At 72.5% G+C, this 56,048-nt stretch carries 53 protein-coding genes (1 of these 53 only partly in view); 20 read left to right on the top strand and 33 right to left on the bottom strand.

The genetic code is table 11. The features are described 5' to 3' along the window. Window positions 1-61: the 3' end of a DUF4245 domain-containing protein gene (locus tag ACLQ21_RS12740; RefSeq protein ID WP_425664216.1), read on the top strand. 572 nt of this gene lie to the left of the window's left edge; the window shows 61 of its 633 coding nt (coding positions 573-633); the start codon falls outside the window, past its left edge; the stop codon is at window positions 59-61. 41 nt (window positions 62-102) lie between these two features. Then, complete coding sequence (locus ACLQ21_RS12735) at window positions 103-1,509, top strand: class II fumarate hydratase (protein WP_425664214.1); 1,407 nt, start codon at window positions 103-105, stop codon at window positions 1,507-1,509. 78 nt (window positions 1,510-1,587) lie between these two features. On the opposite strand, the gene ACLQ21_RS12730 is transcribed toward ACLQ21_RS12735, so the two are convergent. Continuing rightward, window positions 1,588-2,937 (bottom strand): MFS transporter, encoded by a 1,350-nt coding sequence (locus tag ACLQ21_RS12730; RefSeq protein ID WP_425664212.1) that lies wholly within the window; start codon window positions 2,935-2,937, stop codon window positions 1,588-1,590. A gap of 142 nt (window positions 2,938-3,079) precedes the next feature. Here ACLQ21_RS12730 and ACLQ21_RS12725 point away from each other — a divergent pair, with 142 nt between their 5' ends. Together ACLQ21_RS12725 and ACLQ21_RS12720 are read left to right on the top strand one after the other, a co-directional pair. Beyond that, window positions 3,080-5,140 carry a prolyl oligopeptidase family serine peptidase gene (locus tag ACLQ21_RS12725; RefSeq protein ID WP_425664210.1) on the top strand — a complete coding sequence of 687 codons (2,061 nt, stop codon included), beginning with the start codon at window positions 3,080-3,082 and terminating at the stop codon, window positions 5,138-5,140. Further along, window positions 5,137-5,637, top strand: a complete 501-nt coding sequence (locus ACLQ21_RS12720; protein WP_425664209.1) for a tetratricopeptide repeat protein — start codon at window positions 5,137-5,139, stop codon at window positions 5,635-5,637. Before ACLQ21_RS12725 ends, ACLQ21_RS12720 begins: the two co-directional genes overlap by 4 nt. Window positions 5,638-5,724: 87 nt before the next feature. Here ACLQ21_RS12720 and ACLQ21_RS12715 read toward each other — a convergent pair whose 3' ends face one another. The 7 genes from ACLQ21_RS12715 to ACLQ21_RS12685 all read right to left on the bottom strand — a co-directional run bounded on the left by ACLQ21_RS12715 (window position 5,725) and on the right by ACLQ21_RS12685 (window position 12,106). Then, window positions 5,725-5,946 (bottom strand): YbdD/YjiX family protein, encoded by a 222-nt coding sequence (locus ACLQ21_RS12715; RefSeq protein WP_425664207.1) that lies wholly within the window; start codon window positions 5,944-5,946, stop codon window positions 5,725-5,727. Between the two features lie 11 nt (window positions 5,947-5,957). Beyond that, window positions 5,958-8,192: a carbon starvation CstA family protein gene (locus tag ACLQ21_RS12710; protein WP_425664205.1), complete on the bottom strand. Its 2,235-nt coding sequence runs from the start codon at window positions 8,190-8,192 to the stop codon at window positions 5,958-5,960. A gap of 85 nt (window positions 8,193-8,277) precedes the next feature. Beyond that, complete coding sequence (locus tag ACLQ21_RS12705) at window positions 8,278-8,625, bottom strand: DUF3140 domain-containing protein (RefSeq protein ID WP_425664203.1); 348 nt, start codon at window positions 8,623-8,625, stop codon at window positions 8,278-8,280. A gap of 64 nt (window positions 8,626-8,689) precedes the next feature. Beyond that, window positions 8,690-9,349 carry a methionine ABC transporter permease gene (locus ACLQ21_RS12700; RefSeq protein WP_425664201.1) on the bottom strand — a complete coding sequence of 220 codons (660 nt, stop codon included), beginning with the start codon at window positions 9,347-9,349 and terminating at the stop codon, window positions 8,690-8,692. Further along, window positions 9,346-10,377 carry a methionine ABC transporter ATP-binding protein gene (locus tag ACLQ21_RS12695; RefSeq protein ID WP_425664199.1) on the bottom strand — a complete coding sequence of 344 codons (1,032 nt, stop codon included), beginning with the start codon at window positions 10,375-10,377 and terminating at the stop codon, window positions 9,346-9,348. Before ACLQ21_RS12695 ends, ACLQ21_RS12700 begins: the two co-directional genes overlap by 4 nt. An 85-nt stretch (window positions 10,378-10,462) precedes the next feature. Beyond that, complete coding sequence (locus tag ACLQ21_RS12690; protein ID WP_425664197.1) at window positions 10,463-11,365, bottom strand: MetQ/NlpA family ABC transporter substrate-binding protein; 903 nt, start codon at window positions 11,363-11,365, stop codon at window positions 10,463-10,465. A gap of 120 nt (window positions 11,366-11,485) precedes the next feature. Then, window positions 11,486-12,106 carry a prepilin peptidase gene (locus ACLQ21_RS12685; protein WP_425664195.1) on the bottom strand — a complete coding sequence of 207 codons (621 nt, stop codon included), beginning with the start codon at window positions 12,104-12,106 and terminating at the stop codon, window positions 11,486-11,488. A gap of 195 nt (window positions 12,107-12,301) precedes the next feature. Between ACLQ21_RS12685 and ACLQ21_RS12680 the strand changes: the two genes are divergently transcribed. The 4 genes from ACLQ21_RS12680 to ACLQ21_RS12665 all read left to right on the top strand — a co-directional run bounded on the left by ACLQ21_RS12680 (window position 12,302) and on the right by ACLQ21_RS12665 (window position 15,258). Beyond that, window positions 12,302-13,111, top strand: a complete 810-nt coding sequence (locus ACLQ21_RS12680; protein ID WP_425664193.1) for a DUF4397 domain-containing protein — start codon at window positions 12,302-12,304, stop codon at window positions 13,109-13,111. An 80-nt stretch (window positions 13,112-13,191) separates the two neighbouring features. Beyond that, window positions 13,192-13,914, top strand: coding sequence for a class F sortase (locus ACLQ21_RS12675; protein ID WP_425664191.1), 723 nt, complete (start codon window positions 13,192-13,194; stop codon window positions 13,912-13,914). Window positions 13,915-13,943: 29 nt separating this feature from the next. Further along, a complete protein-coding gene (locus tag ACLQ21_RS12670) occupies window positions 13,944-14,516 on the top strand; it encodes an RNA polymerase sigma factor (RefSeq protein ID WP_425664189.1) in 573 nt (190 codons plus the stop codon). Next, a complete protein-coding gene (locus tag ACLQ21_RS12665; RefSeq protein WP_425664187.1) occupies window positions 14,497-15,258 on the top strand; it encodes an anti-sigma factor domain-containing protein in 762 nt (253 codons plus the stop codon). The genes ACLQ21_RS12670 and ACLQ21_RS12665 overlap by 20 nt, the downstream gene beginning before the upstream one ends. A gap of 4 nt (window positions 15,259-15,262) precedes the next feature. Here the strand turns inward: ACLQ21_RS12665 and ACLQ21_RS12660 are convergent, their stop codons facing one another. The 3 genes from ACLQ21_RS12660 to uppS all read right to left on the bottom strand — a co-directional run bounded on the left by ACLQ21_RS12660 (window position 15,263) and on the right by uppS (window position 18,755). After that, on the bottom strand, window positions 15,263-16,333 hold the full coding sequence (locus ACLQ21_RS12660) for a DNA glycosylase AlkZ-like family protein (protein ID WP_425664185.1): 1,071 nt from the start codon (window positions 16,331-16,333) through the stop codon (window positions 15,263-15,265). Window positions 16,334-16,447: 114 nt separating this feature from the next. Continuing rightward, window positions 16,448-17,785 (bottom strand): PhoH family protein, encoded by a 1,338-nt coding sequence (locus tag ACLQ21_RS12655; RefSeq protein WP_425664183.1) that lies wholly within the window; start codon window positions 17,783-17,785, stop codon window positions 16,448-16,450. A gap of 193 nt (window positions 17,786-17,978) precedes the next feature. Next, window positions 17,979-18,755, bottom strand: coding sequence for a polyprenyl diphosphate synthase (gene uppS / locus ACLQ21_RS12650; RefSeq protein WP_425664181.1), 777 nt, complete (start codon window positions 18,753-18,755; stop codon window positions 17,979-17,981). 84 nt (window positions 18,756-18,839) lie between these two features. Between uppS and trhA the strand changes: the two genes are divergently transcribed. After that, entirely contained in the window at window positions 18,840-19,613 is a 774-nt protein-coding gene (gene trhA / locus ACLQ21_RS12645) for a PAQR family membrane homeostasis protein TrhA (RefSeq protein WP_425664179.1), read from the top strand. A 38-nt stretch (window positions 19,614-19,651) separates the two neighbouring features. Continuing rightward, complete coding sequence (locus ACLQ21_RS12640) at window positions 19,652-20,722, top strand: hypothetical protein (RefSeq protein ID WP_425664178.1); 1,071 nt, start codon at window positions 19,652-19,654, stop codon at window positions 20,720-20,722. Between the two features lie 502 nt (window positions 20,723-21,224). Here ACLQ21_RS12640 and secA read toward each other — a convergent pair. The 8 genes from secA to ACLQ21_RS12600 form a co-directional block, all read right to left on the bottom strand. Further along, the gene (gene secA / locus ACLQ21_RS12635; RefSeq protein ID WP_425664177.1) at window positions 21,225-24,044 is read right to left on the bottom strand and encodes a preprotein translocase subunit SecA; all 2,820 of its coding nucleotides are present in this window, start codon (window positions 24,042-24,044) and stop codon (window positions 21,225-21,227) included. A gap of 112 nt (window positions 24,045-24,156) precedes the next feature. Further along, on the bottom strand, window positions 24,157-24,849 hold the full coding sequence (hpf, locus tag ACLQ21_RS12630; protein WP_425664175.1) for a ribosome hibernation-promoting factor, HPF/YfiA family: 693 nt from the start codon (window positions 24,847-24,849) through the stop codon (window positions 24,157-24,159). Window positions 24,850-24,940: 91 nt separating this feature from the next. Continuing rightward, window positions 24,941-25,594, bottom strand: coding sequence for a ComF family protein (locus tag ACLQ21_RS12625; RefSeq protein WP_425664174.1), 654 nt, complete (start codon window positions 25,592-25,594; stop codon window positions 24,941-24,943). Between the two features lie 62 nt (window positions 25,595-25,656). Then, complete coding sequence (locus ACLQ21_RS12620) at window positions 25,657-27,306, bottom strand: LpqB family beta-propeller domain-containing protein (protein ID WP_425664173.1); 1,650 nt, start codon at window positions 27,304-27,306, stop codon at window positions 25,657-25,659. After that, window positions 27,303-29,030 (bottom strand): MtrAB system histidine kinase MtrB, encoded by a 1,728-nt coding sequence (gene mtrB / locus ACLQ21_RS12615; RefSeq protein WP_425664171.1) that lies wholly within the window; start codon window positions 29,028-29,030, stop codon window positions 27,303-27,305. Before mtrB ends, ACLQ21_RS12620 begins: the two co-directional genes overlap by 4 nt. Before the next feature lie 4 nt (window positions 29,031-29,034). Continuing rightward, window positions 29,035-29,721 carry an MtrAB system response regulator MtrA gene (gene mtrA / locus ACLQ21_RS12610; protein ID WP_425664169.1) on the bottom strand — a complete coding sequence of 229 codons (687 nt, stop codon included), beginning with the start codon at window positions 29,719-29,721 and terminating at the stop codon, window positions 29,035-29,037. A gap of 81 nt (window positions 29,722-29,802) precedes the next feature. Beyond that, the gene (locus tag ACLQ21_RS12605; protein ID WP_425664167.1) at window positions 29,803-31,596 is read right to left on the bottom strand and encodes an ABC-F family ATP-binding cassette domain-containing protein; all 1,794 of its coding nucleotides are present in this window, start codon (window positions 31,594-31,596) and stop codon (window positions 29,803-29,805) included. Between the two features lie 428 nt (window positions 31,597-32,024). Further along, the gene (locus ACLQ21_RS12600) at window positions 32,025-32,957 is read right to left on the bottom strand and encodes a 4-(cytidine 5'-diphospho)-2-C-methyl-D-erythritol kinase (RefSeq protein WP_425664166.1); all 933 of its coding nucleotides are present in this window, start codon (window positions 32,955-32,957) and stop codon (window positions 32,025-32,027) included. 75 nt (window positions 32,958-33,032) lie between these two features. Here ACLQ21_RS12600 and ACLQ21_RS12595 point away from each other — a divergent pair, with 75 nt between their 5' ends. Then, the gene (locus ACLQ21_RS12595) at window positions 33,033-33,422 is read left to right on the top strand and encodes an MmcQ/YjbR family DNA-binding protein (RefSeq protein ID WP_425664164.1); all 390 of its coding nucleotides are present in this window, start codon (window positions 33,033-33,035) and stop codon (window positions 33,420-33,422) included. A 61-nt stretch (window positions 33,423-33,483) separates the two neighbouring features. Here ACLQ21_RS12595 and ACLQ21_RS12590 read toward each other — a convergent pair whose 3' ends face one another. After that, a complete protein-coding gene (locus ACLQ21_RS12590) occupies window positions 33,484-34,014 on the bottom strand; it encodes a DUF4287 domain-containing protein (RefSeq protein WP_425664162.1) in 531 nt (176 codons plus the stop codon). Beyond that, complete coding sequence (gene rsmA / locus ACLQ21_RS12585) at window positions 34,014-34,925, bottom strand: 16S rRNA (adenine(1518)-N(6)/adenine(1519)-N(6))-dimethyltransferase RsmA (RefSeq protein WP_425664160.1); 912 nt, start codon at window positions 34,923-34,925, stop codon at window positions 34,014-34,016. Before rsmA ends, ACLQ21_RS12590 begins: the two co-directional genes overlap by 1 nt. A 172-nt stretch (window positions 34,926-35,097) precedes the next feature. Between rsmA and ACLQ21_RS12580 the strand changes: the two genes are divergently transcribed. Next, window positions 35,098-36,093, top strand: a complete 996-nt coding sequence (locus ACLQ21_RS12580; protein ID WP_425664158.1) for a hypothetical protein — start codon at window positions 35,098-35,100, stop codon at window positions 36,091-36,093. Window positions 36,094-36,220: 127 nt separating this feature from the next. Further along, complete coding sequence (locus ACLQ21_RS12575) at window positions 36,221-36,808, top strand: hypothetical protein (protein WP_425664157.1); 588 nt, start codon at window positions 36,221-36,223, stop codon at window positions 36,806-36,808. A gap of 9 nt (window positions 36,809-36,817) precedes the next feature. On the opposite strand, the gene ACLQ21_RS12570 is transcribed toward ACLQ21_RS12575, so the two are convergent. After that, window positions 36,818-37,642, bottom strand: coding sequence for a TatD family hydrolase (locus tag ACLQ21_RS12570; protein WP_425664357.1), 825 nt, complete (start codon window positions 37,640-37,642; stop codon window positions 36,818-36,820). Window positions 37,643-37,882: 240 nt separating this feature from the next. Here ACLQ21_RS12570 and ACLQ21_RS12565 point away from each other — a divergent pair, with 240 nt between their 5' ends. Then, entirely contained in the window at window positions 37,883-38,449 is a 567-nt protein-coding gene (locus ACLQ21_RS12565) for a hypothetical protein (protein ID WP_425664155.1), read from the top strand. 21 nt (window positions 38,450-38,470) lie between these two features. Here the strand turns inward: ACLQ21_RS12565 and ACLQ21_RS12560 are convergent, their stop codons facing one another. The 3 genes from ACLQ21_RS12560 to rsmI all read right to left on the bottom strand — a co-directional run bounded on the left by ACLQ21_RS12560 (window position 38,471) and on the right by rsmI (window position 41,844). Further along, window positions 38,471-38,938 carry an SRPBCC domain-containing protein gene (locus ACLQ21_RS12560; protein ID WP_425664153.1) on the bottom strand — a complete coding sequence of 156 codons (468 nt, stop codon included), beginning with the start codon at window positions 38,936-38,938 and terminating at the stop codon, window positions 38,471-38,473. Window positions 38,939-39,350: 412 nt separating this feature from the next. Then, window positions 39,351-40,901 carry a methionine--tRNA ligase gene (metG, locus tag ACLQ21_RS12555; protein WP_425664152.1) on the bottom strand — a complete coding sequence of 517 codons (1,551 nt, stop codon included), beginning with the start codon at window positions 40,899-40,901 and terminating at the stop codon, window positions 39,351-39,353. Window positions 40,902-41,025: 124 nt separating this feature from the next. Further along, window positions 41,026-41,844 carry a 16S rRNA (cytidine(1402)-2'-O)-methyltransferase gene (gene rsmI, locus ACLQ21_RS12550; RefSeq protein WP_425664150.1) on the bottom strand — a complete coding sequence of 273 codons (819 nt, stop codon included), beginning with the start codon at window positions 41,842-41,844 and terminating at the stop codon, window positions 41,026-41,028. A 109-nt stretch (window positions 41,845-41,953) separates the two neighbouring features. On the opposite strand from rsmI, the gene ACLQ21_RS12545 reads away from it, so the two are divergent. Both ACLQ21_RS12545 and ACLQ21_RS12540 read left to right on the top strand, forming a co-directional pair. Next, on the top strand, window positions 41,954-42,658 hold the full coding sequence (locus ACLQ21_RS12545; RefSeq protein WP_425664148.1) for a TMEM175 family protein: 705 nt from the start codon (window positions 41,954-41,956) through the stop codon (window positions 42,656-42,658). Between the two features lie 357 nt (window positions 42,659-43,015). Further along, entirely contained in the window at window positions 43,016-44,764 is a 1,749-nt protein-coding gene (locus ACLQ21_RS12540; RefSeq protein WP_425664147.1) for a dolichyl-phosphate-mannose--protein mannosyltransferase, read from the top strand. A gap of 26 nt (window positions 44,765-44,790) precedes the next feature. Here ACLQ21_RS12540 and ACLQ21_RS12535 read toward each other — a convergent pair whose 3' ends face one another. Further along, window positions 44,791-44,934: a hypothetical protein gene (locus ACLQ21_RS12535; RefSeq protein WP_425664145.1), complete on the bottom strand. Its 144-nt coding sequence runs from the start codon at window positions 44,932-44,934 to the stop codon at window positions 44,791-44,793. A 44-nt stretch (window positions 44,935-44,978) separates the two neighbouring features. Next, window positions 44,979-46,739 (bottom strand): thioredoxin domain-containing protein, encoded by a 1,761-nt coding sequence (locus ACLQ21_RS12530; RefSeq protein ID WP_425664143.1) that lies wholly within the window; start codon window positions 46,737-46,739, stop codon window positions 44,979-44,981. A 163-nt stretch (window positions 46,740-46,902) separates the two neighbouring features. On the opposite strand from ACLQ21_RS12530, the gene ACLQ21_RS12525 reads away from it, so the two are divergent. Then, window positions 46,903-47,664 (top strand): SDR family oxidoreductase, encoded by a 762-nt coding sequence (locus ACLQ21_RS12525; RefSeq protein WP_425664141.1) that lies wholly within the window; start codon window positions 46,903-46,905, stop codon window positions 47,662-47,664. Continuing rightward, the gene (locus ACLQ21_RS12520) at window positions 47,661-48,941 is read left to right on the top strand and encodes a CynX/NimT family MFS transporter (protein WP_425664140.1); all 1,281 of its coding nucleotides are present in this window, start codon (window positions 47,661-47,663) and stop codon (window positions 48,939-48,941) included. The genes ACLQ21_RS12525 and ACLQ21_RS12520 overlap by 4 nt, the downstream gene beginning before the upstream one ends. A 66-nt stretch (window positions 48,942-49,007) precedes the next feature. On the opposite strand, the gene ACLQ21_RS12515 is transcribed toward ACLQ21_RS12520, so the two are convergent. Continuing rightward, entirely contained in the window at window positions 49,008-49,433 is a 426-nt protein-coding gene (locus tag ACLQ21_RS12515) for a DUF2695 domain-containing protein (RefSeq protein ID WP_425664139.1), read from the bottom strand. 192 nt (window positions 49,434-49,625) lie between these two features. Between ACLQ21_RS12515 and ACLQ21_RS12510 the strand changes: the two genes are divergently transcribed. After that, complete coding sequence (locus tag ACLQ21_RS12510; RefSeq protein ID WP_425664138.1) at window positions 49,626-50,285, top strand: alpha/beta family hydrolase; 660 nt, start codon at window positions 49,626-49,628, stop codon at window positions 50,283-50,285. Window positions 50,286-50,301: 16 nt separating this feature from the next. Here ACLQ21_RS12510 and ACLQ21_RS12505 read toward each other — a convergent pair whose 3' ends face one another. The 3 genes from ACLQ21_RS12505 to ACLQ21_RS12495 all read right to left on the bottom strand — a co-directional run bounded on the left by ACLQ21_RS12505 (window position 50,302) and on the right by ACLQ21_RS12495 (window position 53,123). Beyond that, on the bottom strand, window positions 50,302-50,949 hold the full coding sequence (locus tag ACLQ21_RS12505) for a hypothetical protein (RefSeq protein WP_425664136.1): 648 nt from the start codon (window positions 50,947-50,949) through the stop codon (window positions 50,302-50,304). A gap of 180 nt (window positions 50,950-51,129) precedes the next feature. Next, on the bottom strand, window positions 51,130-51,966 hold the full coding sequence (locus ACLQ21_RS12500; protein ID WP_425664134.1) for an aldo/keto reductase: 837 nt from the start codon (window positions 51,964-51,966) through the stop codon (window positions 51,130-51,132). Beyond that, window positions 51,963-53,123: a bifunctional 2-methylcitrate synthase/citrate synthase gene (locus ACLQ21_RS12495; protein WP_425664132.1), complete on the bottom strand. Its 1,161-nt coding sequence runs from the start codon at window positions 53,121-53,123 to the stop codon at window positions 51,963-51,965. The genes ACLQ21_RS12500 and ACLQ21_RS12495 overlap by 4 nt, the downstream gene beginning before the upstream one ends. Before the next feature lie 197 nt (window positions 53,124-53,320). Between ACLQ21_RS12495 and ACLQ21_RS12490 the strand changes: the two genes are divergently transcribed. After that, a complete protein-coding gene (locus ACLQ21_RS12490) occupies window positions 53,321-53,836 on the top strand; it encodes an SRPBCC family protein (protein WP_425664130.1) in 516 nt (171 codons plus the stop codon). A 107-nt stretch (window positions 53,837-53,943) separates the two neighbouring features. Here the strand turns inward: ACLQ21_RS12490 and ACLQ21_RS12485 are convergent, their stop codons facing one another. Beyond that, window positions 53,944-54,720: an enoyl-CoA hydratase-related protein gene (locus ACLQ21_RS12485; protein WP_425664128.1), complete on the bottom strand. Its 777-nt coding sequence runs from the start codon at window positions 54,718-54,720 to the stop codon at window positions 53,944-53,946. Further along, the gene (locus tag ACLQ21_RS12480) at window positions 54,717-55,763 is read right to left on the bottom strand and encodes a 3-hydroxyisobutyryl-CoA hydrolase (RefSeq protein WP_425664126.1); all 1,047 of its coding nucleotides are present in this window, start codon (window positions 55,761-55,763) and stop codon (window positions 54,717-54,719) included. Before ACLQ21_RS12480 ends, ACLQ21_RS12485 begins: the two co-directional genes overlap by 4 nt. Window positions 55,764-56,048 lie beyond the last annotated feature (285 nt).

Below are 56,048 nucleotides of genomic sequence, written 5' to 3'. Positions count from 1 at the left end.
CGACGCCGAGCTGCAGACCTTCGCCGAGGCCGTGAGCGCGCAGCTCGCGGCCGGCGAGTGACCGAACCCCCACCCCAGCCACGAACCCGGAGGCACGACGACGTGAACGCGCAGGATCAGTACCGCATCGAGCACGACACGATGGGCGAGGTGCGCGTCCCGAAGGACGCGCTGTACGCCGCGCAGACGCAGCGGGCCGTCGAGAACTTCCCGATCTCGGGCTCCGGTCTCGAGTCCGCGCAGATCGTGGCGCTCGCCCGCATCAAGCGGGCCGCGGCGATCGCGAACCGCGAGCTCGGCATCCTCGAGGCAGACGTCGCCGACGCGATCGTCGCCGCCGCCGACGAGGTCATCGGCGGTGCGCACCACGACCAGTTCCCGGTCGACACCTACCAGACCGGCTCCGGCACCTCGTCGAACATGAACATGAACGAGGTGCTCGCGACGCTCGCGACCCGCCACCGGGGCGAGAGCGTGCACCCCAACGACCACGTCAACGCATCCCAGTCGTCGAACGACGTGTTCCCCACCTCCGTGCACATCGCGGTCACGGGTGCGCTGATCGAGCAGGCGATCCCCGCGCTCGCGCACCTCGCCGAGGCGCTCGAGGAGAAGGCGTCGCTGTGGGCGGATGCGGTGAAGCCCGGCCGCACGCACCTCATGGACGCGACGCCCGTGACCCTCGGCCAGGAGTTCGGCGGCTTCGCCGCGCAGATCCGCTACGGCATCGAGCGCATCGAGGCGGCGCTCCCCCGCGTCGCCGAGGTGCCGCAGGGCGGCACGGCCGTCGGCACGGGCATCAACACGCCGCTCGGGTTCCCCGAGAAGGTCATCGCCGAGATCGCCGCCTCCTCCGGGCTGCCGATCACCGAGGCGCGCAACCACTTCGAGGCGCAGGCCAACCGCGACGGCCTCGTCGAGGCATCCGGCGCGCTCCGCACCATCGCGGTCTCGCTCACGAAGATCAACAACGACCTGCGGTGGATGGGCTCGGGCCCCAACACGGGGCTCGGCGAGCTGCGCATCCCCGACCTGCAGCCGGGGTCGTCGATCATGCCCGGCAAGGTCAACCCGGTCGTGCCGGAGGCCGTGCTGATGGTCTGCGCGCGCATCATCGGCAACGACGCGACCGTCGCGTGGGCGGGCGCCTCGGGCTCGTTCGAGCTCAACGTGCAGATCCCGGTGATGGGCACCGCGCTGCTCGAGTCGATCCGGCTGCTGTCGAACGCCTCGCGCGTGCTCGCCGACAAGACCGTCGCCGGGCTCGAGGCCGACATCGAGCGCGCCGCAGCGCTCGCGGGCATGAGCCCCTCGATCGTGACGCCGCTCAACCGGCTGATCGGCTACGAGGCAGCCGCGAAGATCGCCAAGCACTCGGTCAAGCAGGGCATCACCGTGCGCGAGGCCGTCATCGACCTCGGCTACGTCGAGCGCGGCGAGCTCAGCGAGGCCGACATGGACAAGGCGCTCGATCTGCTGTCGATGACGCACCCGGGCGTCGCGAAGTAGCCGACCGGCACGCAGCAGGGGCATCCGCGGATCGCGGGTGCCCCTGCTGCGTCGTCGAAGGTGCCGAGGCGGCGAGCGTCACCGCTCCTCGGGGCGGCGGATGGCGGTCGTGTCGAGGCGAGGCTCGAGCGACTCGGTGACCGGCGCCTCGTCGGAGTGCTGCGGTGCCAGGTACGTCGAGACCCAGGCGACGAGCCCGAGGAACGCGTACAGGCCGATGACGGTCCAGATGTTGCCGGTCGCAGCGAACAGGCCGGCGGCGACGACGGGCGAGAGGCCGCCCCACACCGCGGCGCCGACGCCGTACGACAGCGACATCGAGGTGTAGCGCGACTGCGGGCGGAACATCTGCGACATGAGCGCCGACAGCGGCGCCCACGTGCCGCTCATGGTGAGGCGGATCGCCGAGACGAGCACGTAGATGAGCGCGACCTCGTGCGCGCCGATCACGAGGATGAGCGGCACGATGAGCAGCACCGAGAGCCCGATGCCGAGGTACATCATGAGCTTGCGCCCCCACTTGTCGCCGAGGTACGCGAGCGGCAGCGTCACGAGCGCCTCGATGAACGACGCGACGGTCATCGCACCGAGGATGATCTCGGCGTCGAGGCCGACCGCGTCGGAGGTCGCGTAGCTCTGCACGTAGGTCGTGGCGAGGTAGTAGCCGCCGGAGGCGATGCCGACCATGCCGAAGCCGAGCAGCATCGGGTACCAGTTGTTCTTGAGGGCGAACACGAGCGGGGTCGACTGCTGGCGTTCCTGCACCTTCGCCTCGAACACCGGCGTCTCCTCGACGCGCCACCGCACCCAGAGGCCGACGGCGATCAGCACGACGCTCGCGAGGAACGGCACGCGCCAGCCCCACGTCATGAGCACGTCGTCGCCCATCGCGGCGAGGATCCAGAACGCGCCGGTCGCGAGCAGCGCGCCCAGCGGGTTGCCGATCTGGGTGAAGCCGCCGTAGAACGTCTTCCACTTCGGCGGGGCGCTCTCGACGGCCATGAGGCTCGCGCCGCCCCACTCCCCGCCGACCGCGAGGCCCTGGCAGATCCGCAGCACGATCAGCAGGATCGGCGCCGTGATGCCGATCGTGTTGTAGTCGGGCACGAGGCCGACGAGCACGGTCGCGACACCCATGAGCATCAGCGTGATCGTGAGGGCCGGCTTGCGGCCGATCCGGTCGCCGACATGGCCGAAGATGATGCCGCCGAGCGGGCGCGCGAAGAACGCGACCGCGTAGGTCGCGAACGACGCGAGCGTGCCGATCGCCGGGTCGACGTCGGGGAAGAAGACGGTGGGGAACACGATCGCGGCGGCGGTCGCGTAGACGTAGAAGTCGTACCACTCGATCGTGGTGCCGACCGCGGCAGCGGTGCCGGCCTTGAGCGCCCGGCCATGGGTGTTCGGTTGCGCGACGGTGGCGGACATTGGGAGCTCCCTCGCTCAGTGGTTGCGCCGAGCACTGCGTGCGTCGATTGACGATAGGCCAGCCCGGGCGCCGCCGCGACCCCGGATCTGCGGCTGCACCACGCGCATCCGCAGCGACGGAACGCCGACGTAGGGTGGACGGATGCGCTATCCCGAGGTGAGAAGAGACGGCACGGTCGAGACGATCCACGGGGAGGCGATCGCCGACCCGTACCGCTGGCTCGAGGACGGCGAGAGCGCCGAGACGCGCGCGTTCATCGACGCGCAGAACGCGTTCGCCGAGCCGGTGCTCGCCGCGCTGCCCGCCCGCGAGGCGTTCCGCGAGCGCGTGTCGGCGCTCCTGACCGCTCCGACCCGTGGTTGCCCGTGGGTCCGCGGCGACCGGGTGTTCGCCTGGCACAGCGACGGCCAGAACCAGCCGGTGCTCGTGACCGCCGACTCCGTCGACGAGCTCGACGATGCGAGCGCGCCGGGCACTCGCGTGCTGCTCGACCCCAACCTGCTCTCCGACGACGGCACAGTCGCCGTCACGATGGCGAGCGTCTCCCCCGACGGCGCGCTGCTGGCCTACGGCGCGGCCGACGGCGGGTCCGACTGGCGCACCATCCGCATCCGCGACGTCGCGACGGGTGCCGACCTCGGCGACGAGATCCCCTGGACGAAGTGGAACGGCGCCGTGTGGCTGCCGGGCGACCGTGCGTTCAGCTACTGGGCCTACGACGCCCCGACCGGCGACGCGCTCACCGACGAGATGGGCGCCGGCCGGCTCATGCGGCACGAGGTGGGCGCGGTCGCGGCTGACGACGCGGTGCTGTTCACGCGTCCGGATGCGCCGCGCATGTTCGCGCGCCACTGGCCGCGCGACGACGAGTGGTTCGTGCTCTCGACCGACACCGGCTCGTCGAGCGGCAACGACCTCGCGGTCCGCCGCCACGGTGACGACGCGCTCACCCAGCTCGTCGAGGGCCATGAGCACGAGTGGAACGCCATCGGCATCCACGACGGCTCGCTCTACGCCGTCACCGACGAGGGCGCGGCCCGCTACCGGCTCGCCGCGTTCGACCTCGCGACCGCGACCCAGCGCACGGTCGTGCCGGAGCACGCCGAGGACGTGCTGCTCGACGCATCCCTCACCGCCTCGGGCCTCGTGCTCGAGTACTCGCACGACGCGAGCCACCGCATGCAGCTCGCGACCTTCGAGGGCGAGCCGGGAGACACGGTGCCGCTCGGCGACGGCGTCTCGATCACCGGCTCCGACGCGCGGCAGGGCTCGAGCACGGTGCTCGTCAGCACGGAGAGCTTCGTCGACCGCGGCACGCGCCACGTCGTCGAGGTCGACGGCGCCCGGCTCGTCGCGCACCGCTCGCTCCCGACGCCCGGCCCCGCGGCGCCCGCGGCGACGACCACGCGGATCCGCGCCGTCTCGAGCGACGGCGCGACCGTGCCCGCCTTCCTCGTGCGCCCCGAGGGCGACGCGGGCGACGCGCCTCGCCCGACGCTCATCTGGGGCTACGGCGGCTTCAACATCCCGATGAACCCCGGCTTCCGCGCCGTGCTCGCCGCATGGGTCGCCGCCGGCGGCGTGCTCGTGGTGCCCAACCTGCGCGGCGGCGGCGAGTTCGGCTCGGACTGGCACAAGGGCGGCACGAAGGAGCGCAAGCAGCAGGTCTTCGACGACCTCTTCGCGATCGCCGAGCACCTGATCGAGACCGGCATCACGACCCCCGAGCACCTCGCGCTGCACGGCCGCTCCAACGGCGGCCTGCTCGCGGGCGCCGCCCTGACGCAGCGCCCGGAGCTGTGGGCCGCCGTGCTGCCCGGCGTCGGGGTGCTCGACATGCTGCGCTACCACCGCTTCACGATCGGCTGGGCGTGGGCGAGCGACTACGGCGACCCCGACGATCCCGAGGCGCACGCCTACCTGCGCGCCTACTCGCCGCTGCACAACGTGCGCGAGGTCGCGCATCCGCCCACCCTCATCACGACCGGGGACCACGACGACCGCGTCGTGCCCGCCCACTCGTTCAAGTTCGCCGCGGAGCTGCAGCGCGCGCAGCAGGCGGCCGCTGCAGCGGATGCGCCGGTGCTGCTGAGCGTCGACACGCGCGCCGGGCACGGCATGGGCAAGCCGAAGGATGCGGCGGCGCTCGAGTTCGCCGACCAGCTGGCGTTCGCGGCGCACCACACGGGCCTGCAGCTGTGAGCGTCGAGTGGGAGACCGCTGCGTGGAGCGCGGCGGTCGCCGAGCTGTGGGACCGCTTCGACGAGACACCCGCCGACGAGGGGATCGCGGCGATGCGCGCGCTCGCGGCGGCGTATCCGGGTGCCGACGGCCGAGCGGCGTTCGAGCTCGCCGGCATGCTCGACTCCCACGGCCGCGAGGTCGAGGCGGAGCGCGAGTACGAGCGGGCGCTCGCGCTCGGCCTCGACGCGGAGCACCACGCGCAGCTGGCCGTGCAGTACGGCTCGACGCTGCGCAACACCGGTCGCGTCGACGACGCGATCGCGGTGCTCGAGGCAGCGCCCGAGCATCCGTCGACCGGGTCGTCGCCGCGCGTCTTCCTCGCGCTCGCGCTCCACAGCGCGGGCCGGCACGACGAGGCCCTGCGGGTCGTGATCGAGGCGCTCGAGCCGACGCTGCCGCGCTACAACCGGTCGATCCGCGCGTACGCGGCGGCCCTCACCGACCCGACCGGCTGACGGCGCCGGCCGACGGGGCTCGCCCCGCGAGACGACGGAGCGCCCGGCCCCGCGAGGGGTCCGGGCGCTCCGTCGGTCAGCGATGCGTCAGCAGCAGCGGCCCTCGGGGTTCGCGTCCTGACGGCGGTACTCGTCGCGCCAGAAGGCGCGCTCCGTCATGGGCTCCCGATCGGGGTGCACGCGCCGCTCGTGGTCGACGTACGCCTGGTACTTCGACTCGCCGGTGACGCCCTTCGCCCACCAGACGAATCCGCCCCAGGCGCGCGCGAGGAGCGCACCGGCAGTCGCCGGGCGCTCCTCGCGGTGCATGCCGGTCATGGTCAGTGGCCGGTCCGCACGGGACGGTGCTCGTCGGGCAGCGCGTCCCACTGCTTCTGGAGCTCGCGCTCCTCGGGGCTCGGCAGGAAGCCGGCCGGGGCGTACATCCGCGACTCGGTGCGCTCATCCTCGTGGTCGACGATCTCGGTGGAGCGCGCCGCCTTGATCACGTTCGCGATCGAGAAGCCGATGACCACGATCGTCAGCACGACGAAGATGATCGAGAGCGTGCCCTGGATCATGGTGTTGCGCACGACCGCCTCGAGGGCGGGGATGCCCTCGGTCGTGCCGACCGACGTCTCGCCGGCCGCAAGCGCGTCGCGGAAGCGGAAGTGGTTGGCCCAGTAGCCGACGGCCGGCACCGGCGAGAACACCTTGAAGGCGGATGCGGTCACGGTCACGACGGTGACGAACGCGAGCGGCAGCGCGACGATCCACAGGTAGCGGAAGTTGCGACGCTTGGCCACGATCGCCAGCACGATCGCGAGCGCGATCGCCGCGAGCAGCTGGTTGGCGATGCCGAACAGCGGGAACAGCGTGTTGATGCCGCCCAGCGGGTCGGTGACGCCCATGATCAGCACCGCGCCCCACGCGGCGACCATGATCGCCGTGCAGATCCAGGCGCCGAGCGTCCACGACGTGTCGCGGAACTTCGGGAAGATGTTGCCGAGCGAGTCCTGCAGCATGAAGCGCGCGACACGGGTGCCGGCGTCGACCGCGGTGAGGATGAACAGCGCCTCGAACATGATCGCGAAGTGGTACCAGAACGCCATCATGGTCGGCCCGCCGATCCAGCTCTGCATGATCTGCGCGAGGCCGAGGGCGAGCGTGGGCGCGCCACCGGTGCGGGAGACGATCGACTCCTCGCCGACGGCGTCCGCGGTCGCCGCGAGCTGCTCGGGGGTGACGCTCACGCCCGTGAGGCCCAGCGACTGCACGAAGGCGGCTGCGCCCTCGATCGTGCCCTGCGTGTTGGCCGCCGACGAGTTCATCGCGTAGTAGATGCCCTGGTCGATCGAGATCGCGGCGACGAGCGCCATGACCGCGACGAACGACTCCATGAGCATGCCGCCGTAGCCCAGCAGGCGGGTCTGCTTCTCCTTCTCGACCATCTTCGGGGTCGTGCCGGAGGCGATGAGCGCGTGGAAGCCCGAGAGGGCGCCGCACGCGATCGTCACGAACAGGAACGGGAAGAGCGAGCCGGGCCAGACCGGGCCGCTGTCGCCCGAGGCGAACTCGGTGAACGCGGGCACCGAGATCTCGGGGCGCACGAAGATGATCGCGAGCGCGAGCGCCACGATGACGCCGATCTTCATGAACGTCGAGAGGTAGTCGCGCGGCGTGAGGAGGATCCAGACGGGCAGCACCGCGGCGAGGAAGCCGTAGATGACGATGCCCCACGCGATCGTGACGCGGTCGAGCGTGAAGAGCTCCTGGCCCCACGCGGTCTCGGCGACCATGCCGCCGCCGATGATGGCGGCCATGAGCAGCACGAAGCCGATGATCGAGATCTCGAGCACCTTGCCGGGACGGATCCAGCGCAGGTAGACGCCCATGAACAGGGCGATCGGGATGGTCATCGCGACCGAGAAGACGCCCCACGGGCTCTCGCCGAGCGCGTTGACGACGACGAGCGCGAGGATCGCGGTGATGATCACCATGATGAGCAGCGTCGCGAGGATCGCCGCCGCGCCGCCGACGCGGCCGAACTCGTCGCGCGCCATCTGGCCGAGCGAGCGCCCGCCACGACGCATCGAGAAGAACATCACGAGGTAGTCCTGCACCGCGCCGGCGAGCACGACGCCGACGATGATCCAGATCGTGCCGGGGAGGTAGCCCATCTGGGCGGCGAGCACGGGCCCGACGAGCGGGCCGGCGCCGGCGATGGCGGCGAAGTGGTGGCCGAACAGCACGCGACGGTCGGTGGCGACATAGTCGCGGCCGTTCGCCTTGTACTCGGCGGGGGTCGCGCGGGTGTCGTCGGGTCGGACGATCTTGCGCTCGATGTACTTCGAGTAGAAGCGGTAGAAGATCATGTAGGTGGTGACGGCGGCGAACACGAACCAGATCGCGTTGACCGTCTCGCCGCGGACGATGGCGAGCATCGTCCAGGCCACGCCGCCGAGCAGCGCGATGGCCACCCAGAGCACGATCTTGAGCGGCGTCCACTTCTTGCGGCTGGTGTCCTCCACTGCCGTGGGCGGCAGCTCGGGTCTCGATGTGGCGACGTCGGCCATCGGCGGATCCTTCTCTGGGTGATCAGGGGGTTCGGGGATTGCCCAGAGAAAGCCTAGACCCGTCATAGCGTCGCTGCAGGCCCCGTCACTGCAGCGGGTCGTGTCCCCAGTTCATGAGCGAGAAGCGCCACCGGGTGTCGGTGACGTCGCCGTCGGGCCGCTGCTTCGAGTGGCGCGCGACGTACCCGACGACCTTCCGCATGTGGCTGTAGTCGTCATCGGTCAGCTCTGCCTGCTTCTTCCGGAGGATGCTGGCGATCCGGCGCCCCGACGCGTGCCCCGTCGACTCGTCGTCGCCGTCGTGCTTCTGACCGACCTCGCGGGAGTCGTCCGACTCGAGCCACCGCTCGATCTCGGATGCGGTCATGGTGACCGCATCGTGGAAGTCGTCCCGGATCTGCTTGCGCTCGTCATCGGTGTAGCCATCGCTCATGCGGCCGATTCTGCTCCACGGCACCCGCAGATGCCAGCGGCCGCGTCGATCTGTGCGGACCGCTTCAGCGCCGCATGATCCGCCGCGCGAGCCAGTTGCCGAGCGCCTGGATGAGCTGCACGACGATGACGACGACGATGAGCGCCGACCACGTGACGACCTGGTCGAACTGCCGGTAGCCGTAGGTGACCGCCCAGTTGCCGAGCCCCTCACCGCCGACGAGGCCGGCCACGGCCGACATGTCGACGATCGCGATGACGGCGAACGTGAAGCCGAGCACGAGGGGCCCGAGGGTCTCCGGGATGATCACGGTGCGGATGATGCGCCAGGGGCTCGCGCCCGTCGCCCTCGCGGCCTCGACGACACCGGCCGGCAGCGCCACGAGGTTCTGCTCCACGATGCGGGCGATGCCGAAGGTCGCCGCGATGGCGATCGCGAACACGGCGTACTCGGTGCCGATGCCCTTGCCGACCACGAGCCGGCCGATGGGCTGCAGCGCCGCCAGCAGGATGATGAACGGGATGGGCCGGAAGGTGTTGACGAGCACGTTGAGGATCCACCAGATCACCGACTGCTGCAGGATGCCCCCGCGGCGGGTGACGTAGAGCCCGGTGCCGATGATGAGGCCGCCGACGCCGCCGAGGGCGAGCGACAGCGCGACCATCCACAGCATGATCGCGGTCTGCTCGAGCAGGTCCGGCAGCACGCCCACGACGTCGCTCATCGCTGCTCCTCCACCGTCACGCCGGACCCGATGCCGCCGAGCGCCCGCTCGACGGCGGCGTCGTCGCCGCGCACCGCGATCGTCAGCAGCCCGTACACGCGGCCCTGGATGTCGTCGACGCCGCCGTGCACGAGGTTGAAGTCGACGCCGGCCTTCGCGAGCGCCGAGAAGACCCGCGCCTCGGAGACGCCCGCGTCGGTGAACGAGATGGTGAAGAAGCGGCCGTCGTGCTTCGCTCGCAGCAGCTCGAGCTCGTCGCCCTCCGGCAGGGCGCGGACGACCGTCTGCACGAAGCGCTTCGCGACCGCGGTCTGCGGCTTCGTGAACACGTCGTAGGTGGTGCCCGACTCGACGACCCTGCCCGCCTCCATCACGGCGACGCGGTCGGCGATGCGGGCGATCACCTCCATCTCGTGGGTGATCACCACGATCGTGACGCCGAGCTCGCGATTGACGCGCGCGAGCAGGTCGAGCACTTCCGCGGTGGTCTCCGGGTCGAGGGCGGAGGTGGCCTCGTCGGCCAGCAGGATCTGCGGGTTCGCTGCGAGGGCGCGCGCGATGCCCACGCGCTGCTGCTGGCCGCCCGAGAGCTGCTCCGGGTAGGCGTCGGCTCGGCCCGCGAGCCCGACGAACTCGAGCAGCTCGTCGACCCGGCGGCGGCGCTCGGCCTTGCCGACGCCGATCACCTCGAGCGGGTACGCGACGTTGCCCGCGACGGTGCGCGAGGTGAGCAGGTTGAACCGCTGGAAGATCATGCCGATGCCGGTCTGCTGCTCGCGCAGCCGCTTGCCGCGCAGCTCGCTGATCGGCACGTCGCCGACCGTGATCGAGCCGGAGGTCAGCGGCTCGAGCTGGTTGATGAGGCGCACGAGCGTCGACTTGCCGGCGCCGGAGTAGCCGATGATGCCGAAGACCTCGCCCCGCTCGATCGAGAGCGAGACGTCGTCGACAGCGACGATCTCGTCGCCGCCGCGCTTCGCGGGCGGGAACCGCTTCGACACCCGGTCGAGCACGATGTGCTGCGCCACTGGTCCTCCTTGGATCGGTCGTGCCTCGCGCCCGGACGGGCATCGAGGCGGAGGCCCGGGAGCCTCCGCCTCGAGCTGCGAGCGGCTACTGCGCCTCGAGCTCCGCCTGCACGTCGGCGAGCGCCGTCTGCAGGTCGGCCTTGGGTGTGACGGTGAAGAGTCCGGTGCCACCCGAGGCCGCGAGGGCGCCGGCCTGCACCTCCTCGTTCGACTGGTAGATCTCGACCAGACGGTTCAACACCTCGTCGTCGACGTTCTCGGCCGTGGTGGCGAAGATGTTGATGTACGGCGCGGCGGCGGGGTCGTTCGGGTCGTCCTGCGCGATGGCCGACTCGGGGTCGAGGCCGGCGTCCTCGATGAAGTCGTTGTTGACGATCGCGGCGGCGACATCCGGCAGCGACGTGGCCGTCAGCGCCGCGTCGACGGCGCGCACGGTGACGCGCGACTCCTCCGCGATCACGTCGTCGACCGTCGAGTAGGGGCTGCCGCCGTCGACGAGCGAGATGAGGCCGGCCGACTGCAGCACGAGCAGGCCGCGGGCCTGGTTCGTGTCGTCGTTCGGCACGATGACCTCCTCGCCGTCCGGGATCTCCTCCGCCGACGCGTACTTGTCGGAGTAGAGCCCGATCGGATAGATCGCCGTCGAGCCGACGGGCTGCAGGTCGTCGCCCGACTGCACGTTGTAGTTCGCCAGGTAGATGATGTGCTGGAACTGGTTGATGTCGAGCTCGCCCTCGCTGAGAGCGGGGTTCGGCTGGTTGTAGTCGGTGAAGTCGACGATCTCGAGCTGGATGCCCTCCGCCTCGACCGCCTCCTCGTACGTGGCCCAGTACTCCTCCGCGGCACCGACGACCCCGAGCTGCACGGGGTTCTCGGCCGAGCCGAGCGCTGCGCCCTCGGAGTCGGCAGCGCTGCTGCAGCCGACGAGCGCGACGGCGAGGCCGAGGGTGCCCGCGATGGCGAGCGGGCGGGCGGTGCGGATGGGCATGAGGGCTCCTTCGTGGGGCGTGGACTGCCTCAACGGTACGTATCAGATAGCAGCCTCGGCGAATCCGCGCGTCATGGAGCGTCACAGAGCGACCTCTCCCCAGGCGCACCGCAGGCGTGATCAGGGCGGCTGCATCGCCACAACCACGGCGACGGCGTGGCCGACGAGCAGCGCCGGCCCGAACGCGACCGAGCGCCGACCCAGCGAGAGGGCCGCTCCCCCGGCGACGCCGCCGACGACGATGGATGCGGCCAGTCCGGCGAGTGGGACCGCCCACCCGACCGTCGCGGTCACGAGGGCGAGCGCGGCGCCGAGCTTCACGTCGCCCATCCCCATGCCGCCCGCCACCGCCATCACGAGCAGCACGAGCGCGGAGCCGACCGCCGCGAGCGGGGCGAGGTCGCCCTGCGCGAGTCGCACCGCGCAGGCCGCGGCGCCGACGACGAGCAACGGCACCGTGAGCGGGTTGGGCAGTCGCCGCTGCGCCGTGTCGATGCGCGCGAGCGCGGGAGCCGCGGCGACGGCCGCCGCGAGCGGCACGACGGCGACGGCGTCGGCACCGGCGGCCGCGAGCAGCGCGGCGGCCGCCGCGGCGAGCGGCAGGCCGAGCGCGTCGGGCCACCGCAGCCCGAGCGGGCGTGCGGCGCTGCCAGCCACCCCCTCGCTCGACACCACATTGCTCGCCACGGCGCTGGTCGACACCACGCTGCTCGCCACTGCTGCATCCGACCGCTCTGTCACGCCGCCACGGTAGCCAGGCGGTCCATCGCGCCGTCGGCGCTGTCCACAGCCTCGGGCTCGCGCGCGGCGTCCTCGCTGACGGCTCGCGACACGCCCGGGATGCATTCTTTCGAATCCGTTGCAACCGATCGGGGGGTGCGCGCCGATATGGGGGCAGAGGCGCAATCAGCGCCCCACCCACCTGAGGAGATCACCATGAAGCGCAAGCTCGCGATCGGCGTCGGCGCCGCTCTCGCCCTGACGGCCTTCGGCGGCGCACCCGCCATGGCCGACAACCACGAGTCGACCGTCTCGGTCCTGCACGCAGTCCCCGGCCTGACGGTCGACGTCTTCATCAATGGCGAAGAGGCCATCCCTGACTTCCAGCCGGGCACCCTGACCGACCCGATGATGCTCGCCGCCGGCAGCTACGACATCCAGGTCTTCGCCGACGGCGGCACCCCCGACACGGCTGAGGCCGCGATCGAGGCGCTCGGCCTCGAGGTGCCGGGAGGGGCCAACCTGACGCTCGCCGCGCACCTCACTGAGGGCGGCGAGCCGACCCTGTCGGCCTTCCCGAACAACACCGACCCGGTCGCCGCCGGCCAGGCGCGCCTCACGGTGCGCCACCTCGCGGCGGCTCCCGCCGTCGACGTGCGCGCGGGCGGATCGGTGATCGTCGAGGCGCTCACGAACCCGAACGAGGCCTCGCTCGAGACCGCCGCTGGCGCTGTCTCGGCCGACGTCGTGCTCGCGGGCACCGAGACCGTCGCGATCGGCCCGGCCGACCTCGAGCTCGCGGAGGGTGCGAACTCCATCGTGACCGCTTGGGGCAGCGCGGCGGACGGCAACCTCGCCCTCGCGGTGCAGGTCGTCGAGGCGCACAGCGCGCCGAGCGGCGTGCCCTCTGGCCTCGGCGGCGCGGAGGACCAGCGAGTGCTGGGCATCTCGCTCCTGCTCGCCGGCGCACTCGGCCTCGCCCTGATCACGGCGCGCACCCTGCGCCCCGCCCGGGAGCGCAGCTGACCATGGGAACCGACCGGGGGCTCCCGTCGCGCGATGCGCGGCGGGAGCCCTTGGTGCGGGCGCGCTCCCGCGGCGGTCGCGTGACTATCGTGATCGCCGCGGTGACCGCGTTCGCCGCGATCGCGGTCGGCGTCGTGCTGCTCGGGCAAAGCCCGTCGACGCCGACCGTCTCCCCGCAGCCGGCCTCGAGCACCGTCGCACCGACGGCTGCACCGGCACCGACCGCTGCACCGGCGCCGACCGCATCCGCATCGGAGCCGAGCGAATCCGCGACGGCGCCCACTGCGTCCGCGTCGGGCACCATTCCCACGGGGGTCGGGGCGCGCGACGCCGCGCCCGAGGCGCCCTCGGCGGTCGACGCACCCACCGCGGTGCGCGTGCCATCGGTCGGCCTCGAGCTCGGCGTCGTGCCCGTCGGGGTGCGTGAGGACGGGCAGATGGATGTGCCCGACCTCGTCAGCGAGGTCGGCTGGTACCGCTTCGGCCCGGCTCCCGGCGCCGACGCGGGCAGTGCCGTGCTGGCTGCGCACGTCGACAGCGACATCGGCGCGGCGCCCATGGCATCCGTGCTGCGGGCGTCCCAGGGCGACGCGGTCGAGATTGCGACGGCCTCAGGAGCGCAGCTGCGCTTCCTGATCACGAGCATCGAGCAGGTGTCGAAGGACGAGCTGCGGCTCGACGCCCTGTTCGCCCGCGACGGCGACCACGTCGTGCGGCTCGTCACGTGCGGCGGCGAGTGGGATGCGGCCGCCGGCGCCTACGAGGACAACATCGTCGTGACGGCCGTCCTGGACGCGCGGTGAGCCGCGTGACCCGGTGATACCTTCTGGCCGTGAGCAACGAGGGTGCGATCGACGTGGAGCGCCTGGCGCTCGCGTTCGCATCCGACGCGAGCCCCGAGGTGCTGCGGCAGGCGTACGAGCGCTGGGGCGGCATGGTCTACGCCATCGCCTGCCGGGCGATGGCGCCGCACGACGCGGAGGATGTCGTGCAGCAGACGTTCGTCTCGGTCTGGCGATCGCGCGAGTCGTACGACCCGGCGAGCGGGCCGCTCGGTGCGTGGATCGTCGCCATCGCGCGGCGGCGGATCGCCGACCACTACCGCACGAGGTACGCCGACGAGCAGGCGTTCGACCCGCAGGATCTCGCCGTCCGGCTGGATCGCGGAGAGGGGGATCCGGTGTCTGACGCGGTGGCGGATGCACTGACCGTGCAGGAGGAGCTCGAGCGAATCGGCGAGCCGCAGCGCACGATCGTCCGCCTGGCCGTGATCGAGGACCGCTCGACCGCGGCGATCGCCGAGGCCCTCGACATGCCGGTCGGAACCGTGAAGAGCCACTTGTCGCGAGCGCTCCGAAGACTCAGGGAGAGATGGGAGGACACGCATGCCGCACCTGTCGACTGACGCGCTCGCCGCGCTCGCGCTCGGCGAGGCCGATGCGCGCGCCGAGCACCTCGAGTCCTGCGTCCAGTGCCGTGCTGAGCTCACCGCCCTGCGAGCCACCGCCGAGCGCTTCCGCGCCGCGCACGTGCCGGCGCTCGATCCGCCCGCCGCCGTGTGGGACCGGATCCTCGCCGACATCGGTGGGGACTCGGCGGACGCGACCGCCGTCGAGGCCGATGACCGGCCTGTCGAGGCCGGCGATCGACCGACAGGCACCGAACACGCGTCGCGGATGCCGACGGGCGACCTCGTGCGCCGCCGTCGCCGCCGCTTCGGGGTGGGGGCGCTCGTCGCCGCGTGCGCCGCGTCCGCGGTGGTGGCCGCGAGCCTCGCCGTGCTGCTCGTGACGCAAGTGGGGGGCGGCCCTCGCTCCACCGACCTCGCGGGCGCCGCGCTCGAGCCGCTCACCACCGCCGTCTCCCCGGCGCGTGCCGAGGTGATCGAGCGCGACGGCCAGCGCCTGCTCGTCGTCGACGCGGATGCGCTGCCGACCGTCGACGGGTACCTCGACGTCTGGCTGCTCGACGCCGACGCGCAGCAGATGGTGAGCCTCGGCGTCATGGACGCGACCTCGACCGAGCTCGCGCTCCCCGCCGACCTCGACCTCGAGGCCTTCCCGGTTGTCGATGTGTCGGTCGAGCCCTACGACGGCGACCCGACTCACTCGGGCGAGAGCATCTGGCGCGGCGCGCTCGACCTCTGACTCATCAGCGGTGCGGCCACGCCGCGAGCGCTCGGTCGATGCGGTGCCGCAGCCGCGCCGGCACGGGCCCGACAAGCTCGAGCACCGGCTCGGCCGGCGCCTTCAACTGCGCGACCCGAGCACGAGCGGCAGGGAAGCGCCAGGTGCCCACCGCGACCCCGTCGACGAGCACCATCGGCCGGAAGACGCCGTTGCCGCCCGGCACCACGGCCGCGAGCACGTCGGGGGTCGCGAGCAGCGTGCGGTCTCGGTAACCCAGCAGCACCTCGTCGAACGCCGGCACGAGCACGACGTCGGTCTCGACGCCCGGCGCGGCGTCGGTCGCGATCAGCATCTCCCGGTCGCCGACACGCACGAGCTCGATCCCCGGATCGAGCTCCGAGGCGCGCGCGAGCGACGCCCGCACGAGCGTCTTCGGCAGCCCCATCCACCACGCCACGTCGTCGGCGTCCATCGGCCCGCGCGCGGCGACCATGCGAGCGAGCGCCGCGTCGAGCGCGCGCTCCGGGTCGGCGACGGCGGCCCGCGGGCCGCCGACGAGCAGCTGGTCGCGGCCCTCGAAGGGCCCGAAGCGCACGAGCCCGTCGTAGGCGTTCAGGGCGAGCAGGTGGTAGCCGCGGCCGCCGGCGGTGGAGATGCCGGCCCGCTCCCATGCCGCGAGCATCACCGGCCGCGGCAGCGGACCGTCGGCGAGCGCGTCGACGAGCACGTCGGCGGCGAGCTCGGCCGTGCCCTGGTCGATGCCGCGCACCTCGCACATGCGCCACTCCTGGCGACGCATCCGCTCCCCGGTCGCGGCGTGCAGCACCGCGAGGTCGTCGGGCGCGGCGACGAAGAGCGTGCCGCGCATCGCCCACGACCGCACGAGCTCGCCGGCGTCGAAGGCGGCGCGCACGTCGTCGAGCGTCGTCCCCGGCGCGGAGCGGACCGCGATCGCCCGCAGCACCGCCGGCAGGTCCTGCCCCTGCAGCGCGACGGCGTGCCGCACCGCGTCGACCGGGGAGCGCTGCGACCCGACGAGCCCTTGCGCGACCAGCCGCATCCGGCGCGCGTCGACGTCGGCCAGCTCCCTCACGCGGCCAACGCTAGCGGCGCCGCCGCCGCGAAGCGGACCCCGGTTCGGCTCGCGGACCCCCGGGGGCGGGTCCCGCTGCCGAGCCGGGGTCCGCCTGGCGATACCCCTCCGCGGTCAGTCCTCCAGCAGACTCGTCACCAGGGCGGCGATGCGGCTGCGCTCGCTGCGCACGAGCGTGATGTGGCCGAAGAGGTCGTGGCCCTTCAGCGTCTCGATGACGCTCGCGACGCCGTCGTGGCGACCGACCCGGAGGTTGTCGCGCTGCGCGACGTCGTGCGTGAGCACCACCCGCGAGTTCTGGCCGATGCGGCTCAGCACCGTCAGCAGCACGTTGCGCTCGAGCGACTGCGCCTCGTCGACGATCACGAACGAGTCGTGCAGCGAGCGCCCGCGGATGTGCGTGAGCGGCATCACCTCGAGCATGCCCCGGTCGGCGACCTCGTCGAGCACGTTGTCGCTCACGAGCGCGCCGAGCGTGTCGTAGATCGCCTGCCCCCAGGGGTTCATCTTCTCGCCCTGGTCGCCCGGCAGGTAGCCGAGCTCCTGGCCGCCCACCGCGTAGAGCGGGCGGAAGACGATCACCTTCTTGTGCAGCCGGCGCTCGAGCACCGCCTCGAGGCCGGCGGCGAGCGCGAGCGCCGACTTGCCCGTGCCGGCGGAGCCGCCGAGCGAGACGATCCCCACCTCGTTGTCGAGCAGCAGGTCGATCGCGAGGCGCTGCTCGGCCGAGCGGCCGTGCACGCCGAACACGTCGCGGTCGCCGCGCACGAGCGACACCTCGCCGCGGCGCGTGACGCGGCCGAGCGCCGAGCCGCGCTCGGACGAGATGACGAGGCACGTGTTGACCGCCATGTCGGCGACGAGCGGCGTCTCGAGCCGCTCGTCCTCGTAGAGGCGGTTGATCTGCTCGCCCGAGAGCGCGAGCTCCGCGGTGCCGGTCCAGCCGGAGTCGACCGCCTGCTCCGCGAGGTACTCCTCGGCGGGCAGGCCGATCGACGCGGCCTTCACGCGCATCGGCATGTCCTTCGACACGATGCAGACGTCGAGGCCGTCGCCGGCCAGGTTCGACGCGACCGCGAGGATGCGCGAGTCGTTGTCGCCGAGCTGCAGGCCGCTCGGCAGCACCTGCTGGTTCGAGTGGTTGAGCTCGACGCGCAGGCTGCCGCCTCCCTCGGTCGGCACCGGGAAGTCGAGCCGCTCGTGCTCGACGCGCAGGTCGTCGAGGTTCCGCAGCGCCTTGCGGGCGAAGTAGCCGATCTCGGGATCGTGCCGCTTCTTCTCGAGCTCGGCGATCACGATCACGGGGATCACGACGGCGTGCTCAGCGAAGCGGTGGATCGCCCCCGGGTCGGACAGCAGCACGCTCGTGTCGAGCACGTAGGTGCGCTGGCGGGTGTCGAGGCCCTCTGCCTCGGCGGATCCGCTCTCGGGGGTGGTGGCGAGTTGAGGCACGTGATGCTCCCTTCCGACCCTGGGGTCGGATCCACGCGGCCGTCGCCTCCCGTGCTGCTCGCTGGCGCGATGGCCGCTCGCTGTCGGGCGGAACTGCCCGACATCGCCGAATCTACGCTCGGTGCCTCAGCGCCCCGGGTGAAGACACACCGGAGCCGCCGAGAGTTCACCCGATCGAAACCTCAGCGCCAGGTCAGCGCCCGTAGCGGCGCTCGCGCTGCCCGTAGGCGCGCACGGCCCGGAGGAAGTCGACCTCGCGCAGGTCGGGACCGAGCGCCTCGACGAAGTAGAACTCGCTGTGAGCGCTCTGCCACAGCATGAAGTCGCTGAGCCGCTGCTCGCCCGAGGTGCGGATGACGAGGTCGGGGTCGGGCTGCCCCGCGGTCGAGAGGTGCTGGGCGATCACCTCGGGCGACAGGCGCTCGGCGATCTCGGCGACGGTCGCACCGTCGGCGGCCGTCAGCATCTTGCGCACCGCCTCCACGACCTCGTGCCTGCCGCCGTAGCCGACGGCGAGGTTGACGCAGATGCCGTCCTGATCGGCGCTGCGCGCCGACGCCGCCTGCAGCGCCGCGACGAGCGGCGCCGGCAGCCCCGCGGTGTCGCCGACGTGACGGATGCGCCTTCCCGGCTGCCGCGACAGGTCGTCGGCCAGCTCGGCGATGATCTCGCACAGCTCGCCGAGCTCCTCCGTGGCGCGGCCGGTGAGGTTGTCGCGCGAGAGCAGGTAGAGGGTGACGACCTCGACGCCGATCTCGGCGCACCAGTCGACGAACTCGCGCAGCTTCGCGGCCCCGGCGCGGTGCCCGTGGCCCGCGCTCGCGAGCTTCTGCTCGCGCGCCCAGCGGCGGTTGCCGTCGATGATCATGCCGATGTGGCGCGGCACCGCGGCCCGCTGGAGGTCGCGACGCAGCCGCCGCTCGTAGTAGCGGTAGACGAGTCGTGACCCCGGAGCGCTGCGCAATCGCACTCGACGAATCTAGCGGGGTCACTGTGCCGATCGCTGCGCGTCGGCATGCTCGACGCGGCACTGCGTACGCCGTACGCTGTCCCCATGGCACCGCAGTCCGAACCCGACGAGGGCGGCTCCCCCGAAGCACAGCCGTCCCCGGAGGTCCGCGTCAGCGAAGAGCCGCCGCCCCACTTGCCCCTCATCGAGGCCGCGGGCGACGCGATCGTCGAGGCGGCCGTCGAGGAGAAGCCGACGTGGCGCGGCTGGATCCACGCCGCGACCGCTCCGATCGCGCTCATCGCGGGCATCGTCCTCGTCGTGATCGCCGACGGCACCACGGCGAAGCTCTCCACCGCCGTCTACGCCATCTCGAGCGTGCTCATGTTCGGCGTCTCCGCCGTCTACCACCGCTTCCACTGGCAGCAGCGCACGCGCGTGCTGCTGAAGCGGCTCGACCACGCCAACATCTTCCTGCTCATCGCCGGCAGCTACACGCCGATCGCGCTGCTGACGCTCCCCTCCCCGACCGACGGCATCCTGCTCGCCGTCATCTGGGGCGGCGCGCTGCTGGGCATCGCCTTCCGCGTCTTCTGGCTGCACGCGCCGCGCTGGCTGTACGTGCCGATCTACCTCGCGCTCGGCTGGGCCGCCGTCGCGTTCCTGCCGCAGATCTGGGTCGCGAACGCGGCGACCGCGATCCTGGTGATCGCCGGCGGCCTCGCGTACACGGTCGGCGCCGTCATCTACGGCATGAAGAAGCCCAATCCCTACCCTGGCCGCTTCGGCTTCCACGAGATCTTCCACGCGTGCACGCTCGTCGCGTTCGTGTGCCACTGGACGGCGATCATGCTCGTCGCGGTGGCTCCCCCCGCCTGATCCGCGCGCTCGCGCGCCGCACCGGCTAGCGTTCGAGCATGCGTCCCGCTCGCTCCGCCGCCGTCGCCGTGGCGCTGCTCGCCGTCGCCACGATGAGCGGATGCGTCCTCCCGCCGCCGCCGCTCGCCACGGACATCCGCCTGCCGCAGGCGCCGCCCACGCAGCCGTCGCGACCGGCGGGCGAGCCGCGCGTCGAGCCGACGCCCGTGGCGCCGGACGCGCCCATCACGACCGACGACGAGACGGATGCCGACACCGGCGAGCTCTACGCGGGTGGGCGAGGGAGGACGGCTGAGGGATACCAGCCGGATGCGCCGGTGGACGTGGTGCTGGAGCCAACGCGCGGCACGCCGCTGGTCGCGCCCGGCGTCGCGATGCCGACGCACGACGACGGCGACGAGCTGCTGCCCGACTCCCCGCACGCGGCGGGCGGCAACCTGCTGCTGACGAGCGTCGGGCGGCTCGTCCTCGAGGCCGAGCACGCCGAGTACACGTGCAGCGGCACCGTCATCAACAGCGGCTCCGGTCTCGTCGTCATCACCGCGGCGCACTGCATCTTCGACGACGCGACCCGCGACTACTACGACCGGATCACCTTCGCGCCGGGCTACGAGCGCGGCGTCGCGCCCTTCGGCGTCTGGGAGGCGGAGGAGTGGTGGGTGCCGACCCAGTACCTCGAGTCGAACGAGCGCTGGCTGGACGGTGCCGACGACGACGCCTGGATGGGGTTCGACTTCGGCTTCATCCGCTTCGCGCCGCAGCGCGGATCGACGCTCGAGGATGTCGCGGGCGGCCAGGGCGTCAGCTTCACGGCAGAGACGAACGGCGTGGTGATCGCCGGCTACCCGGGCAACGCGCCGTTCGACGCGGAGGTGCTGCGCCACTGCGCCGAGGACGACCTCAGCTACGGCGCGGGCGGCGACCCGAACTACGGCGCCGACTGCGCGATGGGCGACGGCGCATCCGGTTCCGGGTTCGTCTCGAACCTCGACCCGGCGACCGGCGCCGGCCACATCACCGCGATCTACTCGAACGGTGGCGAGTCGGGCGCCTACGGGCCCCCGCTCGGCGTCACCGCGTACAACGGCCTGCGCGCGCTGGACGGCTGACGCGCCCGCTCGTCGAGCAGCAGCGCCGAAGGCGCCGCGTATCGAGACGAAGATGTCGATCTCGATACGCGGCCGCGCTGGCGCGCGGCTGCTACTCGATCAGCGGGTGAGGCGCCGCTCGTCGAGCAGCAGCGCCGAAGGCGCCGCCTCCCCCGCTCGTCGAGCAGCAGCGCGGAAGGCGCCGCCTCCCCCGCTCCTCGAGTAGCAGCGCCGAAGGCGCCGCGTATCGAGACGAAGATGCCGATCTCGATACGCGGCCGCGCTGGCGCGCGGCTGCTACTCGATCAGCGGGTGAGGCTCCGCTCGTCGAGTAGCAGCGCCGAAGGCGCCGCGTATCGAGACGAGGATGCCGATCTCGATACGCCGCCGCGCTGGCGCGCGGCTGCTACTCGATCAGCGGGTGAGGCGCCGCGTATCGAGACGAAGTCGTCGATCTCGATACGCGGCCGCCCTGGCGCGCGGCTGCTACTCGATCAGCGGTGACTTGATCAGCGGAGACCGGTCAGTGCTTGTGGCCCTCGTGCCCGTCGGCGTCCTGCAGCTGCCCGAACGCGCCCTTCTTCGGCGCGGTCTTCGCCTGCTTCTCGGCGGCGCGACGCTGCTCGCGGTTGCCTCCCCCGGGCTTCGCCTTCGCGGCGACCGACGGGTTGCCCGAGCGCTGCCGAGCCTTGTCGGTCGCGGCCCCCAGCTCCCTGCCCTTGTCGTCGTGCACCGACGCCTCGCCACCCTCGTCGGGCGCCGAGTAGGTGAGCTCGGAGGTGTCCTCCTCCGCCGGCGGCGCCTCGAGCCCGCCGCCCTCGATCGCCGGCGCCTCGGGCGACGCGCCCTGCTGCACCTTCACGTCGAGGTTGAACAGGAACGCGATCGACTCCTCGCGGATCGCCGACATCATCTGCTGGTAGAGCGCGAAGCCCTCGTTCTGGTACTCGACGACCGGGTCGCGCTGGGCCATCGTGCGCAGGCCGATGCCCTCGCGCAGGTAGTCCATCTCGTACAGGTGGTCGCGCCACTTGCGGTCGATCACCGACAGCACGACACGACGCTCGAGCAGGCGCATCGCGGCCGAGCCGAGCTGCTCCTCGCGCCGCTGGTACGCGATCTTCGCGTCCGACAGCAGCTGCTCGTAGAGGAAGTCCGACGTCAGCCGCGGCTGCGCCTCGGCGACGACCTCGTCGATCGTGATGCCGACCGGGTAGAGCAGCTTCGCCTCGGTCCACAGCGCCTCGAGGTTCCACTCGTCGCTGTCGTTGCCGACCGCGTGGTCGTCGACGAGCGAGCGCAGCGCGCCCTCGAGGAAGCCCTGCACGCGCCCCTCGAGGTCGTCACCGTCGAGGATGTGCCGGCGGTCGGAGTAGATCGCCTCGCGCTGGCGGTTCATGACGTCGTCGTACTTCAGCACGTTCTTGCGCATCTCGGCGTTGCGCGACTCGATCTGGCCCTGCGCCGAGCGGATGGTGCGGGTGAAGATCTTCGACTCCAGCGGGATCTCGTCCTCGTCGGCGTCCACGGCCATGAACCGCTCGGCGACGGAGCCGCCGAACAGGCGCAGCAGGTCGTCCTGCATCGACAGGTAGAAGCGGCTCTCGCCGGGGTCGCCCTGACGGCCAGAGCGGCCGCGCAGCTGGTTGTCGATGCGGCGCGACTCGTGGCGCTCGGTGCCGAGCACGTAGAGACCGCCGGCCTCGACGACCTTCGCGGCCTCAGCCTCGACCTCGGCCTTCACCTCGGCGAAGACCTCGTCCCAGCGCTCCTCGTACTCGTCGGGCGTCTCGGAGGGGTTGAGGCCCAGCTCCTGCATGCGCGTGACGGCGAGGTGCTCGGCGTTGCCGCCGAGCATGATGTCGGTGCCTCGACCGGCCATGTTCGTGGCGACGGTGACGGCGCCGAGGCGGCCTGCCTGCGCGACGATCGACGCCTCGCGCGCGTGGTTCTTCGCGTTCAGCACCTCGTGCTTCACGCCGGACTTCGCGAGCAGGCCGGAGAGGTACTCGCTCTTCTCGACGCTCGTCGTGCCGACCAGCACCGGCTGTCCGGCCGCGTGGCGCTCGACGATGTCGTCGACGACGTGCTTGAACTTGCCCTCGACCGTCGCGTAGACGAGGTCGGACTTGTCGTCGCGCTGCACCGGCTTGTTCGTCGGGATCGGCACGACGCCGAGCTTGTAGGTCGCCATGAACTCGGCGGCCTCGGTCTCGGCCGTGCCGGTCATGCCCGAGAGCTTGTCGTAGAGGCGGAAGTAGTTCTGCAGGGTGACCGTCGCGACCGTCTGGTTCTCGGCCTTGATCTGCACCCCCTCCTTCGCCTCGATCGCCTGGTGGATGCCCTCGTTGAAGCGGCGGCCCTGCATGATGCGGCCGGTGTGCTCGTCGACGATCAGCACCTCGCCGTTCATGACGACGTAGTCGCTGTCGCGCTTGAAGAGGGCCTTGGCCTTGAGCGCCGTGTTGAGGAACGAGATGAGCGGTGTGTTCGCCGACTCGTAGAGGCTGTCGATGCCGAGCAGGTCCTCGACCCGCTCGATGCCGGGCTCGAGCACGCCGACGGTGCGCTTCTTCTCGTCGACCTCGTAGTCGATCTCGGGGCGCAGACGCTTCGCGATGCGCGCGAACTCGGCGAACCAGCGGTTCGCCTCGCCGGCCGCGGGACCGGAGATGATGAGCGGCGTGCGCGCCTCGTCGATGAGGATGGAGTCGACCTCGTCGACGATGGCGAAGCCGTGGCCGCGCTGCACCATCGCCTCCTTCGAGTGCGCCATGTTGTCGCGCAAGTAGTCGAAGCCGAACTCGTTGTTCGTGCCGTAGGTGACGTCGGCGTCGTACTGCTGCTTGCGCACCTCGGGCGTCTGCCCGGCGATGATGCAGCCGGTCGTCATGCCGAGCGCGCGGAACACGCGACCCATGAGCTCGGACTGGTAGCTCGCGAGGTAGTCGTTCACCGTGACGATGTGCACGCCGTGGCCGGGGATAGCGTTGAGGTAGGCGGCGATCGGGGCGACGAGCGTCTTGCCCTCACCGGTCTTCATCTCGGCGATGTTGCCGAGGTGCAGCGCGCCGGCGCCCATGATCTGCACGTCGTAGGGACGCATGCCGAGCGTGCGCTTCGCCGCCTCCCGGACGGCCGCGAAGGCCTCGGGGAGCATGACGTCGAGCGACTCGCCGTCGGCGTAGCGCTTCCGGAACTCCGCGGTCTCGCCCGCCAGCTCCTCATCGGTCAGCTCCTCGAACGCGTCCTCGAGCGCCGCGACGTCGACGGCGATGCGCTCAAGACGGCGCCGCAACCGGCCTTCGCCGGCTCGGAGCAGGTTCTCGAAGAAGTTGGCCACGAGGGATGCCTCCCGGTGTTGGGGTACGGTCACGGTCCGATGACCGACTGCTCATCGTAGCAACGCGCGACGAGCGGCTCCCCAGAGACCTCTGGGGAGCCGCCCGGACGGGTCAGGAGACCGCGCGCTGCGAATCCGTGTCGGCTTCGGAGCCGGTCTCGGCGACGTTGTCGTCGAGCGAGATGACGCCGTACGACCAGCCCTTGCGGCGGTAGACGACTGCGCACTCGTCGGTGGCCTCGTCGACGAAGAGGTAGAAGGGGTGGCCGACGAGCTCCATCTGGTCGACGGCGTCGCGCACGCTCATGCGCTTCGCGGGGAAGCGCTTCTCGCGGATCACCACGGGCGACCACTCGTTCTCGGCCTCCTGCTGCTCCTGCGTGACGATCGGGAGCGCGCCGGTGGTGACGGCCTCGACGACCGCGGGGTCGGCGGGCGTGATGGCGACCTGCTCGAAGCCGGCGGCGGCGGCCTCGCGGAGCGGGGTGCGGCGGCGGGCGCTGTGGTCGTGGCGCTTGTCGTGAGCGCGGCGGGCGCGCTCCATGATGCGGTGGAAGGCGGAGTCGAACGCCATGTACTTGTCGGGTCCGTCGGACTCCGCGCGGATGATCGAGCCCGGACCGTGCACCGTGATCTCGACCCTGCCGCCGGCGATGGCGACATGCGGATCGGCGTGGCGGGTGAGCCTGACATCGAGGGCCGTCGCCCTGGGGAGCAGCTGCGTGACCTTCGTGAGCTTCTCCTCCGCATACGCGCGGAAACGGTCGGTGATGTCTGCGCCCTTGGCGCCGAACGTGATGTCCATGGTGGCCTCCCCTGTGGATCGGCGTCGGCGCTTGCGGCTGCAATGCCGACTTGCGTGCCGGTCACTCTACCCCCGAGGCATGGACGTCACGTCAATGGCGTGTCCCCCGTTTCGGGGTGCGCGCGACGGCCGCGATCGCGACCGGTCGGCACCCCGCCGCGCGCAGCGCGCGCAGCGCCTCGCGCGCCGTCGCGCCGCTCGTGACGACGTCGTCGACGACCACGACGCGGCTGCCCTCGATTCGCGCCGCGGCTCGCGCGGGCACCGCGAGCGAGCCTCGCGCCGCGACCGCGCGCGCCTCCACCGACCGCTCCTTCTGCGCTCCGCTGCCGCCCACGCGGCGCAGGGGCACCGCCCGCAGGCCTGCCGCGCGCAGGATGAGCGCGAGCGGGTCGAAGCCGCGCCGGCGCATCCCTCCCCTGCTCGGCGGCACGCTGACGAGCGCACCCTCGGGCGCCCCGGCGACGGCGCGCGCGAGGCCCACCGCGAGCGCGCGCGCCTCCGCCCGCCCGCCCCGCTCCTTGCACGCGCCGACGAGCGATCGCACGGCGCCGTCGTAGACGGCGGCGGCGACGAGCGGCACCCCGTCGAGCGACTCGCGCACGAGCGGCCCGCGCAGCTCCGCCGCGCACGCGTCGCACACGGCGACGTCGGCCGCTCCGCAGCCGGCGCACGCGACCGGCCACAGCACGCTCGCCGCCTCCCGCAGGGCGCTCCGCACCCACGCGCCCGCACCCATCCGCATGCCGCGATCCTGGCGCGCCGACGCGCTCCAGCGGGCGGAGGCGGCCGCCGCCTGTGGATGGACTACTGCTGCGTGGCGATGAGCGCGATCGGCCCGAGGCCCTCCGTCGCCACCCACACGCGACCGCGCTGCGAGAGCAGCGAGCCGTCGGCGCCGAGCGCGCGCAGCGTCGAGGTGCCCTCGCTGCCGCCGACGATCGCCTGCACGAGCACTCCGGGCGCGGGCAGCTGCTCCGAGTCGCCGCCGACGACGTGCATGACGATCTCCGCCTCGTCGCCGCCGGTCGCGAGCACGGCGATCTGCGTCGAGCTCGCCCAGGTGACGTCGGTCGCCGCGGCGTCGAGCAGCGGCATCCGGTACGGCTCGCCGAGCGAGACGGGCCTGCCCTCGGCGTCGCGCACGATCGCGGCGACGAGCACCTGGCTCGAATCGCCGTCGACGACCACCACCGCGAGCCGCGTGCCGTCGCGCGAGAGCTCCATCGCGGCGATCCGGGCGGCGCTGGGCGGCAGCGCGAGCTCGCTGCGCTCGCCGTCGCGCCAGGCGAGCAGGCGCTGCGGCGCAGAACGCTCCTGCAGCACCACCCAACCGCTGTCGTCGACGGTCGGCACCGAGGCGGTGTCGGCCGAGATGGTCACCGGGTCGGCGCCCGGCTCGATCCACACGGCGGTCGACCCCGTGTGCGCGACGCCGCCCTCCGCGCCGACGGTGTAGTTCGTCGCGCCGATCGCCTGCAGCGTGGGCCCGACGTCGTCGACGGTGGATGCGCCCGAGCCGATCGAGCGGAGCGTCGCGCCCTCGAGCACGAGCGGCCGCTGATCGACCGCGCCGACGTCGATCGGCGGGCTGTCGGTGCTCGACGCCGCGAGGCCCTGGATCCCCTCGATCTGCACGACCACCTCGCGCACGCCCACCGAGCGCAGCGACAGCGCGAGCTGCGTCGAGAGCGTCTGCAGGCTGCCGGCACCGAGCTGCTGGATCTGCGCCAGGTCGAGCGTCACGGTCATCCGCGTGCCCTCCACCCGCGGCTCGCCGATGCGGCTCGCGTCCGCGGCCCCCGCGGTGCTGACGGCGGGCGACAGCCACGTCGACGGGCCGGCGAGGATCGCGTCGATGATGCGGGCCGCGAGCGTCGTCGCCGTGCGCTCGAACCAGCGCACCTCCGGCACCGCGCGCGTCCCGTCGGGCGTCAGCCAGTGCAAGGAGTGCGCGCGGAAGAGCTCGGCGAAGTGGATGCTCGACAGCACGATGCCGTCGGGGGCGTCGGCGATGCGCCACTCGCCCTCCTCCCGCTGCATCAGGAACTCGAGGCTGCGGTCGGCGGCCGGGCGCTGCAGCGCGCCGACGGCGTCGATCTCGGAGACGGCGGCGACGACCGCGGTCGCCTCGGTCTCGCTCGCGAACTGCACCTCCGGCGGGCCCGCGCGCACGATGACGCCCGCGCTCGGCCGCCACTGCTGCGCCTCGGCGCGCGTGAGGAACTCGCGCGCGATCGAGAATCCGCCCTCGGGGCTGATGCCCGCCGTCAGGAAGCCGACGATCACCTCCTCCTGCGTCGCGCCCTCCTCCGGCTCCTGCGCGAGGAAGACGAGGCCGTCATCCTGCTCGCTCATGTCGACGATGCCCTCGCTGACGGGTCCGGCGTCGGGGATCGCCACGCAGCCGGTGAGCAGGAGCAGCGCCGCGGCGGCTGCGGCGAGGGCACGCTTCATCGGTCGATCTCCTCGGTGCTGGCGGTGCCCGCAGTGGTCGCTGGGCTCGTCGTGCTCGCGGGGCCCGCTGGGTCGAGGGCGATCGCGCCGCTGTCGAGCTCGGCCGCCGACGCCTCGCGTCGATGCTTCTCGGGAGGCAGGGTGATCGCCTGCGTGTCGGCGGGCGGGAGGTCGATGGGCGAGGCCACGGCGCGCGCCCCGGCGCGCGGGAGCGTCAGCCGGAACGCGGTGCCCTCCCCCGGCTTGGACCAGACGTCGATCCAGCCGCGGTGCAGCGCGGCGTCGTCGCGGCTGATCGACAGGCCCAGCCCCGTGCCGCCCGTGCGCCGCTGCCGCGAGGGGTCCGCGCGCCAGAAGCGGTCGAAGACGCGAGCCGCCTCCTCCTCGGTCATGCCGACGCCGTGGTCGCGCACGGCGATCGCGGCCGCATCGCTCGTGGAGTCGACGGTGACGACGACCGGCTTGCCCTCGCCGTGATCGATCGCGTTGCCGAGCAGGTTCTGCAGGATGCGCCGGATGCGCCGCGGGTCGACCTCGGCCTCGAAGTGCCCGCCGGGCGCGACGAGCCGCAGCTCGGTGCCGCGCTCCGCGGCGAGCGGCTCGACGGCCGCGATCTCGCCCTCCGCGAGCCGCACGAGGTTGGTCGGCTCGATCTCGAGCTGGGCGGCGCCCGCGTCGAAGCGGCTGAGCTCCAGCAGGTCGGCGAGCAGCTGCTCGAAGCGCTCGATCTGCGTGTGCAGCAACTCGACCGTCCGCGCGGCGACCGGGTCGAACGCATCCCGACGGTCATGGAGCACGTCGCCCGCGAGCCGGATCGTCGTGAGGGGCGTGCGCAGCTCGTGCGAGACGTCGGAGACGAAGCGCTGCTGCACGGTCGAGAGCGTCGCGAGCTCGTTGATCTGCCGCGAGATCGAGTCGGCCATGTCGTTGAACGAGCGGCCCAGCTTGGCGATCTCGTCATCGCCGCGCACCGGGATGCGCACGTCGTACTCGCCGGCGGCGATCCGCGCGCTCGAAGCGGCGGCCGCCTGCACGGGCCCCACGACCATCCGCGCCACGAACCAGGTGATCAGGCCGATGAGCGCGATGAGCGCCAGCCCGCCGAGCAGCATCGTGAGCTGCATGAAGCCGAGCGTCGCCTGCGTGGACTGCAGGCTCGTGAGCAGGTAGAGCTCGTAGCGGCCCGCGATCGGCACGTCGACCGTCGTGCCGACGATGATGCCGGGCTCGGTGCCCGCCTCGCCCTCGAGCCGCACCGACTGGTAGTAGGGCACGTCGGCGGATGCGGCGACGGCCGTGCGCAGCTCTGCGGCGAGGAGGTCGGTGTCGAAGCCCTGCGACTGCACGTCGTTCATCTGCAGCTGCGTGTCGGGCTGTGCCTCTGAGCGGAGCATCGCGTACTCGGTGCTCGAGCGCGAGGAGATGAGCCCGGTCACGGCGTCGAGCGCGCGGTCCTGCAGCGCGTCGACCTCGCCGCTCGTCACGCTCTGCGTCACGGCCTCGTTGAAGATCTGCTGCATGCCCGTGGTCGCGCGCACGGCCTCGACGAGCGCCTCGTCGCGCCGCGTCTCGAACAGGTTCTCGCCCACCGAGGCCGACATGTAGCCGAAGACGCCGGCGAGCGCGAGCACCGACAGCAGCATGCTGATCGCCACCACGCGCGCCTGGAGGGAGCGGCGGAGGAAGCCCGTCGCCCGCTCGATCCCCCAGCGCCGCGCGGCCACGGCCTCAGCCCAGGGGCGCGCCGGCGCGGTAGCCGACGCCGCGCACGGTCGTCACGACCGCGGGGTTGTCGACGTCGCGCTCGACCTTGGAGCGCAGCCGCTGCACGTGCACGTTCACGAGCCGCGTGTCGGCCTTGTAGTGGTAGCCCCAGACCTGCTCGAGCAGCATCTCGCGCGAGAAGACCTGATTCGGCTTCGAGGCGAGCGTGACGAGCAGCTCGAACTCGAGCGGCGTGAGCGCGATCGGGTCGACGCCCCGGCGCACCTGATGGCCCTCGACGTCGATCTCGAGGTCGGCGACCCTGAGGATGCCGGTGTCGGCCTGCCGCTGCGGGCGCAGCCTTGTGCGCACCCGGGCGACGAGCTCCTTCGGGTTGAAAGGCTTCACGACGTAGTCGTCGGCGCCGGACTCGAGGCCGACGACGATGTCGGTCGGATCGCCCTTCGCCGTGAGCATGATGATGGGCACGCCGGACTCGGCGCGCAGCTCGGTGCAGATCTGGATGCCGTCCTTGCCGGGCAGCATGAGGTCGAGCAGCACGAGGTCGGGCTGCACCTCGTGGAAGCGGTCGACGGCCGCGGCGCCATCGGCGCAGAACTCGAGCTCGTAGCCCTCACCGCTCAGCACGATGCCGATCATCTCGGCCAGCGCGGGGTCGTCGTCGACGACGAGGATCGTCTGCTCCGCCATCGGTGCCCCTTCCGTCGCGCGCAACGGGCGCGGCTCTCGTCAGCGTAGCCGAGGCGACTGTGATCCCCCCGTCACCGCGGATCAGGCCTCGAGGCCCTCGTGCGTCTCGAGCCACTGCTCCTCGAGCAGCGCGATCTTCTCGTCGAGGTCGGCGAGCTCGGCCTGCAGCGCCGCGAGCGCGTCGAGGTCGCCGTGGTCGACCACCTCGAAGCGGTCGAGCACCCCCTGGCGCTGTGCGTTCGCCTTCGCGAGCCGCCGGTCGAGGCTCGCCGCCTCCTTCTCGAGCGCGCGGCGCTCGGCGCCGCTGAGCCCGGACGTGGCGTCGCCGGCCGCGGACTGCGGTGACGCGGCCTTCGCCGCCTTGTCGACCGAGCCCGTGCCCGAGAGCGCGAGGTACGCATCCACCCCGCCGGGCACGTGCCGCAGCGAGCCGTCGATGATGGCGTACTGGTGGTCGGTGACGCGCTCGATGAGGTACCGGTCGTGGCTCACGACGATGAGGCAACCGGCCCAGGAGTCGAGCACGTCCTCCATCGCGGCGAGCATGTCGGTGTCGAGGTCGTTGGTGGGCTCGTCGAGGATCAGCACGTTCGGCTCGTCGAGCAGGATCAGCAGCAGCTGCAGCCGGCGGCGCTGGCCGCCCGAGAGGTCCTTCACGAGCGTCGAGAGCTCGCCCGAGCGGAAGCCGAGCCGCTCGAGCAGCTGGCCGGGCGTGAGCTCCTTGCCGCCGGTGGCGTAGCTCGACTTCAGGTTCGCGACGACGGTGCGCACCGGGTCGTCCTCGTGCTGCTCGAGCTCGGCGAGCTCCTGCGTGAGCTCGGCGATCTTCACGGTCTTGCCGGTCTTCACGCGGCCCGCGGTGGGGCGGATGCGCCCGGCGATGAGGGCGAGCAGGGTCGACTTGCCGGCGCCGTTGCGGCCCAGCACGCCGGCGCGCTCGCCGGGGGCGATGCGCCACGTGACGTCGTCGAGGATCGTGCGTCCGCCGAGCTCGACGGAGGCGTCGATGATGTCGACGACGTCCTTGCCGAGGCGGGTCGCGGCGAGCTGCGCGAGCTGGATCGGGTCGCGCACGGGCGGCTCGTCCTCGATGAGCTGCGTCGCCGCGTCGATGCGGAACTTCGGCTTGGCGGTGCGGGCGGGAGCGCCGCGGCGCAGCCACGCCAGCTCCTTCTTCATCAGGTTCTGCCGCTTCGCCTCGCTCGCGGCCGACATCCGGTCGCGCTCGACGCGCTGCAGCACGTAGGCGGCGTACCCGCCCTCGAACGGCTCGACGAGCTGGTCGTGCACCTCCCACGTGCCGGTGCACACCGCATCCAGGAACCACCGGTCGTGCGTCACTGCGACGAACGCGCCCTTGCCGGTCGCGTAGCGAGCGTTGAGGTGGTCGGCGAGCCAGGCGATGCCCTGCACGTCGAGGTGGTTCGTGGGCTCGTCGAGGAAGAGCACGTCCCAGTCGCCGGCGAGCAGTTGGGCGAGCGCGACCCGGCGGCGCTGACCGCCGGAGAGGTCGCCGATGCGGCCGTGCCAGTCGAGGTCGCCGACCAGGCCGGCGAGCAGGTCGCGGATGCGCGCGTCGCCCGCCCACTCGTGCTCGGGCCGGTCGCCGACGATCGCCTCGCTGATGACCATGTCGGGGTCGAGGGTGTCGCGCTGGTCGAGCACGCCCACCTGGAGGCCGCCGCGGCGCGTGACGCGGCCGCTCGTGGGCTCGAGGGAGCCGGCGAGCACGCGCAGGAGGGTCGACTTGCCGTCGCCGTTGCGGCCGACGATGCCGATGCGGTCACCGTCCTCGAGGCCGAGCGAGATGGATTCGAAGACGGTGCGCGTGGGGAACGCGACGCCGACGCGCTCGGCGCCCAGGAGATGTGCCATATCGCTCCATTGTCCCTTATCCGCTCTCGCCGCGGAGCGGAGGGCGCCGCCTCGCCGATCTGAGTGGCGGCTCCCGCACGTGAATGGCGGCTCCCGCACGTGAGTGGCGGCTCCCGCACGTGAGTGGCGGCTCCCGCACGTGAGTGGTGGCTCCCGCACGTGAGTGGCGGCTCCCGCACGTGAGTGGCGGCTCCCGCGTGTGAATGGATGTTCGGGCGTCACTCCGATGCGGAACCCGCCACTCCCGGCCGAAGGCGCCACTCACCTGCCGCAGGCGCCGCTCAGCTGCCGGAGGCGCCAGTCACGCACGGGAGGCGCCACTCAGCTGCAGGAGGCGCCAGTCAGGTGCAGGAGGCGCCAGTCAGCTGCGCGAGGCGCCAGTCAGGTGCGGCGGCAAGAGCCTGGCGGGGCGGATGCTGCGGGTCGGCTCAGTCGATCACGCGGGCGCCCGGCACCGGGCCGGTCACCTTCACCGCGGTCAGCTGCGCCGCCGAGAGGCGCTCCTGCACCTCGAGCGCCGACGCGACGCTGTCGCACAGGAACGCGACCGTCGGGCCGGACCCCGAGACGATGCCCGCGAGCGCGCCCGAGCGCTCCCCGAGCTCGAGCGTGCCGGCGAGCCGCGGCATGAGCCGCAGCGCCGGCGCCTGCAGGTCGTTCTGCAACACCTCGGCGAGCATCGACGGGTCGCCGGCCCGCAACGCCTGCAGCACGCGCGCATCCACCGTCGGCACGTCGTGCGCCGGCGCGATGTCGGCCGCGTGGAGCGCGCGGTGCTCGTCGAGGGCGCGATAGACGTCGGGCGTCGAGAGCCCGCCGTCCGCGTAGGCGAGCACCCAGTGGAACTGCCCGCGCGCGAGCGCCGGCGTGAGCTGATCGCCGCGGCCCGTGCCGACGGCCGTGCCGCCGGCCAGTGCGAACGGCACGTCGGCGCCGAGCTCGCGGCCGATCTCGTGCAGCGCCTCGCGGCCGAGGTGCAGCCCCCACAGCTCGTCGCACGCGACGAGGGTCGCGGCCGCGTCGGCGCTGCCGCCGCCCATGCCGCCGGCGATCGGCACGTGCTTCTCGATCGAGAGCGCGACGCCGCCCTTCACGCGTCCACGCCGGGCGAGCGCCATCGCCGCGCGGATCGCGAGGTTGTCGGCGCCGGTCGAGAGGTGCTCGTGCGGCACGGGGCCGGAGAAGCGCACCGAGAAGTCGTCGGCCTCGGTCGCTTCGACCAGCTCGTGGAGGCTCACGGCCTGGTAGGCGGTCGCGACGTCGTGGTAGCCGTCGTCCTGCAGCGCACCCACTCCGAGGTGCACGTTGATCTTGCCGGGCGCCTTGGCGCGCACCGTGCTCCTCCGACTGCCCTGCGCCACGGCATCCAACCTAGTGCGCGACCGTCCGCTTCCCTGACGCGCCAGCTGTCGGCACCCTGGCGTAGCCTCACGGCCATGGCGCATCCGCCCATGTTCGACGACGACGACCCGCTGCTCGCGCGCGTGCGTCGGCTCGCGCTCGCGCTGCCGGGCGCCGCCGAGAAGGTGTCGCACGGGCGCCCCGCGTTCTGCACGCAGAAGGTCTTCGCCTACTTCGGCTGCTCGACCAAGGATGACGGCGAGTGGGTGCAGCATCCCCACCACTTGTGCGTGCTGCTCGAGCCCGACGAGCGCCTCGCGCTGCTCGCCGAGGGCGCCATCCAGCCCGCGTACCTGGCGCCGAGCGGATGGGTCGCGGTCGACCTCGACGCCGGTGACTGGACGCGGGTGGCCGAGCTGCTCGACGCGTCGTACCGGGTCACGGCGCCGCGGCGGCTGGTGGCCGAGCTGGACGGGGAGTCCTGAGCCGACGTTGAGCCCCGCCGGCGCCCAATGGCGCCGCTCGTACCGGTCGTGCCGCTCGGCGTCAGCCCGCGACGGCGGCGAAGATCGCGTCGATCTCGGCCTTCGCGCTCTGCATGGCCGACGCATCCGGCAGCCGCTCGATCGTCAGGTTGATCGGGGTGCCCGTGCGGTTCGGCTGCTGCGCCGCTGCCGCGAGGCGCGTGCCGTCGCCGCGCCGCCACCGCACGACCGGCTGCGCGGCGGCGAGGTTCTCACCGTGCGGCGCACCCAAGCGCTGCTCGATCTCGGCACGGACGGCCGCGAGCGCGGCGAGCCGCTCCCCCGGCACCGTGTGCGTCCTCGAGACCGAGAACGTGCCGTCGGCCTGCTGGCCGGGCAGCCGGCCCTTGCGGTCCTGCTCGAAGTCGACGGTGATGCCCTGTGACCACCAGGGCTCGACGCCGTGCTCGGTCACGAGCCAGTCGGCGATTTGCCGGTGGGTCCACTCGAGCGCGCCCGCGGCCTCAAGCAGATCGCGCCACTCGTCGTGGGTGCGGCCGGTCGCGGCGCGCATGGCGTCGGCACCCATGTTGCGGTCGATGCGGTCGACCATCACGGCTCCTGCGTGGATGCGGAGGCGGCGGTCGCCTCGGGCGCCGCCTCGGCGATGCGGATGAAGTCGGCGAGCTCGAGCGCCTCGCCACGCAGCGTCGGCTCGACACCCGCGCGCTCGAGCACCTCGGTCGCGGCTGCCGACGATCCGAAGACGCCCGACAGCGCCTGCCGCAGCATCTTGCGCCGCTGCCCGAACGCGCCGTCGATGACGCGGAACGTGCGGCGCCGCAGCGCCTCGTCGCCACGCTCGGGCCCGCGCCGGAAGCCGACGAGCACGCTGTCGACGTTCGGCACCGGCCAGAAGATCTGGCGCGAGACGTCGCCCTCGAGCGCCCACTGCCCCCACCACGCGACCTTCGCGCTCGGCGAGCCGTACACCTTCGACCCGGGCGGCGCGGCGAGCCGGTGCCCCACCTCGGACTGCACCATCACGAGCGCGCGGTCGATGGTCGGGAAGCGCTCGAGCAGGTGGATGAGCACGGGCACCGAGACGTTGTACGGCAGGTTCGCGACGATCGCCTGCGGCTCGAACGGCAGCGACTCGATGGTGAGCGCGTCGTGGTGCACGACCTCGAGCCGTGCGTCGGGCTGCTTGCGCTCGACGGTTCGCGGCAGCAGCTCGGCAAGCCGCGGGTCGATCTCGACGGCGGCGACCCTCGCGCCCGCCTCGGTCAAACCGAGCGTCAGCGACCCGAGGCCCGGCCCCACCTCGACGACGTCGCGACCGGCGACATCCGCGATCTTGACGATGCGCCGCACGGTGTTCGCGTCGACGACGAAGTTCTGCCCCCAGCGCTTCGTCGGCGTCAGGTCGAGGGTCGCGGCGAGCGCGCGGATCTCGGTGGGGCCGAGCAGCGCCTCGGCGCTCCTGCCGGGTCGCGCCTCGCCGGCCTGGCTGTCGATGCTCACCCGTCGAGCCTATGCCGAGCCCGCCGCGAGCGCGCGCCCGGCGAGCTGCGGCCGCAGCCGGTGGCTGGGCACAGGGAACGTGATCGAATCGTGACCGCACGGTCGTGACCTCGACCGGAGACTGGACATGTCAGAGCGTGCGGGGAAGAGCCTCGCGAGAGAGGAGCCGGCCGTGCGCCGATCCGAGAGCCGTCCGCTCACCACCGCTGCCCTCGCGGTCCGGCCCACCGGCCGGTCGCGACGGATGCTCGCCGCCGTCGCGCTCACCGGCGCGGCAGCGCTGCTGGCCGCGTGCTCAGCGCCCGGCGCCGCGCCGACGACGGCGCCGCCGCAGCCGAGCTCGACGAGCGCCGCGGGCGATGCCCCGGTCGAGATCACCGACGAGCGGCTGCAGGCCGAGGGGCTCTTCGAGGCCGTGAGCGACGACGGCTACGCGGTGCGCTGGGTCGAGGTCGGCGCATCCGTCGCCGTCGTGATCGGCGGCTCGGGCGGCGGCGGGGGCTGCATCCCGCAGCCGCATGCGGCCGAGCTCGATGAGGCGACCGAGGCGGTCGTCGTGCGCTTCGACCCGCCGGACCCCGCCGTGATGTGCACGGCCGACTTCACGCTGCACGGCTGGGAGCTGGCGCTGCCGTCGGAGGTCGACCCGAACGCGACCCTGCAGGTGCAGCTCGTGAACCTGCGCGGCGATGACGAGACCACGGAGGTCGAGATCGGCCCCGACGACATCTTCGTGAGCGGCCCGACGGCCGATCCGCAGCCCTCGCTCATCCCCGACCCGCCGACAGAGGGCACGGGCGCGGCGCCGACGCCGATCCCGGACGCGCAGCTGCCGGAGCCCGATCCGATGGTGCAGGACGCGTACGTGCGCTGGATCGAGCCGGGGCGCCGCCTCGCCGTGCTGCTCGGCGGTTCGGGAGCGACGCAGTGCGTGCCGACGCCGATCGCGGCGAAGAACTCCGGCATCGCGGCGATCGAGGTCGCGTTCGAGTTCCCGAGCGGCGACATGGACTGCTCGGCGGACTACCGCCTGTACGGCTGGGCGTTCGAGCTCGAGGAGCCCGTGTCAGCGACCCTGCCCGTCGAGGTCACGGTGACGGGCACGGCCGCCGCCGACAGCTCGATCGTGCTGACGCTCGCGCCGGAGGACGTGCTCGAGGCGCGCTGACGCATCCCGACCCACTCGCTCCGTGACGGTGCGCCTCTCGTCCAGCGCATATCCAGCCGCGAGGTGCACCGTATGCGCACGCGGCATCCGCGAGCGTCGCGGTCCGCGCACCGCGAGGAGTGACGACATGCGATCCACGATCCCCCTGGCTGTTGTCGGCGTCGCGCTGCTGGTCGGCTGCACGTCGACGGGCGCACCCTCCGACTCCACTGCGCCGGCCGTGCCGACGGTCGACAGCTCGGCATCGCCGACCGGCGACGACTCGAGCGAGTCGGCGTCGCCCAGCAGCGACCCGAGCGAGTCGGCGTCGCCCAGCGCCAGCCCGACGCCCTCCCGGAGCGGCGACGACGACGGCCGTGCGAGCCGCATCACCGACGAATCGGTGCTCGCGCAGGTCGACGTCGCGGAGCTGGGCTCCGACCCGCTCGTGATGTGGGGCGAGGAGTACAGCACCGTGCTCGTCTTCGGCGCGGGGAGCGGCTCCCAGGACTGCCAGCCCGTCGGCGAGGAGATCGAGATCGACGATGACGGCACGTCGCTCGAGATCGAGTTCGAGGCGGCGGAGGACGGGCAGACATGCACGGCCGACCTGCGGGTGTTCGGCTGGGAGTTCACGCTGCCGGGCGAGGGCAGCGAGCGCATCACCACGGCGGTCGTCGGCGACTGGGCTGAGGACCGCGACGACATCGAGGTCGACATCCTGCCGGCGCAGTAGCGCCGCGCGTCAGTCCCAGCTGCCGTACGCGCGCACGGTGTTCTCGGCCGTCTCGGCCGCGAGCTCGTCGGCATCGGCGCCGAGCCGCTCGGCCATGAAGCGCACGGTGAGCGGCGTGAGGTACGGGCTGTTCGGGCGCCCGCGGTGCGGTGCCGGCGTGAGGAACGGCGCATCCGTCTCGACGAGGACGCGGCTGCGGTCGGCGACCGCGAGCGCCGCGTGCAGGTTCTTCGCGTTCGAGAACGTGACGGTGCCCGCGAACGACAGGTACCAGCCGTGCTCGGCCGCGACGCGGGCGAGGTGCTCGTCTCCCGAGAAGCAGTGGAAGACGGTCGTCTCGGGTGCGCCGACCCGCAGCAGCGTCTCGACCACGTCGTCGTGCGCGTCGCGGTCGTGGATCTGCAGCGCGATGCCGTGCCGCTTCGCGATGTCGATGTGCGCCTCGAACGACTCGAACTGCGCCCGTCGACCGTCGTCACCGGTGCGGAAGAAGTCGAGCCCGGTCTCGCCGACCGCGCGCACCCTGGGCTGCGCCGCGAGCGCGTCGATGGTCGCGAGCGCATCGGCGAGCGTGCCGGCCTCCGCGTAGCCGGGCGCCTCGTTGGGGTGGATCGCGACGGCGGCGAGCACGCGCGGGTCCTGCGCTGCCAGCGACGCCGACCACTCCGACGACTCGACGTCGCCGCCGACCTGGATCACGCCGGCCACACCCGCCCGCTCGGCGGCATCGAGGGCCGCCCAGTACGGGAAGTCCTCGCCGTCCTTGATCTCGAGGTGCGTGTGGTTGTCGTAGATCGGCACGGCGAGCGGCTCCGGCACCGGCGGCCGCGTCATGTCGCGCTTGCCGTCGTCGAAGCGCTCGCGGATGTACTCGCCGCCCGGCAGGACCGTCGCGCGGGGCGCCTCGTCGAGTCGCGTCGCGGGTGCGGAGATGGGTGCGGTTCCGTCATGGCTTGCAGGCATGCGTCCCAGCCTACGAGCGCCGTCCACAGCGCTATGCCGGGCCGCGTCCAGGTTCCCCCATGGATGCACTGCAAACATTGCCCGGGACGCACGTCTGGAGGTTCTGACGACATGCTCCGATCGCTCGCACTGCCCGCCGCCCTCGTGACGGTGCTCGCCGCATCCGCGTGCGCGTCCGCGAGCGACGTGCCGCGGACGGTGACGGACGCGACGCCGTCGACCTCGACGAGCACCTCGCCGCCCACCAGCGCGACGCCGACGCCAACGGAGTCCGCCGATGAGGGCACCACCGAGCCCAGGGAGTCGACCGACGCGCCCGACTCCACGGAGGCCGCGCTCGAGGGCGATCCGGGCGTGCCGGGCCTCCCGCAGTCGAGCGGCGCCTCGGTCGACGACGTGCTGCGGCTGGGGGCCATCGCCTCGTGGACCGAGCGGCCCGACCTCATCGCACTCTCGCTGCCCGCGTCGAGCAGCTGCTGGGCGTTGGCAGCCGAGCCGATGCTCGAGTCGCCGACGACGATCGTCGTGGAGGTGGCGGCGCCCGAGCCGTGCGAGACGCTCGATGCCGCCCGCACCTACTCGATCTCGGTGCCGGACGGCACCGACACCAGCGGGGAGCTGCAGCTCCAGGTCGTGGGACCGGAGCACGAGTTCACGCTGACGCTGCCCGCGGAGTAGCCCGCGGTCGCCCCGTGGCGGTCAGTGGGCGAGCCGGGCGAGTGCCTCGTCGAGCCGCTCGAAGTCCTCATCCATGCCCCCGTCGAGGCCCGATGCCACCATCGCGTCGCACTCCTCCTTCGACGCGTACGTCGAGGTGATCTCGAGCACGCTCCGGCCGTCGGGAAGATCGCGGAAGTCGAGCACCTCGAGCGTCGGCCGACCGGGCTCGCCCTGGAACTCCCAGGTGTGCACGATGCGCCCGTCGACGACCTCGTGGTACGAGCCCCAGAAGCGCCAGTCGCCGCCCATCTCGACCGTGTAGTCGAACCGGCCGCCGGTACGCGCCTCGAAGTGCTCGATGCGCAGCCGCGACCCGCGCGGCCCCATCCACTGCGCGAAGAGCTCCGCGGTGGTGTGCGCACGCTGCACGGTCGCGGCGGATGCGTCGAACTCGCGCCGGTGCAGGATCGCCTGCTCGCCGATGCGCTCGTGCGTGGTGGTGGCCATGCGGCGAGACTACGCGGCCGCTCGCCCGCCCGCTCGTCCCTCCCGCTGGCCCCTCCCGCTCGTCGAGTAGCAGCGCCCTCACTCGCTCGTCGAGTAGCAGCGCCGAAGGCGCCGCGTATCGAGACGAACATCTGCCAGCGCTCGATCTGATCTCGATACGCGGCCGGCTCCGCCGGCAGCTACTCGATCAGCGGGACAGGGACGAGCAGGCACCGCCGCCCCACCGGCTCGTCGAATAGAAGCGCCCCCACCCGCTCGTCGAGTAGCAGCGCCGAAGGCGCCGCGTATCGAGACGACACCATCCAGCCGACGCAACCTGATCTCGATACGCGGCCGGCTCCGCCGGCAGCTACTCGATCAGCGGGGAAGGCGCGGCCAGCTCCGCCGGCGGCTACTCGCGGGGGCGCGGGGGCTACGCCGCCGGCTGCGCCTGCTCGATGCGCGGGAACAGCGGCGGCACCGTCGTCACGCGGCCCGTGCCCTGCCAGGTGTGCGCCTCGCGGATCGGCTGCGCGAGCACGTCGCCCTCGCCGCCGACGGCCGACCACAGCTTCTGCGCCGACTCGGGCATCACGGGCGCGAGCAGGATCGCCACCGCGCCGATGCCGTGCACGTTCGAGGCGAGCACGGCCGCGAGCCGACCCTGCTGCGCGTCGTCCTTCGCGAGCACCCACGGCGCCTGCTCGGTGATGTAGCCGTTGAGCCGCTCGACGATCGCCATGGCGGCATCCACGGACTCGTCGATCGCGAACCGGTCGATCGCCTCGTCGGCGCGAGCGACCGCATCCGTCACCAGGGCGCGGATGTCGTCGTCGACCTCCACCGCCGGCACGATCCCGTCGCAGTACTTGTGCACCATCGCGATGACGCGGCTCGCGAGGTTGCCGAGGCCGTTGGCGAGCTCGGAGTGGTAGCGGGCGTCGAGGTCCTCCCACGAGAACGAGCCGTCGGAGCCGAACGCGATCGCCGACATGAAGTAGTAGCGGAACGCGTCGACGCCGAACACCTCGGTGATCTGGCGCGGCTCGATGCCGGTCGCCTTCGACTTCGACATCTTCTCGCCGCCGACGAGCAGCCAGCCGTGGCCGAAGACGTGATCCGAGATCTCGAGCCCCGCCGCCATCTGCATGGCGGGCCAGATGACCGCGTGGAAGCGGGCGATGTCCTTGCCGACGATGTGCGTCGCGGGCCAGCGGCGCGCGAAGCGCTCGTCGTCGACGCCGTAGCCGTTCGCGGTGATGTAGTTGAGCAGCGCCTCGAACCAGACGTAGACGACGTGCGTCTCGTCCCACGGCACCTTGATGCCCCAGTCGAAGGTGTTGCGGCTGATCGAGAGGTCGTTGAGCCCCTGCTTGACGAACTGCCGCACCTCGTTCCGCACGTGCTCGGGCTGCACGTAGTCGGGGCGCTCGTCGTAGAGCGCGAGCAGCCGGTCGCCGAACTCGCTCAGCTTGAAGAAGTAGTTCGCCTCGCGCACGGTCTCGATCGGGCGCGAGTGGATGGCGCACACGAGCTGGCCCTCGAACTCGCCCGTGCCCGGCACGAGGTCGTTCGGCGTCTTGTACTCCTCGCAGCCGACGCAGTACTGGCCCTCGAACTCGCCGTGGTAGATGTACCCGGCCTCCTTGAGCCGCTCGAGGAAGATGCGCACGCCCACCTTGTGGCGCTCATCCGTCGTGCGGATGAAGTCGTCGTTCGCGATGTTCAGCAGCTCGAGCTGCGGGATCCACGCGGTCTCGACGAGCCGGTCGGTCCACTCCTGCGGGCTCACGCCGTTCGCGGCGGCGGTGCGCATGATCTTCTGCCCGTGCTCGTCGGTGCCGGTGAGCATCCAGGTGTCGTCGCCGCGCTGGCGGTGCCACCGCGCGAGCACGTCGGTCGCGACCTCGTTGTAGGCGTGCCCGATGTGCGGCACGTCGTTGACGTAGTAGATCGGCGTCGTGACGGTGAAGCGCTCGGGCATGGGCTTCAGTCTAGGCGGGCTCGCGCGGCCCGCTCGGCGTGTGACGCCAGGGGTCGAGCCCGCCCCTACTCCGCCGGTCGAGCCGGCCCGCGCGCGCAGCGCGCCGACCGTGTCGAGACCACCCTCAGGCCGATGGCTTCGCCAGCGCCGCCTGGTACAGCGCGTTCCGCGGGTGCCCGGTCGCCTCCGCGACCTCCGCGGCGGCCTCCTTCAGACGCATCCCGCCCGCCTTCAGGCTCAGCACCTGCTCGACGGCGGCGTCGAGGTCGGCGAGCACGGGAGCCGCGCCCTCGATCACGAGCACGATCTCGCCCTTGACGCCCTCCTTCGCCCACGGCACGAGCTCGGCGGCGGTGCCGCGGCGCACCTCCTCGAAGCGCTTCGTGAGCTCGCGGCACACGGCGATGCGGCGGTCGGGCATCGCGCGCGCGACCGCCTCGAGCGAGTCGGCGAGCCGGTGCGGCGCCTCGAAGAGCACGAGCGTGCGCTCCTCGCGCGCGACGGAGGCGAGCATCCGGTCGCGCTCCCCTGCCTTGCGAGGCAGGAAGCCGTCGAACGCGAAGCGGTCGGTCGGCAAGCCCGAGAGCGCGAGCGCCGTCAGCACCGCGGACGGGCCGGGGAGGCACGTAACGGCGACGCCCGCGGCGACGGCCGCCTGCACCAGCCGGAAGCCGGGGTCGCTCACCGTCGGCATGCCGGCGTCGGTGAGCACGAGCACGTCCTCGTCGCGGGCGCGCTCGACGAGCGCGGGCGACGCCGCCTCCTCGTTGTGCTCGTGGAGGGCGACGAGCTGCGGCTGCGCCTCGATGCCGAGCGCGCGGATGAGCTGCCTGGCCGTGCGGGTGTCCTCGGCCGCGATGACGGGCACGGTTGCGAGCGCTTCGCGGAGCCTGCCGCTCGCGTCGCCCAGGTTGCCGATGGGCGTCGCGCCGAGGATGATCACCGACTCAGGCTAGGCCTCCTGGCACGTGGCGAGGTGGGGGCGTGACCGACGCGCACCCGACGTCTACGCTCGGACCGTCAGACCAGCCCGACTGCCGGCGGTGGCGTCCGTGATCGATCGCGACGAGAGTCCCCTGGAGTTCGGCCGCGTCCTGTCGCTGAGCGACGCGGTGTTCGGTCTCGCGATGACGCTGCTGGTCGTCAGCATCGTCGTGCCGGCGGGACTGTCACCGAGCCGGTTCACGGCCGCGATCGGCGAGCTCGGTCCCCGGGTCGCGATCATGGCGCTCAGCTTCGCCGTCGCGGCGAGCGCGTGGTTCGGGCATCGTCGCTTCTTCGCTCGGCTGCAGCGCATCGACACCGGCGTCGAGTGGCGCAACTTCGTGCTCCTCGGCCTGGTCGCGCTCATCCCGCTCCCGCATCAAGTGCTCGGCGCGTACGCGGACCACCCCATCGCATACGTCCTCTATGCGGCGATCCTCAGCGCCGTGAACGTGATGTTCGTCGTGCTCGAGCTGCATGCACGGCACCGCGGTCTGCTGCGAACGAGCGACTCCGAGGCGGCGCACCGCTTGGAGCTCGCCCGCGGCTCGCTCGACGCCGCCGGGTTCGCGGTCAGCATCCCGTTCGCGTACCTGCTGGGATCGTGGACGCCGCTCCTGTGGCTGGCGCTGCTGCCGCTCGAAGCGCTGCTCGTGCGGCGGATGCGACCGGCGCGCGCCGCCGCCGCATCCGTGCCGGAGGGGCCGGGATCGAGTGCGCCCATCGCGCCGACACCGCCGGATGCCGCTGAGCACGGCGCAGGCGCTCGATGAGCGGCGCCGGCTCGACCGCCGGTACCGATCCGCGGGTCCAGTCGGCGCGCACCCGCAGATCGGTGCGGCCTCGCGCACCGCACCCCGAGGAGTGGTACCGGATCGCGGGTCCGCGCGGCGGGCACCGCAGATCGGTGCGGCCTCGACACGCTCAACGCGCTGCGCGCGCGGAGCGGCTCGACCAGCGGGAGGGAGGCTCGGCGCGCTGCGCACGCGGAGCGGCTCGACCAGCGGGTCGGGTCGGTGCGGCCTCGACACGCTCGGCGCGCTGCGCGCGCGGAGCGGCTCGACCAGCGGGGAGGACGGGCGGGCTCGGTGCGGCGGGGTCCATCCGGGTCGAGGTGGGAGAATCCTCGCGTGACCCTCCAGCGCGACGCCGACCCCGCGGTCGACGGCGACCCGGCGCCCGCGCTCGCCGCGCCCCGGCCTCGCCTCGCGAGGGTGACGGCTGCGTACGGGTCGCTCGAGCGGCGCCTGGCCGAGCCGCGCATCCGACGACGCATCGAGATCGGCGCGCCCGTCGCCATCCTCACCCTCGCGGCCGTCGCCCGCCTGGTCGGCCTCGGGCATCCGCACCTCCTGGTCTTCGACGAGACGTACTACGTCAAGGAGGGCTGGTCGATGTGGCAGCTCGGCTACGAAGGTGAGTGGGGTGAGACGGCGAACGAGCGGTTCGAGGCCGGCGACCCCGGCGCGCTCTCGAGCGAGGCCGACTACGTCGTGCACCCGCCGCTGGGCAAGTGGCTCATCGGCATGGCGATGGCCGTGTTCGGCATGACCGACCCGTTCTGGTGGCGGTTGCCGAGCGCGCTCGCCGGCATCGCGCTCGTCGGCCTCACATACGCCGTCGCGCGCGGTCTGCTGCGGTCGGTGGCGTTCGCGTCGCTCGCCGGTTTCTGGATGGCCATCGACGGCTTCGCGATCGTGATGAGCCGCACGGCGCTGCTCGACGGCATCCTCGCGGTCTTCGTGCTCGCCGGGGCCGGGGCGCTGCTGCTCGACCGGCGCGGCTCCCCCGCCCGCACCGTGCGCGCGCTCGCAGCGCGTCCCCGCCGGTTCGGCGCCGCGCTCTGGGACCGGCCGTGGATCCTGGTCGCCGGCGTGCTCCTCGGCGCCGGCTGCGCGACGAAGTGGTCGGGTGCCGCGTTCCTCGCGGTGTTCGGGCTGTGGATCGTGCTGATGGATGCGCTCGACCGGCGGCGCGCGGGCTACCGGCACCCGTGGGTGGGGACGCTCGTGACGCAGGCGCCCGCGAGCTTCGTGCTGCTCGTCGGCCCGGCGCTCGTCGTGTACGTCGCGAGCTACGCCGGCTGGTTCGACGGCGGCTGGGGCTCGCAGCTCATGCTCGAGCGCGCCGACCTGCGTTGGGGCGGGCTGCTCGCGTGGGTGCCGCTCGGGCTGCAGTCGCTGTGGGCCTACCACCAGCAGCAGCTCGGCTTCCACGTCGGGCTGACGAACGACCACGCCTACCAGTCGCCCGCCTACGAGTGGCTGTGGCTCGGACGCCCGACGGGCTTCAAGATGGTCGCCGTCGACGACGGCTCCTGGTGGATCACCGCGCTCCCCAACCTGCTCATCTGGTACGCCGGGGTCATCGCGCTCGGGTTCCTGCTGTTCCACTTCGGCCGCACCCTCGACCGCCGCGCAGGCTTCCTGCTCGTCGCCGTCGCGGCCGGCTACGTGCCGTGGCTGCTGTTCCCCGACCGCACGATCTTCTTCTTCTACGCGATCGTCTTCCTGCCGTTCGTCGTGATCGGGCTCGCGTTCGCGCTACAGCAGCTGGTGGCGATGCGGTCGACGCGCCGGCCGCCGGCCGTGGTCGGTCTTGCGGATGCGTCGCAGGGCATCGATGCGGATCTCGCGGCCGCGATCCCGCCGGTGCTGGCCGAGCGACGGCGTTCGCGCTGGGCCGTCCGCCCGCGCGCGGTCGCGCTCGCTCGCGAGCCGGAGGACGACGTCGAGTGGCGGGCCGCCGCCTGGTCGGTCGTCGCCCTGCTGGTCGTGACGAGCATCGTCGTCGCCGCCTGGTACCTGCCGGTCTGGTACGGCATCCCGCTGCCGGAGCAGCTCATGCGGCTGCGGTTCTGGCCGCCGAGCTGGCCGTGATCGCGGCGGTCCCCGCCCGATCGCGTTCAGAGGAGTCGGGCGGCCTCGTCGTCGGTCAGCTCGATCTCGTGGCCGTTGTCGCCTACCCAGCGGTGGGTCGGCTGCCCCTCAGCGGGGCGAGGCCGCTCGATGATCGTGTACGTCGCGCCGTCCTCGATCTTCACCGTCATGCGGCGACCCTATCGAGGCGCAGCCGTGCGGGCCGGGCGGAGCCTCAGTACGGCTGCGGCAGCTCGCAGACGAAGCCCTCGCAGCGGTAGGCGGCGGGCGCGGACTTGCCCTCGAGCAGCGCGAAGCCCGCTGCTGCGAGCTCAACCGCCTGCTCGGGCGTCGCGACGAAGGCGCCGGGCTCGCGGCGCAACTCGTGCGGCGGGTCGCCAATGAGCACGAGCGTGCGCGGCGGCTCGGCGATGAGCGCGGCCACGCGCAGGGTCGCCGGGCCGGCGATGGGGTTGCGCAGCGCGAGGCGCGCGTCGAGCACGCGCGCGGCGCGGTCGAGGTGCGCGGCGTCACCGCTGAGCGAGAAGAGCGCGTGCAGGGCGCCCGCGAGCGCCGCCTGTCCCGAGGGGGCGTCGCCGTCGGCGTCCGGGCCGAGCTGCAGCGCGGGCCCCTGCGTCGAGACGCGCGCCGGGTCGGGCGCCGCGTCGAGGATCGCGCGGGCGGCGATCGCCCAGCGCGCCTCGCCGGTCGCCGCGGTGAGCGCGAGCAGGCCGCTCGCGAGGCAGCCGGCGTCTGTGGCGGTCGCCGCGGCGGGCGAGGGGCGGCCGTCGAGGCTCGCGTGCACGAGAGTCGCGGGGTCGGCGGCGTGGTGCTCGAGCAGGTGCTCGGCCGCGTCGCGGGCCAGGGCGAGCGCGGTCTCGTCGCCGTCACGCAGGGCCCGCACGGCGAGCGCCTCGATCGCGAGGCCGTTCGCCGCGGTGACCACGAGCCGGTCGAGCGGCGGTCGCTCGACCCCGGCGTCGGGCGGCGCGAGGTGCCAGCCGCCCTCGACGCGCTCCCCGTCGACCGTCGACTCGGCGTCCTCCGCGATCGCGAACGCGCCGCCGGGGAGTCGCAGGACCTCGCCCAGGAAGCCGACGAGCCCACGCGCGACGGTCTCGCGGCCCAGCAGCGTCGCGACGTGCAGCAGCTGCGCGTTGTCGACGAGCATGCGCTCGAAGTGCGGCACCGACCAGTCGCGCTGCGTCGCGTAGCGGAAGAAGCCGCCGTCGCGGCCGCGCAGGTGCGAGTAGCCGCCGGCGGCGACCACCGCGTCGTCGCCGGCTGCGGCGTCGAGCAGGCGGCCCGCGAGCGCTGCCGTGTCGCCCGTCGGGTCGACGTCGACGAGCGCGCGCAGCAGCGGCGCCTGCGGGAACTTCTGGCCCGTGCCGAGGCCGCCGTGCTCGGGATCCTCGGCCCTGGCGACCGCCGCGAGCGCCGCGCGCGCGGCCGCCGCATCCGGCGCATCGCCTCCGGGGCCCGCCGCCGCGTCCTTGAGCGCGAGCTGCACCTGCTCGGCCGTGCCGGCCACCGCATCCGGCTGCTCGCGCCAAGCGGCCCCGATCGCCCCCAGCACGTCGCGGAAGCCCGGCATGCCCTGCCGAGCCGTCGGCGGGAAGTAGGTGCCGGCGTAGAACGGCAGCCCCTCGGGCGTGAGGAAGACGCTGAGCGGCCAGCCGAGCTGGCGGGTGAAGGCGGATGCGGCGCCCATGAGGGCGGCGTCGACGTCGGGCCGCTCCTCACGGTCGACCTTCACCGCCACGAAGCCCTCGCGCAGCATGGCGCCCACCTCGGCGTCGGCGAACGACTCGCGCGCCATCACGTGGCACCAGTGGCAGGTGGCGTAGCCGACCGACGCGAACACCGGCACGCCGCGCTCGCGCGCCTCGGCAAATGCCTCCTCGCCCCACTCCCGCCAGTCCACCGGGTTGTCGGCGTGCAGCCGCAGGTAGTCGCTCGTGGCGCGCGAAAGCCGGTTCTCGACAGGCCTCTCCATGGGCGGGACGCTACTCGCAGACGCTGGATCCGGCCAGCATGCCGGCCGATGACTGCCCGCGCCTGCCGCCGCGAGAAGTCTTCCGAAGGCCGCGGAATACGACCAACCGGCAACCGGTTGTCATCCGTGTCCAGTTCGTTCGATTTTGAAAGAGGTACCGATCATGGGCCAGCGAGTTCTCATCACGGCAGGCGCAGGCGGCATCGGGCTCGCCGTCGCCAAGGCGTTCGCCGCGCAGGGTGCATCCGTCCATCTCGCCGACATCGACGCCGACGCGCTCGCCGCGGCCACGGCGCTCGACGAGCGCATCACCGCCACGCGGGCCGACGTGAGCCGCGCGGAAGACCTCGACCGCCTGTTCGCCGACGTGCAGCAGCAGCTCGGCGGCCTCGACCTGCTCGTGAACAACGCGGGCATCGCCGGACCGACAGCGCCGGTCGAGGAGTACCCCGCCGACGCGTTCGCGCAGGTCGTGGCCATCAACCTGCAGGGCACGTTCGACGTGACGCAGCGTGCCATCCCGCTCCTCAAGCAGTCCGACGCCGCGTCCATCGTGACGATGTCGTCGCTGGCCGGTCGCTTCGGCTACCCGAACCGGGTCGCCTACTCGACCACGAAGTGGGGCCTCGTCGGCTTCGCGAAGACGCTCGCCATGGAGCTCGGTCAGTTCGGCATCACGTCGAACACCATCCACCCGGGCGCCGTCGACGGCCCGCGCATCATGCGCGTCTTCGAGGGTCGCGCCGCCGTCTCCGGCCGCACGGTCGACGAGGAGATCGCCAGCGCGATGGCGAACCAGTCGATCCAGAAGTTCATCGACCCGGACGACATCGCCGCGCTCATCCTGTTCCTCGCCGGTCCGCACGCGCGCACGATCTCGGGCCAGATGTTCCCGATCGACGCTGACGCGAAGGCAGCCCAGTGACGACGCGGGCTCCCGGCGCGGTCGCCGCGCCGGGAGATCGGACGGGCGCCTCGCGCCGCGGTCTCTGGCAGGGGCGGGCCGCAGTGGTCGTCGGCATCGTGCTCCTGGGCCTCGGCCTGCGCTACGCCGTCACGGGCCTCTCACCGCTGCTCGTCGACGTGCGCGCGGCGCTCGACATCGGCACCGCCGGGACCACGTTCCTCGGCATGCTGCCGACCCTCTCGTTCGGCGCAGCAGGCTTCCTAGCTCCGGTGCTGATGCGCAAGGCGGGCCCGGAGGCGACCGCATTGCTCGCCGTGGTCCTCGCTGCCACCGGCTCCCTGCTGCGGCCGATCATGGCGGATGCGGTGGCGTTCTTCGCCTTCACAGTCGTCGCGCTCGTCGGCATGGGCATCGGCAACGTCGTCGGGGCGCCGCTGGTGAAGAAGTACTTCCCGGACCGCCAGGCGACGATGGTCACCGTGTTCGCGCTGCTCATGCAGGCGGGTGCGACCCTGCCCGCGATGACCGCTGTGCCGGTGGCCGAGGCTGCCGGATGGCAGGCCTCGCTCGCCTCGTGGGGCGTGCTCTCGCTGATCGCGATCGTGCCGTGGGCCATCCAGCTCGTCGTCTCGCGCCGCCGTCGCGCCGGCGCCACCGCCGCGACCGGCAGCGCGCCGGCGAGGCTCGGCTACGCGCAGCTGGTGCGCAGCCCGGTGGCGTGGGGCACCGCGCTCTTCTACGCGATTGCGTCGCTGAACATCTACGCGATGCTCGCGTGGCTGCCGACGCTGCTGGTCGAGCACTGGGGCATCAGCCAGGCGGATGCCGCCGTCGCGTTCTCGGTGTACACCTTCCTGACGCTGCCGCTCGCCCTGGTCGTGCCGCTGCTCGCCAACCGTCTGAAGAACCCCACGTGGCTCGCGATCGCGCTCTCGGCGGCCGGCCCGATCGGCTATGTCGGCCTCATCCTGCAGATCGGACCGGCCGTCGTGTGGGCGTTCGTCGCTGGCCTGGCCGGCGGCGCGTTCTCGCTCGCGATCGCGATGTTCAACCTGCGTACGCGCACGACGGAGGGTTCGGCGGGCATCGCCGGGTTCGCGATGGGCATCGACTACCTCTTCGGCACCCTCGGCCCGCTCCTCGGCGGTTGGCTCTTCGCCGCCTCGGGCGGCTGGGAGCTGCCGCTGTGGGCCTACGTCGCCACGTTCATCCCGATGGCGATCGGCGCAATGCTCATGGCACGCCCGGGCCGCTACGTCGAGGACGCGCTCGCGCCGAGCACGGCTCGCGCGTAGCGACAGCCGAGGGCGCTCGTCGAGGCGACGAGCGCCCTCCTGTCCGTCGGCCTCAAGCAGACGCGCTCAGAAGTACGGCGTGCGAGGCCGCCGCATCCGGTGCCAGTGCACGCACGGCTGCGTCGACCCGCGCCGCACGCCCGCGCACGGCGGCATTCCGTCGGGCGGCTCGGCCTCGAGCACGATCGTGCGCCCGTCGACGTCGATCTCGCGGCTCGTCGACCACAGGTGCCAGGCGGGCTGCATCGCATTGCACAGCACCTCGCAGTCGCAGTAGCCGCCGCTCGCCTCGAGCCGCCCCTCGAGCCGGGTCGCGCGGGGTGCGACGAGGTCGCGGTAGTGCCGGGCGAGGCGCAGGTCGCCGGTGCAGTCGTAGCGCTCGAGCGCCCGGTCGAGGAAGCAGGCGAGGCACTCCCCCGCGAGCGGCACGAGCCACTCGTCGAGGAGGCTGCGCACGTAGGACTCGGCATCGTCGGTGATCGATCGCTCCATGGGGGCACCGTGGCAGGGCTGGGCGCTGGCGTGTGCGGCCCAACCGGATGCCTGTGGAGAGTGCTGCTGCGGTGGTCTCGACACGCTCATGGCGCTGCGCGCCCGGAGCGGCTCGACCAGCGGGGGTGGGGCTAGGGCGCTGCGCGCCCGGAGCGGCTCGACCAGCGGGAGGCGCGTGCGAGGCTCGAGGGCATGGACAGCTCCCGCCGCGTCGTGCCCGTGCCCATCGAGCACCCGACCGTGCCGCACGTCGACGCGATCGTCGACCTTCCCTCGAGCGCGTGGGCGAGCCTCGTGCTGCTGCACGGGGCGGGAGGCTCGGCGACGCATCCGTGGATGGAGGGCGCCGCCCGCGGGCTCTTCGGCGAGGGCGTCGCGGTGCTGCGCGCGAGCTTCCCGAACGCGCAGTCGGGCAAGCGGCAGCCGGAGCGCGCGCCGAGCGCCATCGCGACCTGGCACGCGGTGATGGATGCGGCGGCCGGTCTGCTGCCGCACGTCCCGTGGGCGGGCGGCAAGTCGTTCGGCGGACGGATGGCGGCGGCCGCCGTGGCGGAGGGCATGCCCGCGTCCGGTCTGCTCTACCTCGGCTACCCGCTGCACCCGCCGGGCAAGCCCGAGCGGCTGCGCGAGGAGCACCTGCGCGACCTCCCGCTGCCGCAGCGCTTCCTGCAGGGCACGAACGACCCGTTCCAGTCGGGCGATGCCCTCGAGCGGCTCGTCGGCGAGCTGCCCGACGCGCGCATCGACTGGGTCGCGGGCGGCGACCACTCGTTCCTCGTGGCGGGCGGCGACCGCGACCCGGAGCGGGTCGCCGAGGCGCTCGGCCCGCGGATCGCGGCGCTGCTGCGCTGACCCGCAGCCGGTGTGACTAGGGCCGCTGCTCCGGGATGCGGTAGTCGATCGCGTGCTCGAAGACCTGGCCGTTCTGATCGCCGACGGTGGCGATGGCATACGGGTCGAGGTTGATCGTGTCTCCCGCCCAGAGGTCCGGCTGCAGCGCGAACAGGTGAGCGGAGCCATCGCCGCGACGGATGCCGTTCAGCTGCCCGAGGTAGCCGGGGTAGTCGATGCAGAAGCGCTGCGCGATGGCGTACATCGTGTCGCCCTCGGCGGCGACGTATGCGACCGGTCGGCCGTCGGCGTCGGTAGTCACCTCGCCCGTCGCCTGGTCGATCGGCCCGATGTCCCGCAGCTCGGAGTACCAGTAGCCGCCGATGCCCTCGTCGGACTCGTCGCTGCGCGGCTCCAGGCCCGGCAGTCCCTCACAGCCCTCTCCGCTGCGGCCGAGCACCGCGGCGCGGCCCTCGTCCACGACGTAGTAGCCCTCCGGCACATCCGTCCCGGTGATGCCGGTGGCACTGGGCGCTGGCGTGGTGGAGGCGGCGACGGACAGCGGGGGCGTCGTGCTTGTCGCCTCGGAAACGGATGAGTCGGCGGCGGTGGATGTGCAGGCCGCGAGCACCGCGACGCTCACGGCCGCGGCAGCGAGCGCCGTTGCGTGCCTGACGATCAGCATGCCCCAGGATGGCATCTGCCAGCCCACGAAAGCGAGAACTCGTCACTATCCCCGTCGTCCCGAGAGAAGCGGAGCACGAACGGGACCCCTCCCACCGAAGGGGACCTGGTGCACCGGGTCCCGGTTGGTGGAAGAGGTCCCGTTCAGTGAAGGAGTCCTCGAGTCGCGAAGCGCGAGCGGTCAGCTCACCTCTGCGGGGTCCGCCGACACGCGCCCCGCGGCGCCCTGGTCGAGCGCGTCGATGGCGGCGATGTCCTCGGCCGACAGCTGCACCGAGGCCGCTGCCAGGTTCTCCTCCATGCGCTCGCGGCGGTTCGACTTCGGGAAGACGATGCGCCCCGCCTGCAGGTGCCACGCGATCGTCGCCTGCGCCCACGAGATGCCGTGCTGCTCGGCGATCTCGCCGATGACGGTCGACGCGTAGTCGACCTTGCCCTGCCCGAGCGGCCCCCACGCCTCGATGAGGATGTCGTGCTCGGCCGCGAGCGCCGTCGCCGCACGCTGCTGGAACTGCGGGTGCAGCTCGATCTGGTCGATCGCGGGCACGATGCCCGTCTCGAGGATCTCGGGCAGGAAGCGCTCGTCGAAGTTCGAGACGCCGATCGACGTGGTCAGCCCCTCGTCGCGCAGCGCGCCGAGCGTCTCCCACGTCTCCACCGGGCTGCCGGCCGAGGGCGTCGGCCAGTGGATCAGGTACAGGTCGACGTGGTCGAGCCCGAGCTTCTCGAGGCTCTCCCCCAGCGCCGCACGGGTGTCGGCCGCGCCGCGGCGGTCGTTCCAGAGCTTCGTCGTGACGTACAGCTCGTCGCGCGGGATGCCGGAGCTCGCGATCGCACGCCCCACGCCCTCCTCGTTGCGGTAGATCGCCGCCGTGTCGATGTGGCGGTAGCCGGCCTCGAACGCGTCGAGCACGATGCGCTCGGTCTCGGCCGGGTCGACCTTGAAGACGCCGAAGCCGAGCTGCGGGATCGTGCGGCCGTCGTTCAGCTGCAGGGTGGGGATGGTGACAGAGGTCATGCGGTCTCCTCGATGGCGGATGTGTCCTCGGGCAGTGCAGACGGATCGACACCGGCGACGTGGCGCTCGTCGGGCCCGACGTACTCCGAGAGGGGGCGGATGAGCGCGTTGTTGGCGCGCTGCTCGATGATGTGCGCCGTCCAGCCCGTGACGCGGGCGGCGACGAACAGTGGCGTGAAGATCGGCACGTCGAAGCCCATGAGCGCGTACGCGGGGCCCGACGGGAAGTCGAGGTTGGGCTTGATGGGCTTGCGGTCGGCCATCGCCTGCTCGAGCGCCGTGTACATCTCGAGCGTCTCGGGCGAGCCGTAGTGCTCCGCGAGCCGCTCGAGGGCGGCGCGCATCGTCGGCACGCGCGAGTCGCCGTTCTTGTAGACGCGGTGCCCGAAGCCCATGATCTTGCGCTTCTCGTCGAGCGCGGACTGCATCCACGCATCCGCCTTCGACGGCTCGCCGACCTCCTCGAACACCTCCATCACGGCCTCGTTCGCGCCCCCGTGCAGGTGGCCCTTGAGCGCGCCGACCGCGGCCGTGACTGCGGAGTAGAGGTCGGCGAGCGTCGACGTGACGACGCGGGCGGTGAAGGTGGATGCGTTGAACGAGTGCTCGGCGTACAGCACCATCGACTGGTTGAACGCCTCGACGACGACCGGGTGGGCCTCCTCGCCGAACGACATCCAGAGGAAGTTGGCGGCGTAGTCGAGGTCGTCGCGCGGCTCGACGAGCTCGAGCCCGTTCCGGCGCCGCTGCTCGTAGGCGACGATCGACGGCAGCACCGCGAAGAGCGTGAACGCCTTGTCGAGGTCGACAGATGGGTCGTCGGCCTTGGGATCGTTCGCGCCGACGATGCTGACGGCCGTGCGCACGACGTCCATCGGATGCGCGTGCGAGGGCAGCACATCCATCACCGACCGCACGTTGTCGGGCAGCGCGCGCAGCGAGCGCTCCTTCGCGCGGAACGCGGCGAGCTGCTCGTCGGTCGGCAGGTCGCCGTGCCAGAGGAGGTAGGCGACGGCCTCGAAGGGCTGCGTGGCCGCAAGCTCCTGCACGGGGTAGCCCCGGTACAGCAGCGAGTTGGTGTCGGGATTGACCTTCGAGATCTCGGTGGTGTCGGCGACGACGCCAGCGAGTCCCTTCTTGATCTGAGACTCGGCCATGGTGCTCCTCGGTAGCAGCGGTGCGGGGCCATCCGACTCTAGGGCACGGCTCCCGCGCGCCCGCTTCGACGTGCCCTCGGTCACGACGCGCCGCGTGGCGCGACGCGGGGCTTGACGCACCGCCACGTGGACGGCGACGGTGGCAGGGCACCGCATCCGCGATCGCCTCGCCTCTCATCGCATCCAAGGAGCAGCGCATGGCCGACACCGACTTCCACCTCGTGCAGTCGACCGAGGTGAACGCGCATCCCGATCGCGTGTGGGATGCGCTCGTCGACCGCACGACCGCGTGGTGGGGCGCGCCCTACCTGCTGCTCGACGGCCCGAGCACGATCGACCTGCCGCTGCGCGCCGGCGACGCGGTGGTCGAGCACCTCGCTGACACGTCGGCGCTGTGGGGCGCGGTGACGATCTGCGCGCCCCGCCGCGTCTACGCGTGGCACGGGCAGATGGGGATAGGGCCGGGCTGGGAGAGCGAGGTGCGGTTCGACCTCGAGCCGGCCCGCTCGGGCGCGCGCGTGAGCGTGCGGCAGGACTCGCTGCGGCTGTGGGGCGACGCGGACGTCGCGGGGATGCGCCGCTCGTACGACTTCGGCTGGGCCGATCTGCTCGCACGGCTGCGGATCTTCGTCGAGACCGGGGAGCAGCACGGGTCGGCCGGGCGCAACGCAGCGCCGGAGTTCGCGTTCGAGCCGTCGGGCAGCGCTGGCTGAGCGCTGGAGCCCGACCCGGTCGACGGGACCCCGTCCACCGATCGGGACCCGGTGCACCGGGTCCCGATCGGTGGAAGGGGTCCCGCAAGCGATCCGGCGACGGCGCGTCAGCGGTGCCGGAAGCGCGGCTCCCGCTTCTCGGCGAATGCCGCCATGCCCTCCTGCTGGTCCTCGGTGTCGAACAGCGCCGTGAAGTGCTCGGTCTCGAGCGCGAGGCCCTCGGCGAGCGGCAGCTCGAGCGCGGCATCCATCGCGGCCTTCGCGGCGACGAGCGCCGGCAGCGGCTTCGCGGCGATCCCGGCTGCGAGCTCCTGCGCCTCGTCGAGCAGGCGCGAGGCTTCCACGACGCGCGAGACCAGGCCCGCGCGCTCCGCCTCCTCGGCGTCGATGCGGCGGCCGGTGAGGATGATCTCCGCCGCCTTGGGGTAGCCGATCGCGCGCACGAGCCGCTGCGTGCCGCCGATGCCGGGGATCACGCCGAGCCCGACCTCGGGGAAGCCGAACTTCGCCGAGTCGGTCGCGACGATGATGTCGCACATGAGCGCGAGCTCGAGGCCGCCGCCGAGCGCGTAGCCAGAGACCGCCGCGATCACGGGCTTCCGCACCGCGGCGAACTTCAGCCACTCGCCGAAGTGGTCGTCGGCACGCATCTCGGCGGTCGACTTCGACGCCATCTCCTTGATGTCGGCGCCGGCCGCGAACGCGCGCTCGGAGCCGGTGACGACGATCGCGCCGACGCCGTCATCGGCGTCGAGCTCGCCCGCCGCCGCGACGACGTCGCGCATGAGCCGCTCGTTGAGCGCGTTGAGCGCCTCGGGCCGGTCGAGGTGGATCCAGGCGACGCGGTCGCGCCGCTCGACGCGGATGGTCTCGAAGTTCGTCATGCTGTCTCCTCTGGCAGGTGGAGGTCGCCGTCGGGCGCCGGTGCGAAGCAGGACTCCACCATGGCATTGCTCACCTGGTCGATGGTGGCCGGCTGCCACCTGGGGCTGCGGTCCTTGTCGACCAGCTGGGCGCGGATGCCCTCGGCGAAGTCGGGCAGGAGGCTCACGTGCGACGAGACCCGGTACTCCTGCTCGAGCGCCCGCTCGAGCGTCGGCAGCTGCGCGGCGCGGCGGAGCGACGCGAGCGTGACGGCGAGCGCGGTCGGCGAGCGCCGGCCGATCGTGGCGGCGAGGACGGCGCCCTCCTCCCCCGCGGATGCGAGCCGCTCGAGGATCGCGCCGAGGTCGTCACCCGCGAACGCGTCGTCGACGAGCTCGCGCACGGTGGCGAGCTGCCCTGCCGGCGGGGCGGCGGCGACCGTGGCGATGGCCTCGTCGGCGTCGGTCGACGTGAGCGCCTCGAGCAGGTCGGGGATCCGCGCGTCGGGCGTGAACGCATCCGACAGCCCCAGCAGGATCGCGTCGGCGGGGCCGACGTGCTCGCCGGTGAGCGCGACCCGCGTGCCGAGCTCACCGGGGGCGCGCGAGAGCAGCCAGCTCGCGCCGACGTCGGGCACGAAGCCGATCGTCACCTCGGGGAAGCCGATGCGCGTCGACTCGGTGACGACGCGGTGGCTTGCGTGCGCCGAGATCCCGACGCCGCCGCCGAGCACGATGCCGTGCTGGATCGCGACGACGGGTGTGCGGGCGCGCGCGATCGCGGCGTTGAGCGCGTACTCGTCGCGCCAGAACGCGCGGGCGCCCGCGCCGCCGCGCTCCTGCACATCGGTGCGGAGGCCGACGACGTCGCCGCCGGCGCACAGGCCGCGGTCGCCGGTGCCGACGATCGCGATGGTCGCGACGGATGGGTCGGGCTCGGCATCCGCGAGGGCCGCGGCGATGGCGCGCACCATGTCGTGCGTCAGCGCGTTGAGCGCCTCGGGCCGGTGCAGCTCGACGAGCGCGAGCCGGCCGCGGCGGGCGGTGCGCACGTGCTCGGTCATGGTCCTCATCCTCGCTGATCGAGTAGCTGCCGCGGGCCGCGGCATCCCGCTGATCGAGTAGCTGCCGCAGGCCGCGCCCCTCTCCGCTGATCGAGTAGCTGCCGCAGGCCGCGTATCGAGATCAGAATGGCTGGAGCTCAGCGTAGGTCGTCTCGATACGCGGCCGGCTGCGCCGGCAGCTACTCGACGAGCGGAAGGGGCGGCCGGCCACGCCCTCCCGCCGATCGAGTAGCTGCCGTGGGCCGCGCCCCTCCTCGCTGATCGAGTCGCTGCCGCAGGCCGCGG

The organism is Agrococcus sp. DT81.2, from assembly GCF_049844935.1.
Lineage (GTDB): Bacteria > Actinomycetota > Actinomycetes > Actinomycetales > Microbacteriaceae > Agrococcus.
Note: the sequence above shows the minus strand (reverse complement) of the source record. Positions and strands in the feature narration are given on the sequence as shown.

Coding starts and splice junctions, on each gene's coding strand:
- ACLQ21_RS12570 (WP_425664357.1), bottom strand. CDS start 37,642: ATGACGCGGCCGCCGGTGCCGGAGCCGCTCGCCGTGCCGATCTACGAC.
- ACLQ21_RS12505 (WP_425664136.1), bottom strand. CDS start 50,949: ATGCTGATCGTCAGGCACGCAACGGCGCTCGCTGCCGCGGCCGTGAGC.
- ACLQ21_RS12495 (WP_425664132.1), bottom strand. CDS start 53,123: ATGGCCGAGTCTCAGATCAAGAAGGGACTCGCTGGCGTCGTCGCCGAC.
- ACLQ21_RS12575 (WP_425664157.1), top strand. CDS start 36,221: ATGCGATCCACGATCCCCCTGGCTGTTGTCGGCGTCGCGCTGCTGGTC.
- ACLQ21_RS12490 (WP_425664130.1), top strand. CDS start 53,321: ATGGCCGACACCGACTTCCACCTCGTGCAGTCGACCGAGGTGAACGCG.
- ACLQ21_RS12605 (WP_425664167.1), bottom strand. CDS start 31,596: ATGGCACATCTCCTGGGCGCCGAGCGCGTCGGCGTCGCGTTCCCCACG.
- ACLQ21_RS12725 (WP_425664210.1), top strand. CDS start 3,080: ATGCGCTATCCCGAGGTGAGAAGAGACGGCACGGTCGAGACGATCCAC.
- ACLQ21_RS12705 (WP_425664203.1), bottom strand. CDS start 8,625: ATGAGCGATGGCTACACCGATGACGAGCGCAAGCAGATCCGGGACGAC.
- ACLQ21_RS12625 (WP_425664174.1), bottom strand. CDS start 25,594: ATGCGGATGGGTGCGGGCGCGTGGGTGCGGAGCGCCCTGCGGGAGGCG.
- ACLQ21_RS12485 (WP_425664128.1), bottom strand. CDS start 54,720: ATGACGAACTTCGAGACCATCCGCGTCGAGCGGCGCGACCGCGTCGCC.
- ACLQ21_RS12500 (WP_425664134.1), bottom strand. CDS start 51,966: ATGACCTCTGTCACCATCCCCACCCTGCAGCTGAACGACGGCCGCACG.
- ACLQ21_RS12525 (WP_425664141.1), top strand. CDS start 46,903: ATGGGCCAGCGAGTTCTCATCACGGCAGGCGCAGGCGGCATCGGGCTC.
- ACLQ21_RS12510 (WP_425664138.1), top strand. CDS start 49,626: ATGGACAGCTCCCGCCGCGTCGTGCCCGTGCCCATCGAGCACCCGACC.
- ACLQ21_RS12515 (WP_425664139.1), bottom strand. CDS start 49,433: ATGGAGCGATCGATCACCGACGATGCCGAGTCCTACGTGCGCAGCCTC.
- ACLQ21_RS12530 (WP_425664143.1), bottom strand. CDS start 46,739: ATGGAGAGGCCTGTCGAGAACCGGCTTTCGCGCGCCACGAGCGACTAC.
- hpf (WP_425664175.1), bottom strand. CDS start 24,849: ATGGACATCACGTTCGGCGCCAAGGGCGCAGACATCACCGACCGTTTC.
- ACLQ21_RS12715 (WP_425664207.1), bottom strand. CDS start 5,946: ATGCACCGCGAGGAGCGCCCGGCGACTGCCGGTGCGCTCCTCGCGCGC.
- ACLQ21_RS12480 (WP_425664126.1), bottom strand. CDS start 55,763: ATGACCGAGCACGTGCGCACCGCCCGCCGCGGCCGGCTCGCGCTCGTC.
- ACLQ21_RS12710 (WP_425664205.1), bottom strand. CDS start 8,192: ATGGCCGACGTCGCCACATCGAGACCCGAGCTGCCGCCCACGGCAGTG.
- ACLQ21_RS12560 (WP_425664153.1), bottom strand. CDS start 38,938: ATGGCCACCACCACGCACGAGCGCATCGGCGAGCAGGCGATCCTGCAC.
- ACLQ21_RS12700 (WP_425664201.1), bottom strand. CDS start 9,349: ATGAGCGACGTCGTGGGCGTGCTGCCGGACCTGCTCGAGCAGACCGCG.
- ACLQ21_RS12690 (WP_425664197.1), bottom strand. CDS start 11,365: ATGCCCATCCGCACCGCCCGCCCGCTCGCCATCGCGGGCACCCTCGGC.
- ACLQ21_RS12620 (WP_425664173.1), bottom strand. CDS start 27,306: ATGAAGCGTGCCCTCGCCGCAGCCGCCGCGGCGCTGCTCCTGCTCACC.
- trhA (WP_425664179.1), top strand. CDS start 18,840: ATGGCACCGCAGTCCGAACCCGACGAGGGCGGCTCCCCCGAAGCACAG.
- mtrA (WP_425664169.1), bottom strand. CDS start 29,721: ATGGCGGAGCAGACGATCCTCGTCGTCGACGACGACCCCGCGCTGGCC.
- ACLQ21_RS12730 (WP_425664212.1), bottom strand. CDS start 2,937: ATGTCCGCCACCGTCGCGCAACCGAACACCCATGGCCGGGCGCTCAAG.
- ACLQ21_RS12590 (WP_425664162.1), bottom strand. CDS start 34,014: ATGGTCGACCGCATCGACCGCAACATGGGTGCCGACGCCATGCGCGCC.
- metG (WP_425664152.1), bottom strand. CDS start 40,901: ATGCCCGAGCGCTTCACCGTCACGACGCCGATCTACTACGTCAACGAC.
- ACLQ21_RS12565 (WP_425664155.1), top strand. CDS start 37,883: ATGCTCCGATCGCTCGCACTGCCCGCCGCCCTCGTGACGGTGCTCGCC.
- ACLQ21_RS12640 (WP_425664178.1), top strand. CDS start 19,652: ATGCGTCCCGCTCGCTCCGCCGCCGTCGCCGTGGCGCTGCTCGCCGTC.
- ACLQ21_RS12680 (WP_425664193.1), top strand. CDS start 12,302: ATGAAGCGCAAGCTCGCGATCGGCGTCGGCGCCGCTCTCGCCCTGACG.
- ACLQ21_RS12595 (WP_425664164.1), top strand. CDS start 33,033: ATGGCGCATCCGCCCATGTTCGACGACGACGACCCGCTGCTCGCGCGC.
- ACLQ21_RS12535 (WP_425664145.1), bottom strand. CDS start 44,934: ATGACGGTGAAGATCGAGGACGGCGCGACGTACACGATCATCGAGCGG.
- ACLQ21_RS12665 (WP_425664187.1), top strand. CDS start 14,497: ATGCCGCACCTGTCGACTGACGCGCTCGCCGCGCTCGCGCTCGGCGAG.